General features: G+C 61.0%; 46 protein-coding genes and 1 pseudogene (1 of these 47 running past the window's edge). 23 read left to right on the forward strand and 24 right to left on the reverse strand.

All coding sequences use genetic code 11. The features are described from left to right. Positions 1 to 354: 354 nt before the first annotated feature. The 9 genes from KGA81_RS17450 to KGA81_RS17490 all read right to left on the reverse strand — a co-directional run bounded on the left by KGA81_RS17450 (position 355) and on the right by KGA81_RS17490 (position 14295). Positions 355 to 3948, reverse strand: a complete 3594-nt coding sequence (locus KGA81_RS17450; protein WP_223547423.1) for a glycosyltransferase — start codon at positions 3946 to 3948, stop codon at positions 355 to 357. Positions 3949 to 4063: 115 nt separating this feature from the next. Then, on the reverse strand, positions 4064 to 5635 hold the full coding sequence (locus KGA81_RS17455) for a flagellar hook-associated protein 3 (protein ID WP_223547424.1): 1572 nt from the start codon (positions 5633 to 5635) through the stop codon (positions 4064 to 4066). A 13-nt stretch (positions 5636 to 5648) separates the two neighbouring features. Continuing rightward, positions 5649 to 7694, reverse strand: coding sequence for a flagellar hook-associated protein FlgK (flgK, locus tag KGA81_RS17460; protein WP_223547425.1), 2046 nt, complete (start codon positions 7692 to 7694; stop codon positions 5649 to 5651). A 10-nt stretch (positions 7695 to 7704) separates the two neighbouring features. Further along, entirely contained in the window at positions 7705 to 8988 is a 1284-nt protein-coding gene (gene flgJ, locus KGA81_RS17465) for a flagellar assembly peptidoglycan hydrolase FlgJ (protein ID WP_223547426.1), read from the reverse strand. 11 nt (positions 8989 to 8999) lie between these two features. Further along, complete coding sequence (locus tag KGA81_RS17470) at positions 9000 to 10088, reverse strand: flagellar basal body P-ring protein FlgI (protein WP_223547519.1); 1089 nt, start codon at positions 10086 to 10088, stop codon at positions 9000 to 9002. Positions 10089 to 10115: 27 nt separating this feature from the next. Beyond that, positions 10116 to 10811 carry a flagellar basal body L-ring protein FlgH gene (gene flgH, locus KGA81_RS17475; RefSeq protein WP_223547427.1) on the reverse strand — a complete coding sequence of 232 codons (696 nt, stop codon included), beginning with the start codon at positions 10809 to 10811 and terminating at the stop codon, positions 10116 to 10118. Between the two features lie 52 nt (positions 10812 to 10863). Further along, positions 10864 to 11649 (reverse strand): flagellar basal-body rod protein FlgG, encoded by a 786-nt coding sequence (gene flgG / locus KGA81_RS17480; RefSeq protein ID WP_223547428.1) that lies wholly within the window; start codon positions 11647 to 11649, stop codon positions 10864 to 10866. A 45-nt stretch (positions 11650 to 11694) separates the two neighbouring features. Then, on the reverse strand, positions 11695 to 12435 hold the full coding sequence (locus KGA81_RS17485; protein ID WP_010457018.1) for a flagellar basal body rod protein FlgF: 741 nt from the start codon (positions 12433 to 12435) through the stop codon (positions 11695 to 11697). Between the two features lie 297 nt (positions 12436 to 12732). Next, positions 12733 to 14295, reverse strand: a complete 1563-nt coding sequence (locus tag KGA81_RS17490; protein ID WP_223547429.1) for a sigma-54-dependent transcriptional regulator — start codon at positions 14293 to 14295, stop codon at positions 12733 to 12735. 289 nt (positions 14296 to 14584) lie between these two features. Here KGA81_RS17490 and phhA point away from each other — a divergent pair, with 289 nt between their 5' ends. The 5 genes from phhA (at position 14585) to KGA81_RS17515 (ending at position 18960) form a co-directional block, all read left to right on the forward strand. Then, positions 14585 to 15376 carry a phenylalanine 4-monooxygenase gene (gene phhA / locus KGA81_RS17495; protein ID WP_223547430.1) on the forward strand — a complete coding sequence of 264 codons (792 nt, stop codon included), beginning with the start codon at positions 14585 to 14587 and terminating at the stop codon, positions 15374 to 15376. Positions 15377 to 15480: 104 nt separating this feature from the next. Continuing rightward, complete coding sequence (locus KGA81_RS17500) at positions 15481 to 15837, forward strand: 4a-hydroxytetrahydrobiopterin dehydratase (RefSeq protein WP_223547431.1); 357 nt, start codon at positions 15481 to 15483, stop codon at positions 15835 to 15837. Then, the gene (locus KGA81_RS17505; protein ID WP_223547432.1) at positions 15837 to 17030 is read left to right on the forward strand and encodes an amino acid aminotransferase; all 1194 of its coding nucleotides are present in this window, start codon (positions 15837 to 15839) and stop codon (positions 17028 to 17030) included. Before KGA81_RS17500 ends, KGA81_RS17505 begins: the two co-directional genes overlap by 1 nt. Before the next feature lie 445 nt (positions 17031 to 17475). Then, positions 17476 to 17661, forward strand: a complete 186-nt coding sequence (locus tag KGA81_RS17510; protein ID WP_223547433.1) for a hypothetical protein — start codon at positions 17476 to 17478, stop codon at positions 17659 to 17661. Between the two features lie 99 nt (positions 17662 to 17760). Then, complete coding sequence (locus KGA81_RS17515) at positions 17761 to 18960, forward strand: MFS transporter (protein ID WP_223547434.1); 1200 nt, start codon at positions 17761 to 17763, stop codon at positions 18958 to 18960. Here KGA81_RS17515 and arfB read toward each other — a convergent pair. The 7 genes from arfB to KGA81_RS17550 form a co-directional block, all read right to left on the reverse strand. Next, positions 18957 to 19370 (reverse strand): alternative ribosome rescue aminoacyl-tRNA hydrolase ArfB, encoded by a 414-nt coding sequence (arfB, locus tag KGA81_RS17520; RefSeq protein WP_180202868.1) that lies wholly within the window; start codon positions 19368 to 19370, stop codon positions 18957 to 18959. The two genes, KGA81_RS17515 and arfB, sit on opposite strands and share 4 nt — an antisense overlap. 215 nt (positions 19371 to 19585) lie before the next feature. After that, positions 19586 to 20998 (reverse strand): amino acid permease, encoded by a 1413-nt coding sequence (locus KGA81_RS17525; protein WP_223547435.1) that lies wholly within the window; start codon positions 20996 to 20998, stop codon positions 19586 to 19588. An 852-nt stretch (positions 20999 to 21850) separates the two neighbouring features. Next, entirely contained in the window at positions 21851 to 23062 is a 1212-nt protein-coding gene (gene rluB, locus KGA81_RS17530) for a 23S rRNA pseudouridine(2605) synthase RluB (RefSeq protein ID WP_223547436.1), read from the reverse strand. 187 nt (positions 23063 to 23249) lie between these two features. After that, positions 23250 to 24245 (reverse strand): SMC-Scp complex subunit ScpB, encoded by a 996-nt coding sequence (scpB, locus tag KGA81_RS17535; protein WP_223547437.1) that lies wholly within the window; start codon positions 24243 to 24245, stop codon positions 23250 to 23252. 11 nt (positions 24246 to 24256) lie between these two features. After that, positions 24257 to 25015 (reverse strand): segregation and condensation protein A, encoded by a 759-nt coding sequence (locus KGA81_RS17540; protein ID WP_223461458.1) that lies wholly within the window; start codon positions 25013 to 25015, stop codon positions 24257 to 24259. Between the two features lie 60 nt (positions 25016 to 25075). Next, the gene (locus KGA81_RS17545) at positions 25076 to 25705 is read right to left on the reverse strand and encodes an L-threonylcarbamoyladenylate synthase (RefSeq protein ID WP_108218704.1); all 630 of its coding nucleotides are present in this window, start codon (positions 25703 to 25705) and stop codon (positions 25076 to 25078) included. A gap of 13 nt (positions 25706 to 25718) precedes the next feature. Then, positions 25719 to 26582: a PHP domain-containing protein gene (locus KGA81_RS17550; RefSeq protein ID WP_223547438.1), complete on the reverse strand. Its 864-nt coding sequence runs from the start codon at positions 26580 to 26582 to the stop codon at positions 25719 to 25721. 87 nt (positions 26583 to 26669) lie between these two features. Between KGA81_RS17550 and KGA81_RS17555 the strand changes: the two genes are divergently transcribed. The 6 genes from KGA81_RS17555 to KGA81_RS17580 all read left to right on the forward strand — a co-directional run bounded on the left by KGA81_RS17555 (position 26670) and on the right by KGA81_RS17580 (position 30992). Further along, a complete protein-coding gene (locus tag KGA81_RS17555; RefSeq protein WP_223547439.1) occupies positions 26670 to 27266 on the forward strand; it encodes a septation protein A in 597 nt (198 codons plus the stop codon). A 1-nt stretch (position 27267) separates the two neighbouring features. Continuing rightward, the gene (locus KGA81_RS17560; protein ID WP_108218598.1) at positions 27268 to 27567 is read left to right on the forward strand and encodes a YciI family protein; all 300 of its coding nucleotides are present in this window, start codon (positions 27268 to 27270) and stop codon (positions 27565 to 27567) included. Between the two features lie 123 nt (positions 27568 to 27690). Continuing rightward, on the forward strand, positions 27691 to 28104 hold the full coding sequence (locus KGA81_RS17565) for a translation initiation factor 2 (protein WP_223547440.1): 414 nt from the start codon (positions 27691 to 27693) through the stop codon (positions 28102 to 28104). Positions 28105 to 28111: 7 nt separating this feature from the next. Further along, positions 28112 to 28789, forward strand: coding sequence for a response regulator transcription factor (locus tag KGA81_RS17570; RefSeq protein ID WP_223547441.1), 678 nt, complete (start codon positions 28112 to 28114; stop codon positions 28787 to 28789). 226 nt (positions 28790 to 29015) lie between these two features. Continuing rightward, positions 29016 to 29465, forward strand: coding sequence for a Spy/CpxP family protein refolding chaperone (locus KGA81_RS17575; protein WP_223547442.1), 450 nt, complete (start codon positions 29016 to 29018; stop codon positions 29463 to 29465). A 183-nt stretch (positions 29466 to 29648) separates the two neighbouring features. After that, positions 29649 to 30992: an ATP-binding protein gene (locus tag KGA81_RS17580; protein WP_223547443.1), complete on the forward strand. Its 1344-nt coding sequence runs from the start codon at positions 29649 to 29651 to the stop codon at positions 30990 to 30992. 31 nt (positions 30993 to 31023) lie between these two features. On the opposite strand, the gene KGA81_RS17585 is transcribed toward KGA81_RS17580, so the two are convergent. Continuing rightward, positions 31024 to 31590 carry an NAD(P)H nitroreductase gene (locus KGA81_RS17585; RefSeq protein ID WP_223547444.1) on the reverse strand — a complete coding sequence of 189 codons (567 nt, stop codon included), beginning with the start codon at positions 31588 to 31590 and terminating at the stop codon, positions 31024 to 31026. A 121-nt stretch (positions 31591 to 31711) separates the two neighbouring features. Between KGA81_RS17585 and KGA81_RS17590 the strand changes: the two genes are divergently transcribed. Further along, on the forward strand, positions 31712 to 33166 hold the full coding sequence (locus KGA81_RS17590) for a TrkH family potassium uptake protein (protein WP_223547445.1): 1455 nt from the start codon (positions 31712 to 31714) through the stop codon (positions 33164 to 33166). Here KGA81_RS17590 and KGA81_RS17595 read toward each other — a convergent pair. Further along, a complete protein-coding gene (locus KGA81_RS17595; RefSeq protein ID WP_223547446.1) occupies positions 33123 to 34184 on the reverse strand; it encodes an AraC family transcriptional regulator in 1062 nt (353 codons plus the stop codon). The genes KGA81_RS17590 and KGA81_RS17595 overlap by 44 nt on opposite strands. Before the next feature lie 159 nt (positions 34185 to 34343). Between KGA81_RS17595 and KGA81_RS17600 the strand changes: the two genes are divergently transcribed. After that, entirely contained in the window at positions 34344 to 34655 is a 312-nt protein-coding gene (locus KGA81_RS17600; RefSeq protein WP_223547447.1) for an Mpo1-like protein, read from the forward strand. 27 nt (positions 34656 to 34682) lie between these two features. Next, complete coding sequence (locus KGA81_RS17605; RefSeq protein WP_223547448.1) at positions 34683 to 35273, forward strand: HD domain-containing protein; 591 nt, start codon at positions 34683 to 34685, stop codon at positions 35271 to 35273. Between the two features lie 152 nt (positions 35274 to 35425). Here the strand turns inward: KGA81_RS17605 and KGA81_RS17610 are convergent, their stop codons facing one another. Continuing rightward, positions 35426 to 36241, reverse strand: coding sequence for a UDP-2,3-diacylglucosamine diphosphatase (locus tag KGA81_RS17610; protein ID WP_223547449.1), 816 nt, complete (start codon positions 36239 to 36241; stop codon positions 35426 to 35428). A gap of 134 nt (positions 36242 to 36375) precedes the next feature. Between KGA81_RS17610 and KGA81_RS17615 the strand changes: the two genes are divergently transcribed. Next, positions 36376 to 37140, forward strand: a complete 765-nt coding sequence (locus KGA81_RS17615; RefSeq protein ID WP_223547450.1) for an AraC family transcriptional regulator — start codon at positions 36376 to 36378, stop codon at positions 37138 to 37140. A 156-nt stretch (positions 37141 to 37296) separates the two neighbouring features. After that, positions 37297 to 38190 carry a DMT family transporter gene (locus KGA81_RS17620; protein WP_223547451.1) on the forward strand — a complete coding sequence of 298 codons (894 nt, stop codon included), beginning with the start codon at positions 37297 to 37299 and terminating at the stop codon, positions 38188 to 38190. Here the strand turns inward: KGA81_RS17620 and KGA81_RS17625 are convergent. From KGA81_RS17625 to recQ, 4 genes are all read right to left on the reverse strand, one after another. Beyond that, a complete protein-coding gene (locus tag KGA81_RS17625; protein WP_223547452.1) occupies positions 38184 to 38471 on the reverse strand; it encodes a SelT/SelW/SelH family protein in 288 nt (95 codons plus the stop codon). The genes KGA81_RS17620 and KGA81_RS17625 overlap by 7 nt on opposite strands. Positions 38472 to 38504: 33 nt before the next feature. Then, the gene (locus tag KGA81_RS30085; RefSeq protein WP_317850796.1) at positions 38505 to 39752 is read right to left on the reverse strand and encodes a hypothetical protein; all 1248 of its coding nucleotides are present in this window, start codon (positions 39750 to 39752) and stop codon (positions 38505 to 38507) included. 127 nt (positions 39753 to 39879) lie between these two features. Then, positions 39880 to 40314, reverse strand: a complete 435-nt coding sequence (locus KGA81_RS17635; RefSeq protein WP_223547453.1) for a MarR family transcriptional regulator — start codon at positions 40312 to 40314, stop codon at positions 39880 to 39882. A 119-nt stretch (positions 40315 to 40433) separates the two neighbouring features. Further along, a complete protein-coding gene (gene recQ / locus KGA81_RS17640; RefSeq protein WP_223547454.1) occupies positions 40434 to 42560 on the reverse strand; it encodes a DNA helicase RecQ in 2127 nt (708 codons plus the stop codon). Positions 42561 to 42861: 301 nt separating this feature from the next. Between recQ and KGA81_RS17645 the strand changes: the two genes are divergently transcribed. From KGA81_RS17645 to KGA81_RS17675, 7 genes and pseudogenes are all read left to right on the forward strand, one after another. Continuing rightward, positions 42862 to 43449: a YecA family protein gene (locus tag KGA81_RS17645; protein WP_007975277.1), complete on the forward strand. Its 588-nt coding sequence runs from the start codon at positions 42862 to 42864 to the stop codon at positions 43447 to 43449. Between the two features lie 10 nt (positions 43450 to 43459). Then, on the forward strand, positions 43460 to 43855 hold the full coding sequence (locus KGA81_RS17650) for a YbaN family protein (RefSeq protein ID WP_223547455.1): 396 nt from the start codon (positions 43460 to 43462) through the stop codon (positions 43853 to 43855). A 214-nt stretch (positions 43856 to 44069) separates the two neighbouring features. After that, positions 44070 to 44282, forward strand: a pseudogene (locus KGA81_RS17655) (hypothetical protein); the annotation flags it as partial. 22 nt (positions 44283 to 44304) lie between these two features. Continuing rightward, the gene (lapD, locus tag KGA81_RS17660) at positions 44305 to 46245 is read left to right on the forward strand and encodes a cyclic di-GMP receptor LapD (protein WP_223547456.1); all 1941 of its coding nucleotides are present in this window, start codon (positions 44305 to 44307) and stop codon (positions 46243 to 46245) included. 122 nt (positions 46246 to 46367) lie between these two features. Then, positions 46368 to 47768: an AAA family ATPase gene (locus KGA81_RS17665; protein ID WP_223547457.1), complete on the forward strand. Its 1401-nt coding sequence runs from the start codon at positions 46368 to 46370 to the stop codon at positions 47766 to 47768. Between the two features lie 21 nt (positions 47769 to 47789). Beyond that, the gene (gene ptuB, locus KGA81_RS17670; RefSeq protein WP_223547458.1) at positions 47790 to 48440 is read left to right on the forward strand and encodes a retron Ec78 anti-phage system effector HNH endonuclease PtuB; all 651 of its coding nucleotides are present in this window, start codon (positions 47790 to 47792) and stop codon (positions 48438 to 48440) included. Positions 48441 to 48827: 387 nt separating this feature from the next. Continuing rightward, positions 48828 to 49178 (forward strand): DUF6124 family protein, encoded by a 351-nt coding sequence (locus KGA81_RS17675; protein ID WP_223547459.1) that lies wholly within the window; start codon positions 48828 to 48830, stop codon positions 49176 to 49178. Between the two features lie 95 nt (positions 49179 to 49273). Here KGA81_RS17675 and KGA81_RS17680 read toward each other — a convergent pair whose 3' ends face one another. Next, positions 49274 to 57671, reverse strand: the 3' portion of a protein-coding gene (locus KGA81_RS17680) for a retention module-containing protein (RefSeq protein ID WP_317850797.1). It continues 1040 nt past the right edge of the window; only the last 8398 of its 9438 coding nucleotides appear in the window; its start codon lies off the right edge, out of view; the stop codon is at positions 49274 to 49276.

Below are 57671 nucleotides of genomic sequence, written 5' to 3' on the forward strand. Positions count from 1 at the left end.
CGATAACGCGGAAAGCCTGAATAAACGCAGTCCGCTGTAGGAGCCGGCTTGCTGGCGATGGAGTCGAGTGCGCTGCGTTTATCCATGTTACCCGCGTTATCGTTCGCGACCATCGCTGGCAAGCCAGCTCCTACAGGGGACTGCGTTTATTCAGGCTTTCCGCGTTATCGTTGGCGACCATCGCCAGCAAGCCGGCTCCTACAGGGGACCGCGTTTATTCATGTTTGCCGCGTTATCGTTGACGACCTTCGCTCGCAGGCCAGCTCCCACAGGAGGCCATACCTAAACCGGTCCAAGCAAAAAAAAGGCAGGCGATTTGACGTCGCCTGCCTTTGCGCAGAACAGCCTGAACGATCAGTCCGCCAGCCAGCCGTTTTCCCAGTAACGCAGGTTATCGCCGCGCAGCACGTAGTCACGCAGCACGATCTCGCGCAACTCATCGCCCATGCGATAGCTGGCGTCCGGATCGGCCAGGTGCATGCGGATCGCTTGCAGCCACTCATCCGTGGAGTTGGTCTTGATCCGGGTGCACGGCAGGTAGCCGCGATAGGCCTCGGTGTCGGTGCAGATCACCGGGTAACCGCAAGCGCCATACTCCAGCAGGCGCAGGTTGCTCTTGCAGTCGTTGAAGATGTGGAACTCCAGCGGCGCCAATGCCAGATCCAGGTTCAGGCTGGCCAGCTTGGCCGGGTAGACGTCCAGCCCGATCACCCCATGAAACTCATGCATGTACGGGCGCAGATCGTCCGGGCACATGCCGAAGAACACCCAGTCGACTTCATTGGCCAGTTCGCGAACCACATCGGCGATCACCGCCAGGTCACCGTGGTGGCTGGTGCCGCCGCCCCAGCCGACCCGAGGTTTTTTCGAGGTGCGGCGCTGGCTGTGCAGGTCGGTCCACAAGTGCGAGGCCAACATGTTGGGCACCACGCGAATGTCCTGATGCATGTCTGACAGCGCGTTACCCAGCGGTTCAGTGGAGACCACCACGCGATCGCACATGCCGATGGCGCGCCGGACCAACGCCTCCATTTCATCCTTGCCCGGCATATTGCGGATATGCGCATTGCGGTGCGGAACGTTGATCACGAAGTCATCGAGCTCATAGATACGCCGCGCGCTGGAGTATTTTTGCAGGCTCGGGATTTCGTTGATCGGACCTTCGGAATAGCGCCCCTGCAGGATGATCACGTCAGGCGAATGGCGCTCGACTTCGATGATGGTCGGCAGGTTGTAATGAATGCGCCCGTGCGCCCTGCCGGCGGCTTCCAGTTCGATCAGCGGCTGAGTGACCCGGTAGTGGCCGATGGCAGATGCGTTAACCGGCAACGCGAGAATCTTCGGCAGCTGCGCCCTGGAAAACGGGCTCCAGCCGGATCGCAGGCCGGGCTCGAGACTGAAGCTCGCCCCACCCAAACCCTGCAGCGCCAGGTTGGTGTTGTAGGCCGGATCACGAGCCACGATCGGCAGCCAGCGCTTATAGAAAACTTCCTGCTCCTGCTCACTTCGAGCCTGATCACCTTCTTGTGCAACCACCGCCGGCTGCGCGCCCAACGCCAGTTGCGCGTGAGGCGTCCACACCACCAGATAACCTTCCTGGCCGACGCGCAAACACAGGTCCACTTCGTTGAGAGACTGCGCCAGGTCCTGCTCATCCAGGCCACCGACTGCATCAAAGACAGACTTGCGCACCATCAGGCAATCGCCGCCGACGGCACTGAAATTGTGAGCGACCTGCAAGCGGTACATATAGCCCGCTGCGTGCAGCGTCTCACCATGGAACGGCACCCCGGCCGGCCCTTGCAACCCGAGTATCAGGCCGGCATGCAGCACGCGGCCATCGGGGTTGAACAGCTTGGCGCCGACCACGCCGACTTCCGGACGTCGCGCATGATTGAGCAGCTCGCCCAGCCATTCGCCCTGGGTGATGATCGTGTAGGGATTGAGCATCAGGACGTATTCGCCACTAGCCTGCTGCACGGCGACATTGCGCACCGCCGCCGCATTACCCTGCAACTCGCAGCGCAGCACCCGGACCCGCTCACTGCCCAATTGCGCCATGCCGGCGAACCAGTCAAGCGCCTCGGCGCTCTCGCTGCCGTTATCCACCAACAGCAACTCGTATTCGCCGTAGACCGTTTTCTCCAGCAGACTCTCGACACAACGTTGCAATGCCAGGGTCTGGTCCTTGCTGACGATCACGATCGATACCAGCGGCCGATCAACATGCCGATAGTCGACCCGATTGAGCAACGCCGAACTGCCCTCACGAATGTCATGGGCGACACCCAGGCGCTGCAAGTGCGCCTCGAGCAACCGCGGATTGGTGTCCATCACTTGCGGCTGCGACAGCCATTTGGCCAGGTCGAACGCCGACTCCAGCAGCACCTCCGAAATGTGCCCGACCACGTGCGTGCCGCCTTGCTCGACCATGCGCCAGAGCACATCGTGCGGCGCCAGTTCGCCATACACCGAATCAAAACCGCCCAACGCCAGGAATTGCTCGCGCTCGAACGCCAGCGCTCGCCCCACGTAGGGATAGCTGCGCATCAGGTCCAGGTTGAAATCCGGCTTGAATGCAGGTTCGGCCGATTCCCCCTGATGCAGACCACCTTCGTCGCTGTACAGGCAGGTCAGCGTGCGCGACAACGCAATCCGCTCGGCCATGACCAGTAAGGCCGGCGCCACCAGACGATCACCGGCGCGCAATAGATAGAACCAGCCAACGCCTTCCAGTTGCGGCAACAGGGCGTTGATCTGCTGCTGCCAGTCGTCCTGCAACGGCAAGCGGAACACACGCTCGTCCAGCACAGCCTCTGTGCACGATGCCGACAGCACCAGCGTCAGTTCAGGGGCGTAATCCTGATCCGCCAGCGATTGCAGGGTGAGTTCCAGCGCCGAACGGCTGCCTTGCTCATCGATGATGACCGGAACGATTTTGGGCCGGGTTGGCCAAGCCTCCAACGTATCCGCCAGCAACTCGCGCTGACCGTCGGTGAGCGTGCGGCATGCCAGCCACTGGGCATACAGTTGCGCGAAACTGACACTGGCGATGCCGACATGCCAATCCTGGGTGGTCTGCTTGGTGCCCAGGGTCCTGCTCAGCGGCAACTCTTCCCAGACCCGCGGTGACTCGTCCACTTTCGTCAGTGGCACATAGCGCACCCAACCCTGGGCCGGCGCAGATTCGCCGCCACGCGCCTTGAGCATCTGCGACAGCCATTGCCGCTCGGTTTCGGCCGCGTCTTTCATCGACTGCTGGCCGCTCAGACGCTCGGGGTACAGGCGCTCGACGCCGAGCACATGATTGGACACCGCCAGATTGCCGCGCCGCATCAGGCAGACGTACAAGGCAAAATCGAGGGTCGCGACGAAGCAATGGCCGGGCTGCGTCAGTGCCGGGAACAGTTCGAGCACGTCAGCCCGACGGAACATCGCGTTGCTCAAGCCGCCGAGGATGTTGACCGGGAAGTTTTCGAAGATCGCCAGCAGGTCCTCGCCCTTGAACACTCCGCCCACCGGGGACAGCGGAGTGTTTTCCAGGCGCGACGGCAGCGGCATGTCGTCGGCGTCCCACAGCAGGCGCTGGGCCACCACCAGATTGACGTCGGCACAATCGATCAGCACCTGGGCCTGACGCTCGATGCTGGCCGAGAACAGTTGGTCGTCATCACACAGAAACTTGATGTACTCGCCTTGCGCCACTTCCAGGCAGGCTTGCAGGTTGCCCACCAGCCCCAAGGTGCGCGGGTTACGCACATAGCGCACGGTCGCTCCCTGCTCGACCACCGAAGCCACGATGTCTGCGATCTCGTGACCGCGACTGTCATCGCAAACGATGATCTCCAGGTTGCCGTAGCTCTGGTTCACAGCCGTGTGCAAGGCACGGCCGAAAAAGCGTGGATTGAAGGCGGGAATGACCAGGCTGACAAGCGGAAGTGAATTCACGGCGGGCTCACAGGCGGCGCGAGCCCGCCCTGAAAGGCGAGCCCTTCGTTACCGCAAAAAAGACGATAAATACTGAAGGGGCAAGGCCATCGGGCGCCTGCGCGCCCGACCACCGTCAGATCTTGTTGAACAGGCCCAACTGGGAAATCTTGCTGAACGCCAGCTGCGCCGCCTGCAACATGGTTTGCTGCAAGGTCAGGCGAGTCATGACTTCGGCCGGGTCCGAATCGCGAATCGACGACTGGCTCGCGCTGTTCGCCAGGGTCAGGCTCCCGTTGGTCGCGGTCTGGTTATCCAGTGCCTGACCGCGGGCACCGATCGTGGTGATGGCCGAGCCGATCTGGTTGGCCGCACTGTCGATGTTGCCCATTCCCGACTCCATGGTGCCCAGAAACTTCTGCTTGGCCACCGGGTCGCCATCGATTGGCGTGTTCAGCGCGGTGATCATCTGGCCGAGAGTGTCGAGCACGTTCTGGGTCTGATGGTTGTTGGACTCAATCGCGAACTGGTCGCCGGACGCCGGGGCGCCACCGCCCAGGGCAAAGGTCACGCCCGCTGCGGTGGCGTTGCCGCCCGCCACGGTGCCCGACGACACCGGTTTGCTGTCGGCTGTGATCGGCGCGGCATACAGGTCGAAATTGCTGGCGCTGGTGAACTTGAGGATCGCCCCGCCCGACGGGAAGGCGTTGGTGTAATCCGTCGGGTTGCTCACGCTGGAACCGGTGATGACCGCGGTCGACGCGTTACCGGCGCTGCGCGAGGTGTTGAAGGTGTCCGACGTGGAAGACAGATTGAAGCTGTGACCGGCGATCACCGCATCCGGGTTGGTATCACCGGTTTTGAGGTTGATGTTCAACTTCAGGTCGACGCCACGGAAACTGACCGTCTGGTTGGCGCCGTTGGAGTTACTGATCAGGCCGCTCTGACTGGCTTCGGCGGTCACGTCGTTGCCCAGCGAGTCGGTGATCTGCAACTGGGTGCTGCTGAGGAAACTGACGGTGTACGGCTGGCCGCCAGTGAATTTCGCGTTGTAGGTGGAACTTGTGCCGACCGTGCCGTTGGTCAGCACCACGCGACCGTCATCCACCGCCGGAGCGGTCATGGTGGTCTGGGTACGACTGGTGTTGATGGTCTGCTGGAACGCATCCCAACCAGTGGTGTTGGTCCCGACCGTCATGCCGTCGCCAATGCCGAGGTCGATGGTGGTCTGGTCACCGTTGTAGCTGTAGGTGCCGTCCGAGTTCTGCGAGTAAGGCGCGGTGTCGGTTTTCGAACCGGAGAACAGGTAGTTGCCGTTGGCATCCTTGGCGTTCATCAGGCCCAGCACTTGTTGCTGGATCTGGCCCAACTCTGACGCGTAGGCCTTGCGGTCCGCGTCGGTGGCAATGCCGTTGCTGGCGGCCAGGGCCAGTTCCTTGGCGCGCTGCAAAGCGGTACCGATGGAGTCGAGCGTCGTTTCCTGCAGGCTCAACGCATTCTTGGTGGTGCCGATGTTGGTACCGTACTGTTCAAGCATCGCGCTCTGCTGACCCAGCTCCAGCAAACGACCGGCACCGATCGGATCATCGGCGGCGGTGTTGATGCGGGTCAGGCTGCTGGCTTCGTTACTGGTCGCGATGGCCTTGTTGAAGTTGCGCTGGTAGTTCGCAGCGGTGATTTCGTAATACTGGGCGGTGGAAATGCGCATGAATTACGACTCCTTAAAGGCTGTTGATCAGCGTGGTGAAAATTTCCTGCGCAGCCTTGATGATCTGCGAAGACGCGGTGTAGTACTGCTGGTACTTGACCAGGTTGCCGGTTTCTTCATCCAGGTCGACCCCGGAGTTCGAATCCCGTGCACCTTTGGCGTTGGCCAGGATCGCCGTGGTGGCGTCGCTGTCGGACTTGCCCTGGGCTGCCTTGGCGCCGACGTTGGTCACCAGCTTGTTGTAGGCATCGGTCAGGCTGATGCCCTTGCTCGCTGTGCCGGTGTCTACGGTCTGCCTGGTTTGCAGGCCGACCAGCGCTTGGGCGTTGCGGTTGTCTGAAGACGCCGCCCCGGTCAGGTTGATGGTGAAGCTTTCGCCGCTGGCGGGCGTGGCGCCGACCGTGGTTTGCACGGTGAAGGTCTTCTGCACGGCCGGGGTGACGCTGGTGTCCATGACCGCAGCACCGCTGGCATCGACCATGCCCACTTTCAGGTTCAGGGTGTTGCTCTGGCCAGGAACGATGGTGCCGGTGCTGATCGAATTGCCCTTGGCATCGACCAGATTGTAGCTCTGGCTACCGCTGCTGGCCGCGCCGAACACCAGCTTGACCGGCGTCGCGTACTTGAGCGCGGTCTGCATTTCTGCCTGGGCCGCCGGGTTGTAGATATCGAGGGTGCTGGTCAGCGTCGGCTGGGTGTAGGTGCCGGCGTTGTTGGCACTGGTCACGCCGGTCAAGGGTGCTGCGGCCGCGATTTTTTTCGGGTCGGTGAGCACGGTCTGGATACTCGCCGCCGCGCCACGGGTCGGTGTCACCTTGAACGAATCCCCGGCGCTCAGTGCACCGCCGTTGAGGTTCAGGCTGAAGCCGTCGATCACCGGAGCCGGAGTGGTCGTGGTGCTGAACGCGCCCAGGTCGGTGCCGTCCGAGCGCTTGACGGTGTAGTTGGTGGCGCTGGTGAACGTCACCTGATAGTCGCTGGTGGTCAGCTTGCCGGTGTCCTTGATGGTGACATCCAGGTTGCCGGAACCGGCACTGTTGCCCGCCGCGGCAATGCTGCGCTGGCTGATCAGGGCGGCACTGTTGATGTTGTTGAAGATCGCCGCGCCGAAATCACCGTTCTTGTCGATGCCCTGCGCCTGCTGGCTGTTGATCTGGTCGGCAACCACCAGTGCCACCCGCCCCAGCTCATTGAGCGACGGGTCGAGCACTTCCTTGCGGTAAGTCAGCAGACCACCGATTTCGCCACCGCTGACCACCGAAGTCACATCGATGGTGCTGGAGCCACGGTTGAGCTGCAGCGCCATGCGCGATGGATCGCCCTGGCTCGGTACGGTTTGCAGCGTATTGGTGGTGTTGCCGACCACCAGTGGCTGACCGCTGCCGATGTAGATGTCGTAGCTGTTGCCGCGCTCGACCACCTGGGTACCGACCAGCTCGGACAGTTGGCGCACGGCTTCGTTGCGCGAGTCCAGCAGGTCGTTTGGCTGGTTGGTGCCGGTGGAGAGTTCGGAAATCTTCTGGTTGAGCGTGGCAATCGTGGTGGACAGCTTGTTCACCTGATCCGCCATGTCGCCCAGGCTGCCGTTCAGGTTAGTGTTCTGGTCGTTCAACTGCTTGGCAATCGAATTGAAGCGGGCGGACAGGGCCTGGGCACCGGTCAGCACCGACTGGCGGGACGTGTCGTCGGTGGCCGAGGTCGAAACGCCTTGCATCGACGTGAAGAACTTCTGCAGTACACCGGTCAGCCCGGTGTTGGTATCGGAAAGCGTGGCGTCCAGCGGCGTGGCCTGTGCGTTGTACGACGTAGCTTCACTGTCGAGCGAGGTGGCAGTGCGCAGTTGCGAATCGAGATAGGAGTTGTACACGCGGCGCACATCGGCCAGCGTCGTGCCGGTGCCGATGAACACATTGCCATACTGAATCGAGCCTTTGGTGCTCTGCACAGACTGCTGGCGCGAGTACCCGGCGGTGTCGACGTTGGCAATGTTGTTGCCGGTCGTCACCAACGAGTTATGGCCAGCACTGAGCCCCGACATCCCGATATTGAGCAAACTCATGATTCAGACCTTATAAATTCGTTGAAACGCCCGCCGCAGCGTAGTTCTGGTAACTCGTCATCTGCCTGGCTATCTGCGAAATCTTGCTTGCGTAGTCCGGGTCGGTTGCGTAACCGGCCTTCTGCAACTCGCGTACAAACTGTTCTGGGTTATCGGCCGACTTCACGACATCTTGATAGCGATTATTGGTCTGCAGCAAAGTCACAAGGTCATGGAAACTGTCCTTGTAGGAGTCGTAGGAACGGAACTCGGCCGTCTCCTTGACCATCTGCCCGTTTCTGAATTCGCTGGTGATCGCCCGCGCCGAATTGCCCTGCCAGCTGTTGCCGGCCTTGATGCCGAACAGGTTGTGGCTGCTGCTGCCATCCTGCTGACGCATGACCGACTTGCCCCAACCGGTTTCCAGGGCCGCCTGGGCCACCAGGTAACGTGGATCGACACCGATCCGGGCCGCCGCTTCCTTGGCCATCGGCAACATGGTATTGACGAACTGATCGGCGGAACCGAAGGCTTTCTTCGGTGGCGCCAGAGGAATCTGCGCCATGGCGCGACCGTAGATCTGCATGCCGCCAGTGGAGGATTGCTGCGCGTTGGCCAGCCAGTCGCCGTTGTACAACGGTCCCGCACCGGTAGTCGTTGCGCGCTCTGGCAATTGAGTTTTGATGGCCGTCGTAGCCGTGGTCGTCGCCGAAGGCACCAGCCCGGCCAACAGACGATCTGCCAGCTTCGGCGGCAATGCCAGGCGTCGCTGATTGATCAGTGCCATGTCATTGCGATGGGCACCCTCGCCCGCCTCCTGCGGCGTATGGACTGAACGTGAAGCCCACAACGGACGCTGGCCATTGACCCGCGACAGCGGACCATTGAGCGCGACCGTACCCGCCGCCACCGGCGTTTGCACGGCTGCTTTCGCGGCCTCTTGTTTGGCCAGCGACGCAGCGGCGGCTTCACCCGGTGCCAGCGGTTTGTTCTTCGACATCTGGCGCATCAGCACATCCGCCAGGCCGATACCACCGCCCTCCCGGGACATGGAAACCGCCAGTTGCTGGTCGTACATTTCCTGGTACTGCTTGGCCGCCGGCGTGTTCAGCGGGTTGTCCTGGCCCAATGCTTCAGTGGCCGAGCGCATCGACTTGAGCATCTCACCGAGGAACAGCGACTCAAACTCCTGCGCCACCTTGCGCAGGTTGCCGTCGCTGTTCTTGTCGCCGACCTTGAGCTGATTCAGACGATTGAGGTCCGAATAGGAGCCCGAATCGCTGCTGCTGACCAGACCGCTCTTGCGCATATCCACAATGGCCGTCCTCAGATCACGATCAGGTCGGCTTGCAGGGCGCCGGCCTGCTTCAGCGCTTCGAGGATAGCCATCAAGTCACCCGGTGCCGCGCCGACCTGATTCACCGCCCGCACGATCTCGTCGAGGGTGGTGCCGGGGCCGAACTTGAACATCGGCTTGGCTTCCTGCTGGGCGTTGACCTTCGAACGCGGCACCACCGCCGTGGTGCCATTGGACAGAGGGCCGGGCTGGCTGACGATCGGGTCTTCGGTGATGGTCACGGTCAGGCTGCCGTGGGTCACGGCGGCCGGGGATACCTTGACGTTCTGGCCAATCACGATGGTACCGGTACGGGAGTTGATGATGACTTTCGCCACCGCCTGGCCCGGATCGATTTCGAGGTTTTCCAGGATCGACAGATAGTCGACGCGCTGGCTCGGATCGAGCGGCGCAGTGACGCGAATCGAACCGCCGTCGATGGCCTGGGCCACGCCAGGGCCGAGCATGTCGTTGATCTTGTCGACGATGCGCTTGGCGGTGGTGAAGTCGGAACGGTTGAGGTTCAGCGTCAGGCTGTTGCCCTGGTTGAAACCGCTCGGCACCGCACGCTCCACCGACGCACCACCGGGGATGCGACCGGCCGACGGAACGTTGACGGTGATCTTCGAGCCGTCTCGCCCTTCCGCATCGAAACCGCCGACCACCAGGTTGCCCTGGGCCACCGCATAGACGTTGCCGTCGATACCCTTGAGCGGTGTCAGCAGCAACGTGCCGCCGCGCAAGCTCTTGGAGTTGCCGATGGACGCAACGGTGATGTCGACCTGCTGACCCGGCTTGGCGAACGCCGGCAAATCGGCACTGATCGACACCGCCGCGACGTTCTTCAACTGCACGTTGCCCGAACCCGGCGGCACCTTGATGCCGAACTGCGAGAGCATGTTGTTGAAGGTCTGCAGGGTGAACGGGGTTTGCGTCGTCTGGTCACCGGTGCCGTTAAGCCCGACCACCAGGCCATAGCCGATCAATTGGTTGGAACGCACGCCGGAAATGCTGGCGATGTCCTTCAGGCGCTCGGCCTGCGCGTTGAACGCGGCGGACAGCATCAAGGCGGCCACCATCAGGTGTTTAAGATTCAAACTGACCACCTAGAAAGGGAACAGCGGGCTGAGGAAGAAACGGTCGAACCAGCCTGGCTGACTCGCATCGGCAAACGAACCGGTGCCCGAGTAGGTGATGCGCGCATCGGCGACACGGGTCGACGACACAGTGTTGTCGGTGGAGATGTCATCGGCGCGCACCAGGCCGGCAATCCGCACCAGCTCATCGCCGGTGTTGAGGGTCATCCACTTCTCGCCGCGCACCGCGATGATGCCGTTGGGCAGCACATCGGCGACGGTCACGGTGATCGAGCCGGTCAGGGTGTTGCCTTGCGCCGCTTTGCTGTCGCCCTTGGTCGCGCGGTCGCCTTCATAGCTGGCGTCCAGACTCAGGTCACCACTGCCAAACGGATTGTTGGTGTTGGGGGTGGAGCCGAACAGCGAGGTCAGGCCGATGCTGGCCTTGCTGTTCTTGCCAATTTGCGAGTTGGCGTTTTTGCTGGCCTGGGTCCTTTCGTTCAGGGTGATGGTGATGATGTCACCGATCCGGAACGCCTTGCGGTCGCTGTAGAGGTTCTGTTCGAAACCGGCCTGATAGATCGAGCCGTTGTTCGCCGCCGCCGGCAATGGCGTGCGCGGCAACACCGGAGCGTAGTAAGGGTCATTGGGCTTGGGCGTCGCCGGCACGCAACCTGCGAGCGCGGTGATCCCACTCAGTGCCAGAACAGATACATAGCGATTCATGACCCTACCTCACGGTGTTGCAGGCAGCCTCAAGGCCGCCCCATAGACTTGATTACAGATTCTGCGTTACGAACGAGAGCATCTGGTCGGCGGTGGAGATCACCTTGGAGTTCATCTCGTAGGCGCGCTGGGTGGTGATCATGTTGACCATCTCCTCAACGGTGCTGACGTTGGACGTCTCCAGGGTGTTCTGCAGCGTGGAGCCGAAACCGTTCAGGCCCGGAGTGCCGACTTGCGGCGCGCCACTGGCGGCGGTTTCCAGGAACAGGTTGTTGCCTACCGCCTGCAGGCCGGCCGGGTTGATGAAGTCGGCGGTTTGCAGGTTACCGATCACCTGGGCGGCCGGGTTGCCGGCAACGGTGATGGACACAGTGCCGTCGCGACCGACCGTGAAGGTCTGCGCTTCGTTCGGAATGACGATGGCCGGCTCCAGGGCAAAGCCGCTGGCGTTGACGATCTGGCCGTTGGAGTCCAGGTGGAAGGTACCGTCACGGGTGTAGGACGTGGTGCCGTCCGGTTGCAGGATCTGGAAGAAGCCGCGACCGTCGATGGCCATGTCCAGTGGCTGCTCGGTGGTTTGCAGGCTGCCGGCGGTGAAGTTTTTCTGGGTGCCGACGATGCGTACACCGGTACCCAGTTGCAGCCCCGTCGGCAGTTCGCTGTCCTGGGTCGACTGGGCGCCTGGCTGGCGCTTGATCTGGTAGAGCAGGTCCTGGAACTCGGCGCGGTCACGTTTGAAACCCGTGGTCGACACGTTGGCCAGGTTGTTGGAAATGGTGGTCAGGTTGGTGTCCTGGGCGGAAAGACCTGTCTTGGCAACCCATAGAGCCGGAAGCATTCGATTCTCCTCGTGCGCCTGTTTTACGGCGCGACGTTCTGGTAATTAGCTGATCTGCAAGACCCGAGCCATGGCCTGGTCGTCGTCTTTGGCGGTGTTCATCATCTTGATGTGCAGCTCGAACTGCTTGGACAAGGCCAGAACCGAGGTCATCTCTTCCACGGCATTGACGTTGCTCGACTCGAGGAACCCGGACACCAGCTTGACGCCGGCATCGGCCTGCGCCGGCTTGCCGTCCTTGGTGTGGATCGAACCATCCAGGCCTTTGGTCATGTTCTTGAGGTCCGGGTTGACCAGCTTGATGCGGTCGACTTCAGCCATCACCCGGGGACCTTCGCCCATCGCGCGGATGCTGATGGTGCCGTCCTCACCGACTTCGATCTGCTGCTCCGGCGGCACGGCAATCGGCCCGCCATTGCCCATGACCGGCATGCCGTTGCCGGCGCGCAGCACGCCCAGGGCGTCAACGTTCAGGCTACCGGTGCGCACGTAGCTTTCAGCACCATCGGGAGTCTGTACGGCAATCCAGCCGTTGCCTTGCACGGCAACGTCGAGGTCGCGGCCGGTTTCCACCAGTGAGCCAGGGGAGAAATCGGTGGCTGGGCGTTCGGTCATGGCAAACGCACGCGCCGGAAAGCTGTCACCGAACACCGGCATCGAACGGGCCTGTTCCAGGTCTTTCTGGAAGCCGTTGGTGGAGATGTTCGCGAGGTTGTTGGCATGAGCCTTTTGCGCCAGTGCATTCTGGCTGGCGCCGGTCATTGCCACATAAAGGTACTTGTCCACAATTGTTCCTCTGCCTGCCGGACGTTTGCCGTCCACTGCTGTACTGCTGAGCCATAAGCAATTTGCAGACCAACTTGTTTTTGGCGGCGCCAGGCCCGGCAAACAAAGGACTTTGAGGATTCAGAGGGGATTGAGGGATTTGTATCAGAGACGAAAAACCGGCGGTGTCATGCCGCTTCGCGGCAACGGATCAAAAGATCGCAGCCTGCGGCAGCTCCTACAGTTTATGCGTACGCCGCAATGTCGCGGGTGTACTCGGTCGGTGTAGGAGCTGCCGCAGGCTGCGATCTTTTGATCTTAAATGCTGTTGTCCTTGCCAACCTCGTACTCACGCAACTTGTTGGCAATGGTGGTATGCGAAACCCCGAGCCGCTTGCCCAATTGCCGACTGCTCGGGTGCTCGGAATACAAGCGCTCCAGCACGGCTTTCTCAAAGCGCCCGACAATCTCGTCCAACCCGCCTTCCAGCGAAAAATCGCCAAGGGGCTGACGCACACCATAGTCAGGCAAACGAATGTGCTCGGCCTTGACCGTACCGCCGTCGCACAGGGAAACCGCCTGGAACAGCACGTTTTCCAGTTGCCGCACGTTACCCGGCCAATGGTAGTGGCTGAGTCGCTCCATGGCCGCCGGAGCGAGTTTGGGCAGCGAACAACCAATCTGCCGGCTGGCCTGATCGAGGAAGTGCTCCACCAGCGGCGTCAAGCCGTCGAGGCATTCGCGCAGCGGCGGGATGTGCAGCGACAACACATTCAAGCGGTGATAGAGGTCCTGACGGAACTCACCGCGAGCGCACAGTTCAGACAGATCGACCTGGGTCGCGCAGATCACCCGCACATCAAGGTAGACCTCTTCATCGCTGCCTACACGACGGAAGCAACCGTCCTGCAAAAAGCGCAGCAACTTCACCTGCAAGCGCGGGCTCATTTCCCCGACGCCATCGAGAAACAGCGTACCGCCCGCCGTCAGTTCCAGCAGTCCGAGCTTGCCCTCGGCTCGCGCCCCTTCAAAGGCACCAGGGCCGTAACCGAACAATTCCGTCTCGGCCATGGACTCCGGCAATCCGGCGCAATTGAGCGCCATCAACGGCGACTGCCCGCGAGGACTGGCCAGATGGCAGGCCCGCGCCAGCAACTCTTTGCCGGTGCCGGTTTCGCCTTCTATCAATAGCGGCGCATCCAGTGGCGCCATGCGCCGCGCTTCGCGCACTACGGCGGCCATGACTTTCGAGCTTTGGAAGATGCTGTCGAAGCCGCGCAACTCCTGCTTGCGCACGTTGTAGATGCGCTCGCCCACCCGGTCGGCGCGGTGCAGCGTCAGCACCGCACCGGCCATGGCCTCGCTGTCGTCATGCTCCGATTGCAGCGGTGCGATGTCGGCCAGGAATACGTCACCCTTGACCTTGACCCGCAGCCCGTTGATCCGCGACTTGTTGGCGCGCACCAGTTCCGGCAAATCGAAATCTTCGGCGTAGCGCGACAGAGGAATCCCCGGCACCTCGTCGACCCGCACCCCGAGTAACTGCGCCGCCGCACGGTTAGCCGCGACGATGGAGCCGCCCATGTCGATCGACAGCACCGGAAACTCCAGCGCACCGAGCAGTGCATTGAGCTCCATGTGCCGACGCTCGCTGGGCATCAGCCCTACACGCTTGACGCCGAAAACCCCGGCAATCGCTTCGAACTTCGGACGCAAGGCCTGGAACTGAATGTTGATCAGGTTCGGGCAATGCAGGTAGATGGCATTGCCATGCTCACCACCCACCTCACCGCGGGCCACGTTGATCCCGTACTCCACCAGCAGATTGAGAATGTCGCGCAGGATGCCGATGCGGTTCTGGCAATGGACTTTGATACGCATATGAAAGGCCTGAAAAGCAATGAATAAGGTTTGCGGCACACGCCCGATCGCATTTTCTTTCGAGGCGCGCAGATAGTCGTAAAGATTATGTGACAGGTGGAGAGCTTTTCCCACCCATCAATCTCAACATTTATGCACTGACGCCCAATACGTAACGAAAACTTTACGATTATCGAGGATTTTTCCTACGTACGATGCCGGGCACCTGCTGCAACGGTGCAATTCATGGAGTATTTCTAGGTCCATAGCAGTACATAACAAGAACGAAGTCCCCTAGCAGGAGAGCAGCATGAAGCAGACGCAATACGTGGCTCGCGAGCCCGATGCGCAAGGTTTTATCGACTACCCCGCTGAAGAACACGCGGTGTGGAACACGCTGATCACCCGTCAACTGAAAGTGATCGAAGGGCGTGCGTGCCAGGAGTACCTGGACGGTATCGAAAAACTCGGTCTGCCCCACGACCGCATTCCTCAGCTCGGCGAAATCAACAAGGTCCTCGGTGAAACCACTGGCTGGCAGGTTGCCCGCGTACCGGCGCTGATCCCTTTCCAGACCTTTTTCGAATTGCTGGCCAGCAAGCAGTTTCCAGTGGCGACCTTTATTCGCACCCGCGAAGAACTGGATTACCTGCAAGAGCCGGACATTTTCCACGAGATCTTTGGTCACTGCCCGCTGCTGACCAACCCGTGGTTCGCCGAATTCACCCACACCTACGGCAAGCTCGGCCTCAAGGCGACCAAGGAAGAACGCGTGTACCTGGCGCGCCTGTACTGGATGACCATCGAGTTCGGTCTGGTTGACACCCCGCAAGGCCAACGCATCTACGGCGGCGGCATTCTGTCTTCACCCAAAGAGACCGTGTATTGCCTGTCGGACGAGCCTGAGCATCAGGCATTCGATCCGCTGGAATGCATGCGCACGCCTTACCGCATCGACATATTGCAGCCACTGTACTTTGCGTTGCCAAATCTCAAGCGTCTGTTCGACCTCGCTCACGAAGACATCATGGGCATGGTCAAGCAAGCGATGCAGATGGGTCTGCACGCACCGAAGTTTCCGCCAAAACCAAAAGCTGCGTGATCCGCCGCTTTTAGAATCAAGTGAGCCTGTCAGAAACCATCGCTTTGGATTAGCGTGGTAGCACTGAGGGCCGATTTCCCAACATTCGATTTCAGGAACACATCATGACCGCATTAACTCAAGCCCATTGCGAAGCCTGCCGCGCCGACGCCCCACAAGTCAGCGATGAAGAACTGCCGATCCTGATCAAGCAGATCCCGGACTGGAACATCGAAGTACGCGACGGCGTCATGCAACTGGAAAAAGTCTTCCTGTTCAAGAACTTCAAACATGCCCTGGCGTTCACCAACGCCGTCGGTGAAATCTCCGAGGCCGAAGGCCACCACCCGGGCCTGCTGACCGAGTGGGGCAAAGTCACCGTGACCTGGTGGAGCCACTCGATCAAAGGCCTGCACCGCAACGACTTCATCATGGCCGCGCGCACCGACGAAGTGGCCAAGGACGCCGAGGGCCGCAAGTAATGCACTTCGACGCCATCGGTCGAGTGCCAGGCGACCCGATCCTCGGCCTGATGGAGGCCTACGCGCAGGACCCGAACCCGCGCAAGTTCGATTTGGGCGTGGGTGTCTACAAAGACGCCCAGGGCCTGACTCCGATTCTCGAGTCGGTGAAGCTTGCCGAGCAGCGCCTGGTGGATCGCCAGTCCACCAAGACTTATATCGGTGGTCACGGCGAGCCCGCGTTCGGCAAGGCCATCAGTGAGCTGGTGCTGGGTGCCGACTCGAAGCTGATCAGCGCACAACGCGCCGGCGCCACCCAGACACCGGGTGGCACGGGTGCGCTGCGCCTGAGCGCGGACTTCATCGCCCAATGCCTGCCGGGCCGTGGCGTTTGGTTGAGCAACCCGACCTGGCCGATCCACGAAACGATTTTTGCGACAGCCAAGGTCAAGGTCAGCCACTACCCGTATGTGGGCAGTGACAACCGTCTTGACGTCGACGGCATGCTGGCGGCGCTCAATGAAGCGCCCAAGGGTGACGTGGTGTTGCTGCACGCCTGCTGCCATAACCCGACCGGCTTCGACCTGTCCCGGGATGACTGGCAGCGGGTGCTGGAGGTCGTACGCAAGCGCGAACTGCTGCCACTGATCGACTTCGCGTATCAGGGATTCGGCGATGGCCTGGAACAGGATGCCTGGTCGACCCGACTGTTCGCCGCCGAGTTGCCGGAGCTGCTGATCACCAGTTCCTGCTCGAAGAACTTCGGCCTGTACCGCGACCGCACCGGCGCGCTGATTGTCTGCGCGAAAACCGCCGACAAGCTCACCGACATCCGCAGCCAACTGGCCAACATTGCCCGCAACCTGTGGTCGACGCCACCGGATCACGGTGCGGCCGTGGTCGCGACCATCCTCGGCGACCCGGAGCTGAAAAATCTCTGGGCTGACGAAGTGGAAGCCATGCGCTTGCGTATCGCCCAACTGCGTAGCGGTCTGGTGGAGGCGCTGGAGCCACACGGTTTGCGCGAGCGGTTTGCGCACATTGGCGTGCAACGCGGGATGTTCTCCTACACAGGCCTGTCGCCGGAACAAGTGAAGAACCTGCGCGATCATTATAGCGTGTACATGGTCAGCTCCGGCCGGGCCAACGTCGCGGGCATTGATGCCACACGCCTGGATCTGTTGGCCGAGGCGATAGCCAGCGTCTGCAAATAACCCTGCCCCCCTCTGTAGGAGCGAGCTTGCTCGCGATGGTATTTCAGTCGACATCAACATTGTCTGACACACCATCGCGAGCAAGCTCGCTCCTACAGAGATCTGTCTATACAACCCCATCCGTCGCAACAAATGGATATAAAAGTCTGTTTGTCATTTTCAGTGCGGTATCCTGCCCAGGCTTTTTTTAAAGCGCGGATCTACCAGATCTATCAACAGACTTAGCGAGGAGCGCAACCATGCACGAGATCCCTAATCTCCCCTTCCCAAGCCTGCACGTACCTGAGCAGACGACCACGCAGCAAGCCTGTGCCCAACAGCCCCAGCCGAAAGAAGCTACTGACCGCCGCCAGGCTGACAGAGAAGACTGAAACACCCACCGTACAGACCGTGTGGAAAGCGCTAACATGCGCTTTCCACACTGCCTGAAACGAGAACTCTATCCATGACCGATGAATTCAGCGAAGCGCAGGCCAGCGTCCTGATCGGCACCGCCGAGAAAATGATCGAGATCTGGAATCGCCTCTCTCCCGAGAAACAATCCGCCTTGCTCGCCCGCTTCGGCACCCAGGAAAATGCGCTGGCCGCCCTGGTCACCACGCAGCTGGTCGCCCCCGTCAAACCTGAATGACAGCGCCCGGCAAATAGTTTTACTTTTTCACAACCTGCGACCGTCCACACCGCTATCATAAGCAGCCTATCTATCCTGCTTTACCGTGGACCTTTACCCATGCCTGAAAACCAGCGCCCCCTGGCGGTCACGCTGCAAGTCGTTTCCATCGTCCTTTTCACCTTTATCGGCTACCTGAACATCGGCATCCCCCTGGCCGTATTGCCCGGTTACGTCCACAGCGACCTGGGGTTCGGCGCGGTGATCGCGGGCCTGGTGATCAGCGTGCAATACCTGGCCACCCTGCTCAGCCGCCCCTATGCCGGGAAGATCATCGACAACAAGGGCAGCAAACTGGCCGTGATGTATGGCCTGGCCGGTTGCGGCTTGAGTGGTGTGTTCATGTTGCTCTCGGCCTGGACCCAGAGCCTGCCGGCCTTGAGCCTGTTCAGCCTGCTGATCGGCCGCCTGGTGCTCGGCAGCGCGGAAAGCCTGGTGGGCTCCGGCTCGATTGGCTGGGGCATTGGCAGGGTCGGCGCGGTGAATACCGCCAAGGTCATCTCGTGGAATGGTATCGCCAGCTACGGTGCACTGGCCGTCGGTGCGCCCTTGGGCGTGCTGCTCGTCCATCGCCTGGGCTTGTGGAGCATGGGCGTGAGCATTGTGTTGCTGGCCGTGCTCGGCCTGCTGCTGGCCTGGCCGAAAACCGCCGCGCCGATCGTTGCCGGTGAGCGCCTGCCGTTCATGCACGTGCTCGGGCGGGTCTTCCCCCACGGCTGCGGACTGGCCCTGGGCTCCATTGGTTTTGGCACCATCGCCACCTTCATCACCCTGTATTACGCCACGCAACACTGGGATAACGCCGTGCTGTGCCTGAGCCTGTTCGGCGCCAGTTTCATCGGCGCGCGCTTGCTGTTCGGCAACCTGATCAACCGCCTCGGCGGCTTTCGCGTGGCCATTGCCTGCCTGTCGGTGGAAACCCTCGGATTGCTGTTGCTGTGGCTGGCACCCGATGCACATTGGGCGCTGGCGGGAGCGGCGCTGAGCGGCTTCGGCTTTTCGCTGGTGTTTCCGGCGCTGGGGGTGGAAGCGGTCAACCTGGTCCCGGCCTCCAGCCGTGGCGCGGCGGTCGGCGCCTATTCTCTGTTCATCGACTTGTCGCTGGGGATTACCGGGCCGCTGGCCGGGGCGATTGCGGCCGGGTTCGGTTTCGCGTCGATCTTCCTGTTCGCCGCCCTTGCCGCGGTAAGCGGTTTGATACTGAGCCTTTACTTGTATCGGCAGGCACCAAAGCAACGCGAAGCGCGGGACGCCCGCTAGAAGTCGACCTTGCCGCGCCCGGCCTTGATGTTGCCGCGCTTGCTCTTGGATTCGAGGCGACGGGTCTTCGAGCCGAGGGTCGGCTTGGTTGGACGGCGTTTTTTCTCGACCTTGGTGGCGCTCTGGATCAGTTCGATCAAACGCTCCAGGGCATCCGCACGGTTCTGCTCCTGCGTCCGGTATTGCTGAGCCTTGATGATCAACACACCCTCGCTGGTGATGCGGCTGTCACGCAGCGCCAGTAGCCGCTCCTTGTAGAACTCGGGCAAGGACGATGCCGGAATGTCGAAGCGCAGGTGCACGGCACTGGAGACCTTGTTGACGTTCTGCCCACCGGCGCCCTGGGCGCGAATGGCCGTCAACTCGATCTCGGCATCCGGCAGGTGCACGTTGTTGGAAATGACCAGCATGGGAAAGCGTCCGTATTCGAGGGTGTTCAGGATACCGCGATTAGATTGAATGAATGCGGACCTTGTGGGAGCGTGGCTTGCCCGCGATTCAGGCGCCACGGTTTATCAGGTACACCGCGTTATCGTTCATCGCGGGCAAGCCACGCTCCCACAGGTTTTTGCAGCGCACACAAAAAACCCGGCACATGGCCGGGTTCGTTGTTTGTGCGACTGAGTTACTTCATTGCTGCCTGCAGTGCATGTTGCGCACTGCGCTTGTTCTTGATGCCGTAGCAGACCCACATGAACACCAGCCACACCGGAATCGCGTACACCGATGTCTGGATCCCCGGAATCAACAACATCACACCGAGGACGAACACCACGAACGCCAGGCAGATGTAGTTCCCGTACGGGTACCACAGGGCCTTGAACAGCGGCGTCTGTTTGGTCTTGTTCATGTGCTGGCGGAACTTGAAGTGCGAGTAGCTGATCATCGCCCAGTTGATTACCAGGGTGGCCACGACCAGCGACATCAACAATTCCAGCGCGTTTTGCGGGATCAGGTAGTTCAGCAGCACCGCGATCAGCGTCACGGCGGCCGAGGCCAGGATCGAACGCACCGGCACGCCGCGCTTGTCGATCTTCGCCAGACCTTTCGGCGCATCGCCCTGCTCGGCCATGCCCAGCAGCATGCGGCTGTTGCAGTAGGTACCGCTGTTGTACACCGACAACGCCGCCGTCAGGACCACGAAGTTGAGGATGTGCGCGGCGGTGTTGCTGCCCAGCATCGAGAACACTTGCACGAACGGACTGCCACTATAGGAATCACCGGAGGCGTTCAGGGTGGTCAGCAAGCTGTCCCACGGGGTCAACGACAGCAGGATGACCAGGGCACCGATGTAGAAAATCAGGATCCGGTAGATCACCTGGTTGATGGCTTTCGGGATCACGGTTTTCGGCTTGTCGGCTTCGGCAGCGGTGAAACCGAGCATTTCCAGACCACCGAAGGAAAACATGATGAAAGCCATGGCCATCACCAGACCGCTGACACCGTTCGGGAAGAAGCCACCGTGGGACCACAGGTTACTGACCGCGGCTTGCGGACCGCCATTGCCGCTGACCAGCAGGTAGCTGCCCAGGGCAATCATGCCGACGATCGCCACGACCTTGATGATTGCAAACCAGAACTCGGCCTCGCCAAACACTTTGACGTTGGCCAGGTTGATGGCGTTGATCAGCACGAAGAAGGCAGCTGCAGAAGCCCAGGTCGGGATGTCCGGGGCCCAGTAGTGGATGTACTTGCCGACGGCCGTCAGCTCGGACATGCCCACCAGAATGTACAAAATCCAGCAGTTCCAGCCCGACAGGAAGCCGGCAAAGCCGCCCCAGTACTTGTGCGCGAAGTGGCTGAAGGAACCGGCCACCGGATCCTCGACGATCATTTCGCCCAGTTGGCGCATGATCATGAAGGCGATGAAGCCGCAGATGGCATAACCGAGGATCATCGACGGGCCGGCGGATTTCAATACCCCGGCCGAACCGAGGAACAAGCCGGTACCGATCGCGCCACCGAGGGCGATCAATTGAATGTGGCGATTTTTCAGGCCGCGTTTGAGCTCGCCTGATTGCGGGTTTTGTCCACTCATGAAAAGGGTCTCACGCAAGGTTTGATTATGTTCAGAAGACGTTGCTGCTCAAGAAAGGCGTTAAGCGGCACCGATCAAACCCCAGCGCAGGCACCAGGAGTTCAGCGTATTTACAACGGTCATGCGTCACCTGTTTGTTTTTATCTGCGACGAAATCGAACCCGACACGCTCGTGACGCGACGGAGTGAACAAGGCGGATAGCCTTGAGGTTTGCGCAGGTGCGCAGGAGGTCACAGGTAAAACGCGGCGCATTGTACACCTGTAACCCCCTGCTGCCAGACCCGCTGGACAAGCGTGTCTATGGCCGGGATTGCCTGTGTCCGCCCCGAGAGGCTCGGGCGGCTGCAAAAAATGGGTCAGATCCTTGCGGATCATCGGCGGGAAAGGCAGGTAAACCGCCTCTCGCAGAGAGATGGAGATGGATTGCGGCGTTCATTGCGCCTCCTTTTTGTTATGCACCTGCACGACAGGCATGGCGCGCATGACACCCTGACTGGAGCGATGAAACAAGCGGGCTAGAGAGTCGGATGTAGGAAGGAAGGCGCTGACGCGTAAGAGTTTTCTTACGGAATCCAGGAAGTGGCGAATCCACGGGGTTAATCTGCGGATTTCGTCAGGTTTTCTTTACAGGGCGTAAATCCGGATTTCCACATTGGAGTTCTCGGTGCAGCGACTGACGCCATCGCGAGCAAGCTCGCTCCCACATTTTGATCGCGATTCTCCAAGCAAACTCATTTCCCTGTGGGAGCGAGCTTGCTCGCGATGGCGTCCTCAAAAACGACACAGATATAAAGCCAGGCCAAAAAAAACGCCAACCCGAAGGTTGGCGTTTTTATGAAGCGCTCAGCCGATTACTCCGGCTTGCGACGACCGAAGCCCGGACGCTGGCCGGAACCAGCCGGTGCGCCACGGCGTTTGCCCGATGGCGCGTCGCCGTCGACCAGTTTGATCCCCGGACGCTTCGGCGCAGGCTTGGCCGGGCGCTTGGTGTCGACCGGGCGATCGGCTACCGGCGTACCACGACCTTCGCCACGCTCGCTACGGCCGTTGGCCGGACGTGGCGTGCGTGGACCGCGTTCGCCGTCCTGACGGGCGGCTGGCTTGCGACCTGGACGCTCGCCTTCGATCTGCGGCTCGCGGTTATCACGCGGGGCAGCAGGTCCGCCATTCGCTGGACGCAGGGTGCGTACACGCTCGGTCCTGGCCATCGGCCGCGACGACTTGCGCTGCATCCGGTCAAGCTTGTCCTTGCTCTTGGCGTTCAGTTGCGGCATGGCTACCGGCGTCAGGCCAACTTCGGCGCTGAGAATGTCGACTTCGTACTGGCTCATTTCACGCCAGCGGCCCATCGGCAGGTCGGAGTTGAGGAACACCGGACCGAAACGCACGCGCTTCAGACGGCTGACCACCAAGCCCTGGGATTCCCACAGACGACGCACTTCACGGTTACGACCTTCCATCACCACGCAGTGGTACCAGTGGTTGAAACCTTCGCCACCTGGCGCCTGCTTGATGTCGGTGAACCTGGCCGGGCCATCTTCAAGGACAACGCCAGCCTTCAGGCGCTCGATCATTTCGTCGTCGACTTCACCGCGTACACGCACGGCGTACTCGCGGTCCATCTCGTAGGACGGGTGCATCAAACGGTTGGCCAATTCACCGTCGGTGGTGAACATCAGCAAACCGGTGGTGTTGATGTCCAGGCGGCCGATGTTGATCCAGCGCCCTTCTTTCGGACGCGGCAGCTTGTCGAACACCGTCGGACGACCTTCAGGGTCGACACGGGTGCAGATTTCGCCGTCGGGTTTGTTGTACATGATCACGCGGCGGACCGACTCGGCGGCCTCTTCACGCTTGATCACCTTGCCATCGATGGTGATGGCGTCGTGCATGTCGACACGCTGGCCAAGGGTGGCGTCTTTGCCGTTGACCTTGATGCGGCCGTGGCTGATCCAGGCTTCCACGTCACGGCGCGAGCCGACGCCGATACGGGCGAGGACTTTCTGCAGTTTTTCGCCTGCTGGGCCGATTGGCTGGTCGTCTTGCTGGTCTTTGATACTCATCTGGGCACCTCCCGGTGTGGTCTGAAAACTGGGTACTTGGGCGAAGGGATCGCCGAAGGGTCGCGAATCATACGCGCATGAGGGCGTTTGCGCATCAGAGACTAGCTGATCAAGGCAAGGTTATTTGTTTTTCCGCCGGCCGGTCCGCCGCTCCTACAGGGATCTTTGGTGTTCGCGGAAGTTGCGTTCAGTCTTCGAACTGGCGACGCTCTGCTTCGATGGCTTCCGCCAGAGCCCGGGCTTCGGCCTCTTCGTCTGAAAGCTCGGGCTCGGGTTTCGGCTGTTCGAGCGCAGCTACAGCGGCCAGAAGCTTTTCCCGAGCTTCGGCAACGCCAAGGATGTCGTCTTCTTGCTCCGGTTCAATTTCCGGCTCAGGCTCGGGCTCGGGCTCGGGCTCGGGCTCGGGCTGTGCCGCTTCGACTTCCGGTTCGATATCCGACTGTTGCGGATCGAATTCAGACGACGCCCCATCACGCAGCAGATCGTCGAAGTCGGTCTTGAGCCCCTCTTCCATGCTGTCCAGTTCCAGCAGCAGCGTGTGGAAACTGGTTTCTTCCTTCGGCTCTTCCGGTTCGGCGCTGGCATCGGCCAACTCTTGCAGACCGGCAGGTACGGGAGCGTCATCGAAATCGAGCACCGGATCCGGTTCCAGCTCGCGCAGTTCCGCCAGCGGCGGCAGGTCGTCGAGGTTTTTCAGGTTGAAGTGATCGAGGAACGCCTTGGTGGTGGCGAACATCGCCGGTTTGCCGGGCACGTCACGGTAGCCGACGATGCGGATCCACTCCCGTTCCATCAACGTCTTGACGATGTTGCTGTTGACCGCCACGCCCCGCACGTCTTCGATTTCGCCACGGGTGATCGGCTGGCGATAGGCGATCAGGGCCATGGTTTCCAGCATGGCGCGGGAGTAACGCTGCGGGCGCTCTTCCCACAGACGCCCGACCCAAGGCGCAAATTTCTCGCGAATTTGCAGGCGATAACCCGAGGCCACTTCCTTCAACTCAAACGCGCGGCCATCACAGGACTTGGCCAGAATCGCCAGGGCCTTCTTGAAGACCGGCGGTTCCGGGCGCTCGCCTTCTTCGAAGAGTTCGAACAGGTTTTCCAGGGATTGCGGCTTTCCCGAAGCCAACAGAAAGGCTTCAAGCAAGGGTGCCAGATCACGGGGTTCAGTCAGGTTCATGTTTCGACTCGTTATTCGGCTCGCGCTCGCACGTGGATCGCGGCAAATGGCTCATTCTGCACCAGCTCGACCAGGGATTCCTTGACCAGTTCAAGGATCGCCATAAAGGTCACCACCACCCCCAGGCGCCCTTCTTCAGCGGTGAACAGCTCGACAAATGGCACGAAACCGCCGCCCTTGAGCCGTTCCAGCACATCGCTCATGCGCTCGCGGGTCGACAGCGCCTCGCGGCTGACCTGATGGCTTTCGAACATGTCGCCACGGCGCAACACCTCGGCCATGGACAACAGCAGCTCGGACAGGCGCACGTCCGGCAACAGCTTGCGTGCCCGGGCCTGCGGGGCGTCGAGTTTGGGCACCACCACGTCGCGACCGACGCGGCTCAGGCCATCGATGCCTTCGGCGGCAGCCTTGAAGCGCTCGTACTCCTGCAAGCGGCGAATCAGCTCGGCGCGCGGGTCTTCCTCCTCGTCTTCGACGGTTTCAGCCCGTGGCAACAACATCCGCGACTTGATCTCGGCCAGCATCGCAGCCATCACCAGGTACTCGGCGGCCAGCTCCAGGCGCACCGACTGCATCAACTCGACGTAGCCCATGTACTGGCGGGTGATTTCCGCCACCGGGATGTCGAGAATGTTGATGTTCTGTTTGCGGATCAGGTACAGCAGCAGGTCGAGGGGCCCTTCGAAGGCTTCGAGGAAGACCTCAAGGGCATCCGGCGGGATGTACAGGTCCAGCGGCATTTCCATGACCGCCTGGCCATAGACCATGGCGAAAGGCAGTTCCTGCTGGGCTCCGGCCTGACTGTCGACGGGTTCTACTGCGGACATCTAGGCCTCGACCATGAACGGCGCAGGGTCGCCGCAACCAACGCGAATCACTTCCGGCTCACCGTCGGCGAGGTTGATCACGGTGGACGCCTTGATCCCGCCGAAGCCGCCGTCGATGATCAGATCGACCTGGTGTTCGAGCAACTGGCGCATTTCATAGGGATCGAACATAGGGTCGGTTTCACCGGGCATGATCAGACTCACGCTCATCAACGGCTCGCCGAGTTGCTCCAGCAGTGCCAGGGCAATCGGATGGCTTGGCACCCGCAGGCCGATGGTGCGCTTCTTCGGGTGCAACAACAGTCGCGGTACTTCGCGGGTGGCGTTGAGAATGAACGTGTACGGCCCCGGCAAGTGGGCCTTGAGCAAGCGGAAAGTGCCGGTGTCGATCTTGGCAAACAGCCCCAATTGCGACAGATCGCAGCAAATCAGTGCGAAGTTATGCTTTTCATCCAGCCCGCGCAAACGTCGCACGCGCTCCACAGCCACTTTGTCGCCGATCTGGCAACCAATGGCGTAGGAAGAGTCTGTGGGATAAATCACCACCCCGCCCTTGCGGATGATCTCGACTGCCTGTTTGATCAGGCGCGCTTGCGGGTTTTCCGGATGAATCTGGAAAAATTGACTCACATTCTCTACCTGTTCAGACGGCGGCAATAACTGGGTCATGTTTGAATCGACACCATAGTGGTGGCAGATCCTCCGGGAGTGGCCGGTATTCACCGATCTCCGACCAGCCTCCAGGGCCATGAAAATCACTGCCGGCGCTGACCAGCAGACCGAACTCGCGGGCCAGAATGGCCAGGCTGCCCACTTGCTCGGCAGGCTGGTAGCCATTGACCACTTCGATGGCGTGGCCCCCTGCTTGAATATAGTCGGCAATCAGGCGACGACGCTTGCTTCGGGTGAATTCGTAGTGCCAGGGGTGTGCCAGGCTGACCCAGGCTTTGGCTGCGCGCAGGGTTTCGACGGTTTCTTCAAGGGTCGGCCAGTGTTGCTTGACGTCGCCCAGCTTGCCGGCACCCAGCCATTTACGGAACGCCTCGGCGCGGTCCTTGACGAAACCTTCTTGCACCATCCAGTCGGCGAAATGCGGGCGGGCCGGCGCGTTACCGCTGTCGCCCAGTTCCTGCTGGATCTTGCGGGCGCCCTCCAGCGCCCCCGGCATACCTTTGAGCGCCAGTTTACGGCCGATTTCCTCGGAGCGCAGCCAGCGGCCATCATGCAATCTGGCGATGGCCTCGACCAACGGCGCGGCGTTCACATCAAAACCGTAACCCAACACATGAATGGTCGCGCCGCCCCAGGTGCAGGACAACTCGACGCCATTGACCAGTTGCATCCCCAGTTCGGTGGCCGCGTGGCGGGCCTCGTCAAGGCCTTCAAGGGTGTCGTGATCGGTCAGGGCCAGGACTCGCACGCCTTTCTCGAACGCCCGCGCCACCAGAACCGCAGGCGCCAGGGCGCCATCGGAGGCCGTGCTATGGCAGTGCAAATCAACATTCACAGGGCTTTGTAACCTCAAATCAGCTGGCGCTATCGCGCGCCCATATGTTTGTTATTATGCCGCCACATCCTGCTTCTGGCTGCCACTGTGAAACAATTCATCGATTTCATCCCGCTCCTGCTGTTTTTCATCGTCTTCAAGATCGATCCACGGGTCGTCGACATCGCCGGTCATGAGCTCACTGTAGGCGGCATTTACAGCGCCACCGCGATGCTGATCGTCAGCTCGCTGGTGGTCTACGGCACACTGTTCATCAAACAGCGCAAGCTGGAGAAGAGCCAGTGGCTGACCCTGGTCGCCTGCCTGGTCTTCGGCAGCCTGACCCTGGCGTTCCACAGCGAGACGTTCCTGAAGTGGAAAGCCCCGGTGGTCAACTGGCTGTTCGCCCTGGGGTTCATCGGCAGCCACTTCGTCGGTGACAGCCTGCTGATCAAGCGCATCATGGGCCACGCGCTGACCTTGCCGGAGCCGGTCTGGACGCGCCTGAACATCGCCTGGATCGCCTTCTTCCTGTTTTGCGGTGCCGCCAACCTGTTTGTCGCGTTCACCTTCCAGAGCTACTGGGTCGACTTCAAGGTCTTCGGCAGCCTGGGCATGACTTTGCTGTTCCTGGTCGGCCAGGGCATCTACCTGTCCCGCCATCTGCACGATGCCGATACCACTACGCCAAAAACCGAGGACTGACATGCTTTACGCAATCATTGCCACAGACGTCGCCAACTCCCTGGAAGCCCGCCTGGCCGCACGGCCTGCGCACCTCGAGCGCCTGCAAGTGCTCAAGGGCGAAGGCCGCATCGTTCTGGCCGGTCCGAATCCGGCGGTCGACAGCAATGATCCGGGCGCGGCGGGTTTCACTGGCAGCCTGATCGTCGCCGAATTCGATTCCCTGAGCGCCGCCCAGGCCTGGGCCGACGCCGATCCGTACATCGCCGCAGGCGTCTACGCCAACGTTCTGGTCAAGCCGTTCAAGCAAGTCCTGCCGTAACTCTCTTCTCGCCACTGCCCCCACGCGATGAACCTTGTCGGTTCATCGCGCGCTCAATCGCTCATTATTCCCGTTTTCCGGCCGACAACCTGCCCAATACTCGTATTGGAATCAGGAGTCGCGATGCGCAAGGGTCCGTTGTGTCTGATGTTGGTCACGTTGTCGATGGTGGCACCCGCCCACGGTGAAGAATACGCCGAGGGTGGCAATTCGACGCCACTTTCCCTGAGCGCCGGCAGCCACATCACCGAGCTGCAGCAACGCTTGAAAGAAAGCGAACGGCAACGGGAAGAACTGAGCAAACAATTACAAACTGCCGATGGCGAACGCGAAAGCCCGCTGCTGGCCCGGTTGCGCCAGGAGAACCAGCGCTTGAAGCTGCAACTCAAGGAAGCCCAGGCCAGCAGTCCGCTGCCGCGCCTGCTGACCGACCAGCAACAATGGTTTGTCATTGGCGCCGGGGTAGCGCTATTGGCTCTGCTCTGCGGTATCTTCGCCAGTGGAGCGAGTCGAAAACGTCGACAATGGCTAAATTGAGTGAGTCATGAGCGAGCTGTTACTTATTGATGATGACCAGGAGCTGTGTGAGCTCCTGAGCAGTTGGCTGAGCCAGGAAGGGTTTCAGGTACGTGCCTGTCACGACGGCCAGAGCGCACGTCGTGCACTGGCGCAAACCGCTCCGGCGGCCGTGGTGCTGGATGTGATGTTGCCCGATGGCAGTGGCCTGGAGCTGCTCAAGCAGTTGCGCAGCGATCACCCGGATCTGCCGGTGCTGATGCTCTCGGCCCGGGGCGAGCCCCTGGACCGTATCCTCGGCCTGGAACTCGGCGCCGATGATTACCTGGCCAAACCCTGCGATCCACGGGAACTGACCGCCCGCCTGCGGGCTGTGCTGCGTCGTAGCCACCCGGCAGCGGTGTCCAGCCAGATGGAACTGGGCGACCTGTGTTTCAGCCCGGTGCGCGGCGTGGTCAGCATCGATGAGCAAGAGTTCACCCTCACGGTGTCCGAAAGCCGCCTGCTGGAAGCCCTGCTCAAGCAACCCGGCGAGCCCCTGGACAAACAGGAACTGGCGCAGATCGCTCTCGGCCGCAAGCTGACCCTGTACGACCGCAGCCTGGACATGCACGTCAGCAACCTGCGCAAGAAGATCGGCCCACACCCCGATGGCCGACCGCGCATCGTCGCCCTGCGCAGCCGCGGCTACTACTACAGCCTCTAACGGCGATCCGTAGGAGCTGGCTCGCCAGCGAAGACGTCTTCATTGGCGATGCATGGCTGAAGGGCCCCTTCGCTGGCAAGCCAGCTCCCACACAGGTTGTGTATTTGTCAGGTCGGCGGGAAATCGTCTTTACCCAAGCTTTACCCTCCGCTGACCGCCGCTGACCTTGATCTGCGTAATCTGCACTCATCCGGAACGTACCGGGAACGAGACAAGGAGATACACCATGCGCAAGACTCTTATCGCTCTGATGTTCGCTGCTGCCCTGCCGACCATTGCCATGGCCATGCCTGAAGGCGCTGGCCCCATGGATGGGCCAATGGACGGTTCGCGCCACGGCGGTCAGATGCACGGCATGCACGGCAAAGGCCCGTACAGTGAACTGGACCTGAGCCGCGAACAGCGCGAGCAGATCCGCAAGATCATGGGCGAGCAGATGCACGAGCGTAAGCAACTGGTCGAGAAGTACCTGGAGAAACTCTCGCCAGCCGACCAGAAAGCCATGAAAGACGAAATGGCCGCTAACCACAAGAAAGCTGAAGCGGACGTGCGCGCCTTGCTCAAACCGGATCAACAGAAGAAATTCGACGAGATCCAGAAAAAACAGGCCGAACGCCGCGCCGAGTGGGCCGAGTTCAAAGCCTGGAAAGCGCAACAACCGCAAAAAGCGCAATAATGCGCTAACCCCGGACCCGACGGCTAAACACCGTTGGGTCTGATGTTTTTTACTGTAGGAGCAAGCTTGCTCGCGAAAAACGAATAGACAACGCGTGCTGCCTGATGCCGCGCGTTATCGTTGACGTCCATCGCGAGCAAGCTCGCTCCTACATGGAATGTTGCGCTTGCTTGAGGATTTTCCGTGCGTTCATTGTTCTGGCGTATTCTGGCCAGCTTCTGGCTGGCCATCGCTCTGGTTGCCGGGCTTTCCATCCTGCTCGGCCACATGCTCAACCAGGATGCCTGGATTCTCAGCCGCCACCCGGGCCTCAACACGCTGGCCGAACAGTGGACGCAAACCTACGAAAGCCAGGGCGAAGACGCCGCGCAGGACATTCTCCAGCAACGCAAACGCCAGTATCACATCGACGTTCAGGTGCTCAATGAAAGTGGCGACCCTGTGGTGCGCGGCACCTTCCCGAGACGTGCGGCAGCCTTTGAGGCGCGACAGAACAATGATGACCGGCGCTTGCCATGGCGGCGTCTGACCGATGAGTTCACCAGCGAAAAAACCGGTGACACCTACCTGTTCATCTACCGCATTCCGCACCCGGAACTGAACGCCTGGCACCGCGAAAGCCTACTCTGGCCACTCAGTGCGCTGGGAATCGCCCTGGTGGTGCTGACCTTGTTCAGCCTGCTGGTGACCTTTTCCATCACCCGCCCCCTCAGCCGTCTGCGAGGCGCGGTGCATGACCTGGGGCAAACCGCTTACCAACAGAACAGCCTGGTCAAGCTGGCCAATCGTCGCGATGAGTTTGGCGTGCTGGCCAACGACTTCAACCGCATGGGCGCACGCCTGCAAAGCCTGATTGGCAGTCAGCGACAACTGCTGCGGGATGTGTCCCACGAACTGCGTTCGCCCCTCGCCCGCCTGCGTATCGCACTGGCGCTGGCCGAACGGGCCACTGCGCAGGAGCGGGAAAAGCTCTGGCCGCGCCTGACCCGTGAGTGCGACCGACTGGAGGCGCTGATCAGTGAAATCCTGGTGCTGGCGCGGGTCGACTCCGATAACGCCGGTGCTGAAGAAGTGGATCTGAACGCCTTGCTTCATACCCTGCAAAAGGATGCGCAACTCGGTTCACCCGAGCAACTCGTCCAGCTTGAAGCCGAGTCGCAACTGACTCTGAAGGGATGGCCGACCATGATCGAACGGGCCGTCGACAACTTGCTGCGCAACGCCCAGCGCTTCAATCCGGTGGGTGGCCTGCCGATCGAAATGCAGGCACTGCGTCAGGGTGAGCGGATCGTCGTGAGCGTGCGCGATCACGGGCCTGGGGTCAGTGCCGAATACTTGAGCCAGCTCGGTGAGCCGTTCTATCGGGCACCGGGGCAGACCGCGGCCGGACACGGCCTGGGCCTGGCCATCGCCCGCCGCGCGGCGGAGCGCCATGGTGGCAGCCTGGTGCTGGCCAATCACCCGGAGGGCGGGTTCATTGCCAGTCTGGAATTGCCGTTGGCGCCGGGGGCTGTCGTTCAGCCTTAACGTAGTGATGATGTAAAAAGAATGTTGATTTTCAGGCTTTACCCGGCCAGGCGCTGACGAATTCTGCGAGATCGACTTTCTCGGCCACTCGCGGTTCTTTCTGCGGTGTACCGAGGTACAGGAAAGCAATCACCTGTTCCCCCTCTACCAAGCCCAAACCTTTGGCCACATGCGGCGAGTAAGCCAGGTCACCGGTACGCCACACCGCACCGATGCCCTGCGCATAGGCCGCCAGCAAAATCCCGTGGGCCGCGCAGCCTGCCGCCAGTAACTGCTCGGACTTCGGATACTTGACGTGATCCTGCAAGCGCGCAATCACCACGACCACCAGCGGTGCCCGCAGCGGACCATTGCGTGCCTTGTCGATGGCCGCTTCGCTGACTTCTGCGTCCGAAAGCTTCGCCGCTTCGGCCAGCAACTCGCCCATTTGCTCGCGCGCCGCGCCTTCCACCGTCAGGAAGCGCCACGGCTGCAAGTGACCGTGATCCGGGGCGCGCATGGCGGCGCCGAACAGCACTTCGCGCTGTTCGGCAGTGGGCGCGGGGTCAATCAGTCGTGGAACGGAAACACGGTTGAGCAAAGCGTCGAGAGCCTGCATCGGCCACCTCCTGAAAAAATTGTGCGGCTATTCTAGCGGTAACTGCCGCAGCAGTGCCGGTTTACATGCCCTGCCTCGCGGGTAGAATGGCGCCCTTTCCACTATCAGCCGAGCGGACCTCATGGCGTTGCCGACCTTACGGATCATTGGTTTCATCATCGGCATCTTCCTGATCACGCTGGCGATCTCCATGGTCGTGCCCATGGCCACGCTGGTCATTTTCGACCGCACCAGCGATCTGCCATCGTTCCTCTGGGCCAGCATGATCACCTTTGTCGCCGGTCTGGCACTGGTGATTCCGGGGCGCCCGGAGCACATTCATCTGCGCCCCCGGGACATGTACCTGCTGACCGTCAGCAGTTGGCTGGTGGTGTGCATCTTCGCCGCGCTGCCGTTCCTGCTGACCCAGCACATCAGTTACACCGATTCATTCTTCGAAAGCATGTCCGGCATCACCGCCACTGGCGCAACCGTACTCAGCGGCCTGGACACGATGTCCCCCGGCATCCTGATGTGGCGCTCGTTGCTGCACTGGCTCGGCGGCATCGGTTTCATCGGCATGGCGGTGGCGATCCTGCCGCTCTTGCGTATCGGTGGCATGCGGCTGTTCCAGACCGAATCCTCGGACCGCTCGGAAAAAGTCATGCCCCGCTCGCACATGGTGGCGCGCCTGATCGTGGCGGCCTATGTCGGCATTACCATTGTTGGCAGCCTGGCGTTCTGGTGGGCCGGAATGAGCCCGTTCGATGCGGTCAATCATGCGATGTCGGCGATTTCCACCGGCGGCTTCTCCACCTCCGACCAGTCCTTGGCCAAGTGGCCGGAGCCTGCGGTGCATTGGGTCGCGATCGTCATCATGATTCTCGGTGCCCTGCCGTTCACCCTGTATGTCGCCATGTTGCGTGGTAACCGTCGGGCGCTGATCAAGGATGAACAGGTTCAAGGCCTGCTCGGCATGCTGCTGGTGACCTGGCTGGTGCTCGGCACCTGGTATTGGTGGACGACCCAACTGCATTGGCTGGAAGCGTTGCGGCATGTGGCGCTGAACGTGACGTCGGTGGTGACGACGACCGGTTTCGCACTGGGGGACTACAGCCTGTGGGGTAATTTCTCGCTGATGCTGTTCTTCTATCTGGGGTTTGTCGGCGGTTGCTCCGGCTCGACCGCGGGCGGCATCAAGATTTTCCGCTTCCAGGTGGCCTATATCCTGCTCAAGGCCAACCTTCATCAGCTGATCCACCCGCGGGCGGTGATCAAGCAGAAGTACAACGGTCACCGCCTCGACGAAGAGATCGTGCGTTCGATCCTGACCTTTTCGTTTTTCTTCGCAATCACCATCTGCGTGATTGCGCTGCTGCTGTCGCTGCTCGGCGTGGACTGGATGACCGCCCTCACCGGCGCGGCCAGTACCGTGTCCGGTGTCGGCCCGGGGCTCGGCGAAACCATTGGCCCGGCAGGCAACTTCGCCACCCTGCCGGATGCCGCCAAGTGGATTCTGTCGTTCGGCATGCTGCTGGGCCGACTGGAGATCATTACGGTGTTTGTGCTGTGTATTCCGGCATTTTGGCGTCATTGACCGCTTCAGACATTTGCATCAACCGCATCCGGTACTCGCCGGGTGTGGCATCGAACCAGCGGCGGAAAGCGCGGAAGAAGTTGCTCGGATCGGCGAAACCCAGCAAGTAGGCGATTTCCAGCAAGGTCATGCCCGGTTGCGCCAGGTACTGCTCGGCCAGTTCACGCCGGGTATCGTCGAGCAGCACTTGAAAACTCGTGCCCTCTTCCTGCAAACGCCGTTGCAAGGTGCGCTGGGACAGATGCAGTGTCTGCGCCACGGTGTCGCGCCTGGGCTCGCCCTGAGGCAACAGGCGACACAACACCTGCCGCGCCTGGTGGGTCACGCGGCTTTCGGAAAAGCGCGCCAGGTACTCGCCGGCAAAGCGGTCATGCAGCAATGCCATGGCCTCATTGGCCGTCGGCAGTGGCGCTTCCATGTCCGCGCGTTCGAAAATCAGCGCGTCGTAAGGTGCGTTGAATAGCAGCGGTGCATGGAAGGCTTGTCTATAGGGTTCAAGGTTGACCGGCTCGGCGCCTTGCAGCAGCACATTGCGTGGATGCAACGTACGCCCGGTCAACCAGCCGCACAGCGCCAAGGCACAGGCCAGTGAAGCTTCGGCGCTTTGCCGGGTCGGCGGCAGATGATCGCCATGCACCGTCAGAATCAGCCCATAGCCTTCTTCCAGCAGCTTGAAACTCAGATCGGCACTTTCGGCGATGATGCGCTGATAGCGCACCAGACGCTGAAAGCCTTCGGCGAGCGTCCGGCTGGACATCAAAGCGTAACCGGCCACATGAAACTGCGCCGGTCGCACCACCTTGCCCATGTTCAGGCCGATGGCCGGATTGCCGGACAGCTCGACCGCGCGCTGCCACAGCCGTGTCATGGAGTCTTGCGGGAAGCGTGCGTCCGGATCATCCAGTGCCGCGTAGTCGAGCCCCAGCTGTTTGAACAGAACCCGGCAATCCAGGCCGTCCATCTCCAGCGCTTTGACAATCCCCATCGCCCAGCTTGCAGAAGTCGTTCGTTCGCTCATGGCGTTTTCTTACATAGTGGCCTAATGCTACGGCTATTGACCGAAGGATACTAAAGTGGCGCCTATTGTCACTGGCTGATGCCATTGATCACTCTAGACTCAAATAAGCTACCCGCAGAACAACTTGCAGCAAGAACAATCACCACAGAGATCGCTGTCGTGGAAAACGTCAAACGATTCAACAGCTTCGCAGAGTTCTATCCTTACTACCTCAGTGAGCACAGCAACAGTACCTGCCGCCGTTTACACTTTATCGGCACGACTCTGGTTATCCTGATTCTGACGCTGACCATTGGTCGCGGAGCATGGATGCTGTTGTGGGCCATGCCACTGGCAGGCTATAGCTTTGCCTGGGTCGGGCATTTCTTCTTCGAGAAGAACCGCCCGGCAACGTTCCAACACCCCTTCTATAGCCTGCTCGGCGATTTTGTCATGTACCGGGACATGGTTCTGGGGCGCGTTCCGTTCTAGCTGACATCCATCACAAGAGAGTTGCCTGTGAATGCCAATGCCCGCTTCACCCACATGAAGGACGGCACGCAGGAAGACTGGGCGATCATTGCCGCAGACTTCAGTGCCTACGCCAGACAATTGCCTGCACGGATTGTGGCGCACCTGAAGTTGCTGGCGGGTGATTTCGGCGGGTTCCCGGTGGACCGCCTGACCCACTCCCTGCAAACCGCCACCCGCGCCTGGCGCGATGGTCGCGACGAAGAGTACGTGGTCTGTGCCCTGCTCCATGACATCGGCGACACCCTGGGTTCCTACAACCACCCGGATATCGCGGCAGCGATTCTCAAGCCGTTCGTCAGCGCCGAGAACTTGTGGATGGTGGAAAAGCACGGGATTTTCCAGGGTTACTACTTCTTCCATCACCTGGGCATGGATCGGCATCTGCGTGAGCAATTCCGGGACCATCCGCAGTACCAGGCGACCGCCGAGTTCTGTGCCCGGTACGATGCAGCGGCGTTTGACCCGGCATATGACACGCTGCCGTTGAGCTTTTTCGAGCCGATGATGGAGCGGCTGTTTGCGCACCCCAGGAACTCGATTTACAAGGCGGCAATGGAAGAGCATTCGCCAGCCTGACAGATCCAGCGGGACCGCTTCGCGGTCCATTCGCGGGCAAGCCCGCTCCCACAGGTATTGCGGCGTCCACAGATTCTGTATTCACTACAAATCTACTGTAGGAGCGGGCTTGCCCGCGAAGGGGCCCGCCTGGACACCGCACAACTAACAGATCAAGCAAGCTCCGCAACCCCGGCCGCCTTCAACTGCGCCTCGCGCGCCTGGGCATCCGCCAGACGATACAACTCGATCGAACCATCCCAATGCTCGATCAGCGCCGTACACGATTCCACCCAGTCGCCGCAATTGAGGTAGTCCACCTCGCCGACCTTGCGAATCTCGGCATGGTGAATGTGCCCGCACACCACGCCGTGCAGCTCGCGTTTGACGCATTCATGGGCGATGGCTTCTTCGAAGTCGCTGATGAAGCTGACCGCGGTTTTCACCTTGTGCTTGAGGTAGGCCGACAGCGACCAGTAGCCGTAGCCATATCGCGCGCGCCAATGATTGAGCCAGCGGTTGAGGGTCAGGGTGAATTCGTAGGCCGAGTCACCGAGAAAGGCCAGCCAGCGATGGTAACGGGTGATCACATCGAACTGGTCGCCATGGATCACCAACAGATGCCGGCCGTCGGCGGTGACGTGCACAGCTTCGTCCACCAACTGGATATTGCCCAGGATCAGCTTCGAATAGCGGCGCAGGAATTCGTCGTGATTGCCGGTGACGTAGATCACCTCGGTGCCACGCTTGCTCATGGTCAACAGGCGACGGATGACGTTGGTATGCGCTTGTGGCCAGTACATGCCACCGCGCAGCTTCCAGCCGTCGATGATGTCGCCGACCAGGTAGATTCTGTCCGCGTGGTAGCTCTTGAGAAACTGCGACAGGTGTTCAGCCTGGCAATCCCGGGTGCCCAAATGCACGTCGGAAATCCATAAAGTCCGTACGCGTTGTTTACGGGTGGGTTTGGCGAGCTCGGCGCTGGTCATGGGCAACCCTCTGGCAAGTTTTGCCAAGTCTGCCCCGGCCCGGTTAATCGTCCATGACAGCGTCAAGTCAGTCCTGTGACAGCGCTGGCCGGCCCACACGGTGTAGACTGGCGCCCTGAACCGGGAGACCTGCGATGAGACCGATCCTCACGCTTCGCCAATACAGCCATGACCTGATCGTCCACAGCCACGACCACGCGCAATTGGTGTTCGGGCTTTCGGGCGCCCTGGATTTCGAGGTTGACGGCCGTGGCAGCCAGGTGGTGCAGCAGAGTTTCGTGGTGATACCGTCAGGCGCTCATCATGCGTGTGGCAGCCCCAATGGCAGCCGCTGCCTGGTGCTGGACGTGCCCGGCGAACAATGGGTTGTCCAGTCGTTGGGCGATCACGCCGAGTCCAGCCGGCGCTTGCTCGACAATGCCGGCCGCCTGTCACTGGATGCAGGGCAAAGCCAATTGGTCAGTTGGCTGGCGAACAGTCCGGTCGATGATCCGCTGATCGCACAACAAGGCGCGGTGCTGTTGCTGGCCAGCCTCAACAATGCCAGGCCCGACGCCGTCGGCGGTCGGCGCCTGCCCTATGCCGCGCTGAACGCACACATCGATCAGTACGCGGCGTACCCGCTGCAGGTGGCCGATCTGGCCCGGGTGGCAGGCCTTTCCAGTGCCCGTCTACATGCGCGGTTCGCGGCCGAATGCGGGCAGACGCCGATGGACTACATCCGCAGCCGACGCCTGCACATCGCGGTGGGCTTGCTGCGCAACTCGGCGCTGCCCATCGGCGAGATTGCCAGCCGAGTCGGCTACAGTTCCCAGAGTGCCTTTGCGGCGGCGGTGTTGCGCGAGTTCGGGGCATCGCCCGGGAAACTGCGGCGCGAGGCTGGCGACAAAAAACGCTAGTCTGCCGACAGACACAGCGGGGCCACACGGTTCAATGTAGGCGCTGCCGAAGACTGCGATCTCTTGACGTTGTTTTTCAAGATCAAGATCAAAGATCGTCCGAACGCGGCCCGAGCCTTCGGCAGCTCCTACATGATTTTACTGTTAAGGATTGCAATGACTCCCCGTACCGCCCTTGGCGCCCTGCATATCGGCGCATTGATGTTCGGCCTGACCGGCGTGTTCGGCAAACTGGCCGCCGCGTCACCGGCGATCATCGTGTTCGGCCGCGCCGCTTTTGCCGTGCTCGCGCTGGCGTTCTTTGCGCGGTTCGCCAGCCAGACGCGCTGGCACAAACTCGAGGCCGTGGACTGGCGTCGGTTGCTGCTCAGCGGCTTGTTGCTGGCCGGGCACTGGGTGAGTTTCTTCATTGCGGTGAAAGTCGCAGGCGTGGCGATTGCGACACTCGGCTTCGCCAGTTTCCCGGCCTTTACCGTGATCCTCGAAGGGCTGATTTTCCGCGAGCGTATCCGCGCCAATGAAATCGTGCTGGTGCTGCTGGTGAGTGCCGGGCTGGTGCTGGTCACGCCTGACTTTGATCTGGCCAGCGGCGCCACCACCGGCATGCTGTGGGCCGTGGGTTCCGGATTGTTGTTCGCCCTGCTGTCACTGACCAACCGTGCCAGCTCAGGGCGCGTCCCGCCCGTGCAGGCTGCGCTGTGCCAGAACGTGGTGGTTGCCCTGTGCCTGCTGCCGGTGGCGGCGCCTCAATTGAGCGAAGTGCGCACCATCGACTGGCTGTGGATCGGCCTGCTCGGTGTGTTCTGTACCGGTGTCGCCCACAGCCTGTTCGTCGCCAGCCTCGCGGTGATCAAGGCACGCACCGCCGCCGTGGTGTTCGCCCTGGAGCCGGTCTACGGCATCACCGTCGCCTGGTTGCTGTTCAACGAAAACCCGACCCTGCGCATGTTGCTGGGGGGCGCGCTGATCATTGTGGCGATTGTGGTGTCCAGCAGGCTCTCGACTGGCACAAGCAAGAAAGCCGTTACAGCCGAGGTCGCGTCTCACTGAGTGCGGTCGCTGTGCCCCAGGTCGCGGTCCGGGTCGATCTGGTCGCGGACCCGCTGCTTGAGCACTTTGGCCTCAGGGAAGCCACCGTCCGCCTTGCGCTCCCAGATCTGCACGGCGTCACAGTAAATATGAAAGACCCCGCCAGTGCCCGGCACCAGGGAGACTTTGCCCAGGTCATCACCAAAGGTACTGAGCAGCTCCTGGGCCAGCCAGGCCGCACGCAACAGCCACTGGCATTGCGTGCAATAGGTGATGACGATTTCCGGTTTGCTGACGGTCATGATGGGACGTGACTCCAGAGTTTGACGACGCCGCTATGATAGCCCGACCGGAGGCTGCCGAGACGGCGAAGCGGGTAGCGCCTCCAATTCGAACCCAGGCTCGATCATGGCCAGAGCAGCCGACTGCCGGGTCCCGTTTGGGCCGATCACGTCCCAACTCGACACCATGGACAACTCCTCCAGGTTGAGCCGGTACTCATCGTCAGCGACGGATTCGCCAGACATCGCCAAATCCGCAACCGCCGCCACCGCAGCAGCGACCGGGATGGAATGCCGGCTATCGACCCGTTCAAGCTCATCGTTGGCCGGCACCCCGTCGCGATGCACAGTAGACGGTTGCATGACGGGGGGCCACATCACTGGCTCGGTAGAGAATTCAGCCAGCGGTTGATGCTGCGACGACAGAGCTTCTGACCCTGCGGCTTGATGCGGCTGGCGGCGAACAAACCAGCCCAGCGCCAGCAACGCTATCAGCGCCGACAAACCGGCAATCGGCAACCAGCCAATCCCGGGGTTTTCAGCAATAGCGGGGGCTGGCGTCACCCTCTCGGAAGCAATGGGTTGCGCCTTTACCTTCTGCAGCTCCGCCAGTTGGGTCTGCAGTTCGGCCAACTGCTTTTCCTGGCCGGCGATCAACTCATCCTGACCTTGAAGCTTCGCGTTGAGCTCATCGACAGTGGTTTGCAACTGATGGTTTTGCAGGGTGCTGGCGGCCAGTTGTTCGACAACGGGATCAACCACGGCGGCGTCCGGCTCTGGCGTCGTCGTTGTCTCCGATGAAGGCGCCATGCCCGGTTGGACACGGGGGAACGCGGACGCTGGGGACCGGAAAACCGGTTCATCGGCGGCGGGAACAACCCCTGGTGCACCCGGCGGATCGATCAGTACCGTGTACTCACGCAGCAATCGCCCATTAGGCTGATTGAGCTGCACGAGGAAATTCAGGAAGGGTTCACTGACCGGTTTGCCGGAGGTCACCTGGATCACGCTGCGATTACCGTGCAGGACCGGTATGAACGTCAGATTGTTGAGGAACGATACCCGGTCGACCCCGGCACGGCTGAACTCGTCTGCCGTTGCCAGGCTCACCGACAGCTCGCTCTCCTCCAGGCCAGCCGCATCCACCAGTGCGATATCGGCACGCAGCGGTTGATTCAGCGCCGAATGCAGGGTGATTTCACCCAGGCCCAGCGCAGGCGCCCATGCCGAATAAGTGACAGCGGCCCCGGCCAGTAACCACTGAGAACCACCGCGTAAAACCAATCGCCAACACTTGAGCATGAGCATCCTTGAAATCTACAGAAACTACCCGTACGCGTTCGTACATCCGTTACGAACACGATATTGCCGAGTAGTTCTTATAGTCTGCCCAACACGGTCTATCAAAAACCTGGCGCTCGGTTATACCTCAAGACTTTTCGAGGTTGCCCAGGATGCGCCCGTGAACCCGCATGCACACCTTCAAGTCCGCTTCATCGACGCCTTCGAACAGTTCGTGACGCAGTTGCGTGGCAATGGTTTCAATTTGTTCGATCAGGGGACGCGCCGGTGCGCAGAGCACGATTTTCTTTGCCCGACGGTCTTCCAGCACGGACTGGCGTTGCACCAGGCCCTGGCTTTCCAGGCTGTCGAGCAAACGGGCCAGGGTCGGTCCTTCGACGCCGACGCTTTGTGCCAGCTCTCGCTGGGTCGGTGCTTCATCGAAACGTGCCAGGTGCAGCAGCACCAGCCAGCGCGCCTGGGACAAGCCCATGCCCGCCAGACGGCGGTCCAGTTCGGCACGCCAGCCGCGGGACATCTGGGCCAATTGCATGCCAAAGCGGTGTTGATCGGTTAACGGCATAAAACACTCATGATTAGACTGAAATAAATAAAAACTAATTATTAGTCAGCTAAGCATGAGCCTCGACTTGAGGCAAGGCTTGATCTGTACTGAATCGTTATATCAGCACTACAGGTGCCTCAAATCTCGAACTCCGACTGCAAGGCAGCACGAACGCAGTACAACACCCCTTCCGGCACCCTGCCTGCAAACAGCGCGGCGATCTCGGAAACCGGCGGCAATTCGCCTTCGCCATCGAGGAAGGCGTCCTGCACTTCACCCATCAGGTCTTCAGGCAGATCCAGCGCCTGTTCCAACGACAACTGCTGCTTGCCAATCGCTTCGGCCAGCATGGTGTAGACGTTCTTTTCCGAGCACTGCAACTGACCGGCGATCTGTACCGGCGTCATCCCGGCCCGCGCCAGAGTGATCAGTTCGTGACGCACGTCGGCCACCGCTTTCGGTACCTCGACCTGGCCGCCGAGCACCTCGAGGAATGCTTCGCCGTAGCGCTCCAGCTTGCGTGCGCCGACGCCGCTGACCGTGGCCATTTCCGCCAGCGAGGTCGGCTGGCTGCGCAGCATCTCCAGCAAGGTCGAATCGGGGAAGATGACGTACGGCGGCACGCCATGTTCTTCGGCAAGCTTGCGCCGCAAGGCGCGCAAGGCTTCCCACTTTTCGCGCTCCTCGCCGCGGACCAGTTGGCTCGCCTGGCTCTTGCTGCTTTTCGCCACGGTTTGCGCCTTGAGATCGCGGCGCAGCTCCAGGGTCACTTCACCTTTGAGTAGCGGCCGACACGTATCACTCAGACGCAGACCGCCATAGCCCTCATGGTCGACATCCGCCAGACCTCGAGCCACCAATTGGCGGAACAGGGAGCGCCACTCGCCTTCGGCCCTTGCCTTGCCGACACCAAACACCGACAGATGCTGATGGCCGAAGTTGCGGACCTTTTCGTTGTCCTTGCCGAGCAGTACATCCACCAGGTGCCCGACCCCATAGCGCTGACCGGTGCGGTAGATCGCCGACAGCGCCTGACGCGCAGGCTCGGTGGCGTCCCAGGTCTGCACGCCGTCAACGCAGTTGTCGCAATGACCGCAAGGCTCGGGCATGTCTTCGTCAAAGTAGGCCAGCAGCGTTTGCCGACGGCAGCGGGTTTCTTCGCAGAGCGAGAGCATGGCGTCGAGCTTGTGCTGCTCCAGGCGCTTGTGGCGCTCGTCGCCTTCGGAGTTCTGCAGCATCTGCTTGAGCATCACCACGTCCTGCAGGCCGTAGGCCATCCAGGCATCCGCCGGCAGGCCGTCACGGCCGCCACGACCGGTTTCCTGATAGTAGGCCTCGAGGGATTTCGGTAGATCGAGGTGGGCGACGAACCGTACGTTGGGCTTGTCGATGCCCATGCCGAACGCCACCGTCGCAACCATGATCAGGCCTTCTTCATTGAGGAAGCGTTTCTGATGGTAGGCCCGAAGGTCATTGGGCAGGCCGGCGTGGTATGGCAGCGCGGGGAAGCCTTGTTCACTGAGAAACGCGGCGACTTCCTCGACCTTCTTGCGCGACAGGCAATACACGATGCCCGCATCGCTACGGCGCTCAGCGAGGAACGCCAGCAACTGCTTGCGTGGCTGTTCCTTGGGCACGATGCGATAAAAGATGTTCGGCCGGTCGAAGCTCGACAGGAAGCGCTCGGCGTCTTGCAGGTGCAAACGGGTGACGATTTCTTCCCGGGTGCGCTTGTCGGCCGTGGCAGTCAGGGCGATGCGCGGCACATCGGGGAACATTTGCGCCAACTGGCCCAGTTGCAGGTATTCCGGACGGAAGTCATGCCCCCATTGCGACACGCAGTGTGCTTCGTCGATGGCGAACAAGGCGATGTTCAGCCCCTGTAAAAATGACAGCATGCGCGGCTGGACCAGACGCTCCGGCGCCAGATAGAGCATTTTCACTTCACCGCGGCGGATGCGGGCGGCGAGGTCGCGCTGCTGCTCGGCGCTGAGGGTGGAGTTCAGCGCGGCGGCCGCCACGCCCAGCTCTTCGAGGGTGGCGACCTGATCGTCCATCAGTGCGATCAGCGGCGAGACCACCACGGCCAGGCCTTCGCGCAACAGCGCCGGGACCTGGAAGCACAGCGACTTGCCGCCGCCGGTAGGCATCAGGACCAGGGCATCGCCGCCACTGGCCACGCGCTCAATGATTGCACCCTGACGGCCACGGAAACTGTCGTAGCCGAAGATGTCCTTGAGGACGCGTTGAGCCTGTTCGAGCATAGAAACTCCAAAAATCACCGAAACATCCCTGCAAGGCTGGTTCAGAACCCGCGACGCTGCACCGACAAATCGTAAGTGCGCATTGCATGACGCTTTACATTTCAGCCGTGACGCCAGCAGGGCATCACAAAACGCGCGAGTATACCCGAGCCCCGTCCGGCAGAGGGCACCGCTGATAAGTCAAACCTGATCCGGCAGCTCCTACGGGAAGGGACCATGGGCAAATATGCCGTGTGGCTGGCCCAAGCGCTCAAGAAGGCCTAGAATTCCCGCATCGAACATTCCCCAAGGTAGTCCTTTAATGTCCTTCGCTGAGCAACTAACCCGCCTGCAAGTCTTCCTCGACGCTGATGAACTGCATGACGAGGCGCTGGACTACGTGGCCGCCCACGGCTACCTGACCGCGCTGTCGATCTGCTCCGAAGTCGTTCCAGACCGTGAATGGATCGACGCCCTCTTCGCCGAAGAGCCGCACTACAGCGGCGAAGCCCAGCGCGAAGAGATCGAAGCCACGCTGATCGGCCTCAAGGCCCACATCGCCCGCCAACTGGCCTCCGACGAAGAGTTCGAGCTGCCGTGCGACCTCGACCTGGGCGACGACCCGGATGATTCCGAACTGCGCGGCTGGTGCATCGGTTTCATGGAAGGTGTGTTCCTGCGTGAGGAAGCCTGGTTCGAAACCGCCGAAGACGAAGTCAGCGAAATGCTGCTGCCGATCATGGTCGGTTCGGGCCTGTTCGACGAGCAACCGGAGTTCTCCGACATTGCCGCCGATGCCAACCTGATGGACGACATGATCGTGCAGATCCCGGAAGCCCTGACCGCGCTGTATCTGCTGTGCAACGCACCAGACGAAAAACCGGCGATTCTCAAGCCACGTCACCACTAAGGTTGCGCCTATGGACAACCCCATAGGCAACCGCCCCCTGATGTTGCGCTACGGGCTGCTGGCCATCGGCTGGCTGAGCGTGGCGCTGGGGGTGATCGGGATTTTCCTGCCGGTATTGCCCACCACCCCTTTCCTGCTGCTGGCGGCTGCCTGCTTTGCCCGCAGTTCCCCGCGATTCTATCAATGGCTGGTCGAGCATCCACGGCTTGGCCCATGGATCCGCGATTACCTCGACGGTAACGGCATCCCGCTCAAGGGCAAGGTCTACGCCATCGGCCTGATGTGGGCGAGCATCCTGTTCTCCTGCTACCTGGTGCCGCTGCCCTGGGCACGGGGGTTCATGCTGACCAGTGCGGTGCTGGTGACCGTCTACATCCTCAAGCAGAAAACCCTGCGCAATTCCTGAAGTCTCCCTCGCCACAAAAAGCTCATTGAGCGTCCTTCGGCCGACGACCTACCCTCCCCCTGCAAAAACTCCACCTAAACTCCACAAACCTACACTCGAGCAGCCATACATGGCCCGCAGTCTGCGTAGTCCAGGATGGCCAGCGCTCCGACTTCCGCTCGGCGGCTGGATACTGCCGGCCGGTTTGCTACCGACTGCATTCAACGGGGTCCAGACCGACCCGCTGGTATTGGACAACCCGATCGGCGATATCCACCCCGCGTCCCGACGCAAAGACCCGCTACCGGTGTACGCCTTCAATGCCGAAGGCCTGTACCTGCCGGGCAAGAACGGCGGCCAGCGCAGCAGCGACCCGAAAAGGCTGTCGCGCTGGCAGGACGTGCTGAAAAAGATGCAGGCCGAAGGCTTCGACATAGGGGACGGCTGACCGCCATGGCAAGGAGCGATGCATGACACTGCGTAAACAGCTGTTCCTGGCCATCTGCCTGTTCTTGTTGGTGGCGTTCAGCGGCAGTTTTTTTGCCAGCCTGGAAAGCTCCCGCGAGCAAACCCTCAGTCAACTGCGCGCCCACGCCCAGGACGCAGCCACCGCGCTGGGGCTGTCACTGACCGCACAGATCGATGATCCGGCCATGATGGAGCTGATGGTCAGCTCGATTTTCGACAGCGGCTATTTCAGCAACATCCGTGTCATCAGGCCCAAGGATCAGCAAACCCTGGTGGAGCGCAGCGCACCGACGAAAATCGACGGTGTACCTGACTGGTTCGTCAACCTGGTTGACCTGCGCCCGGAAAGAGGGGACGCCTTGATCATGCGCGGCCGGGAACAGCTGGCACGGGTCGAAGTCCTGAGCAATCCGCAATTCGCCCTGGCCAGGCTCTGGGACAGCACCCTCGGCAGCCTGATCTGGTTGTTGTTGTGCGGGGTGTTCAGCGCGGTGATTGGGGGGTGGATGCTGCGCCGGCAATTGCGCCCGCTCGACAGCATGGTCCGACAGGCTGAAGCCATCAGTAAACGCGAGTTTCTCAGCCTGGCGAAACTGCCGCGCACACCGGAACTGAAACGGGTGGTGCTGGCGATGAACCAGATGGTCGAGAAGCTCAAGGCGCTGTTCGCCGAAGAAGCCGCACGCAGCGAAAAACTGCGGGCCGAATCCTGTCTGGACAGTCTCACCGGCCTGGCCAACCGACGCCTGCTCGACGAGCAACTGGCCGACCATTTACGCGTGTGTGAACAGAGCCGCGATGGCCATTTGCTGATGTTGCGGATCAACGACCTGAACGGGCTCAACCAGCGACTGGGCGGCCAACGGACTGACGCGCTGATCAGTGCCGTGGGCGAATTGCTCAAGCGCCTGACTCAGTTGCCGGAGCGTCGCACCTGGCTGGCGGCACGCAATCGTGGCGGCGAATTCAGCCTGCTGACACCGGGTCTGGACGCTGAAAATGCCGCGCGCCTGGCCTCCGACGTCAGTGCCAGCCTTGAGAACCTGCGCCTGACCGGCGCCAGCGACTGCATGCCAGTCGCCCATCTGGGTGTTGTCGCCTATCGCCCCGGGGAGCCGATCAGCAGCGTACTCCTGCGCCTCGACCAGGCACTGACCGAGTCCCGGCAGCATCCCGAGCGCCCCTGGGTGCATCTGAGCCATGGTGACACGGCGCCGAATCACTCCCAGCACGACTGGCACACCTGGATTGACGATGCCTTGACCGAAGGCAAAATGCAGCTGTACTTCCAGCCCGTCGTGCAATGCGCCGACACGCGCCAGGTGCTGCATCACAAAGTGCTCGCACGCCTGCTCGACCCACAGGGCGAGGCGATTGCCGCCGGGCATTTCCTGCCTTGGATCGAGCGTCTCGGCTGGTCGGCACGCTTCGACCTGGCGATGCTCGAAGCCACTCTGGACGAACTGGTGGTCAACCGCAGACCCTTGGCACTGAGCCTGTCCGGCAGCACCCTGCGCGACCCGGAGCAATGGCGAACGATCCTCGACCTGCTCGACTCCCTTCCCGAACTGGCGCCGCTGCTGATCCTGGAAATCGACGAGTGCCAATTGCCATCCTCCGAAGTGCTGCAGGGCCTTTGCAGCACATTGCTCAAGACCGGTTATCGAATCGGCCTGCAACACTTTGGCGGGCGCTTCAGCCAGATCGGCAACCTGACCCAGTTGGGGCTGGCGTATCTGAAAATCGATGGGGCTTACATTCGCAACATCGACGAACAGCCCGACAAACGGCTGTTCATCGACGCGATCTTTCGCGCGACCCACAGCATTGATGTGCCGTTGATTGCCGAGATGGTCGAGACACGCGGGGAACTGGAAGCGATCAGGGAGTTGGGGATTTTTGGGGCCATGGGGCGGTTGATCGGGGCGCCAGAGCCGATATGAGTTTGTCAGGATGAACAGTGTTCAGGTGTTTTTATTCACAGTAGAATTTCCGCCATTATTTGTTCCAACAGAGAACATTGCCTCTGCCACAGCCGGGCATCGGTCCACAAGGAGAATAGTCTGTGAAACTGATCAGGCTGGAGCTTGAAAACTACCGCTGTTTCCCCACACTCACTCTCGAAATCGATGAACAGTTAACCCTGTTGGTGGCACGCAACGGTCAAGGAAAAACCAGCCTGCTGGATGCCATCAAGGTTGCATTGTGGCCTTATGTTCGTGGTTTCGATCTTGGCAGCGCTACCAATGACCTGACTGGAATACACCCAGACGATGTTTATCTGCGCCCTCTAAAGGCGCATCAAATGGAACCATCGCTTCCTGCCAGCCTGACAGCTCAAGCTCTTTTTCAAGGTGAAAAATGGCATTGGACACGTCGTCGGGACAGTATTCGCAAAGCGACAAAAACACGCGGGGATACCTTTACGAGCAAGCTCGAAGGTCGAGCTCAGATTCTCGAAGCTGCGATTTTTAATAGCGCCTCTCAGGAGCATTTAAAGCCAATTGATCTGCCCGTACTGGCTTACTACGGCACTGGACGACTCTGGAGCCAGAAAAAATTGACCGCGGCGTTTGAGAAAGCCGAAAACGCCGAGTTCTCCAGAACCTATGCCTATCGCGACTGCCTTGATCCCGCCTCCAGCTATAAACATTTTGTGAAATGGTACACACGCATTTTTCGCAGCTATCGAGAAGAGCAAATCCGCAATATTGAGCGTGGAAAGCTCAGCATTGATGTGAAAGACGAATTCACCCACCCGGTTATAGCAGTACAGAACGCAGTTAATGCAGTGCTGGCAAATCAGACAGGATGGCGAGATTTGGCTTACAGCAGTGAGTTTTCCGATCTGGTGCTGGAGCACCCCGTCCATGGAGTGTTGAAGGTCAGTCAACTCAGCGACGGTATTCGCAACATTGTCGCCCTCGCCGCCGATATCGCCTATCGCTGCATCAAGTTAAACCCTCATCTGGGCATCCTCGCGCCTCGTGAAAGTACGGGCGTTGTGTTGATTGATGAAGTCGACATGCACCTACATCCCGCCTGGCAGCAAACCGTGATCCCCGATCTTTTAGGGGCTTTCCCGCTTATACAGTTCATCGTAACGACACACAGCCCACAGGTGATTACGTCCGTTTCCGCACACTGCATTCGCGTTTTACAGACGGTGAACGACGATCAGGGACGCCGAGTTACGGTGAGTAACGTGGATCAACAAACCCAAGGTGTCGCCAGCTCACAGGTGCTGGCTTACGTCATGGATATCGATCCAACACCCGATAACGAACCCGCTCATAAACTGAGCCAGTACATTGCACTCATCCAGCAAGACCGTCATGAGTCATCACATGGTTTGAATTTGCGCGAATATCTCGACACTCACTTCGGCCCTCAACATCCCTGCATGCTCGACTGTCAGCGACTTATCAGATTGCAGATATTCAAACGCAAACAAACTAAAAAATAGTAAGCGCAAGGATCCGCGTAAATGCACAAACTGGTTCGAAGTGGCGGGCCCCACTGCCTTACTCGCTATCAACATGGTCTGCATCGCTGGTCGCTGGAATCACCAACGCCAGAGGAACGTGAGCATATTTGGGAGTGCCTGCGACTAATGCAGGATACTCGTTGTGCTTACTGCGAAGCCGATATCAGTAAAGCCAGCCGTCGGCACCTCGAACACTTTCGACAACGAGACAGATTTCCTCAAGGCACGTTCGATTGGAACAATCTGTTCGGCTCATGTAATCGGGAAGATGCCTGCGGTAAGTTCAAGGACAGTTGCGGCGCCTATGATCATTCTATTTTACTCAAACCCGACAATGACAACCCCGATGATTACTTGATTTTCGTCAGCGACGGCACCATCACTCCACGGGAAGACTTGAATCAACACAACCTTCACCGAGCGCTGGAAACCCTTCGAATTTTCAATCTTGATGCAGAACATGGCGCGCTTCGCGAAATGAGACGCGAGGCGGTTCGTGGCTTCCTTGATACCGCGACAGCTCTTCAAGAGATGTATGAGGAAAACCCGGACAGTGAGGAATTACAGCAGTACCTTGCGGAAGAACTCCTGGTAACCGCCCATTTACCCTTTGCTACAGCTATCAGACATACATTGTCCTGGAGCCTTTAGCCGAGAAAGCCACCAATTGGTTTACGCTGAAAATGACTTTGTTTAACGACTGTCATCCGCTGCTTGATGAAAGCTACAACTTCTTGCGCCGCAGCCTACACCTACGCCAGAATCCGCCGGCTTGTGTGTCTCGCGGCCAGGTTCTATCGTTTGCGGGTCGCTGTCGAATCAGCGATCGGATTTGACCGTCCGAACAAATCAAGGCGCACCAGCATCCAAGACCTGATTCAGGCATTTGTCTGAATTCTCGTGTCGCGGTGGCTGTGCGTGGGACACCTTCAGGTGTGCCGGATTCCTTGATGTCCGGTCGGTCAACCCGCGTACAGCTGCCACCTTATTCGTTTGACCGCGAACGGTGGCTGCTCCACCCATCAAGGAACTTCACCCATGTTCAAACCAACACCCAATCCCCCGGAAACCGATAACGTTTCCATCGATCCGCAAAAACTCCACGAAGCTGCCGATCGCGCTCTCGACGACTACATCAATCTGTCCTCCCGCATCAACGCTACTGCAAAAAAAACCAATACGATGTTCGCCATAGCACCCGGCATCGGCACCGAAAGTCTGCTGGCCCATGCATGTGAGTCGTTGGCGTCGGCGAGTGTGCTGGCCAGTGATTTCGCCAGGGTCCTGCATGGATCGCAGCGCCATACGATGCTGGCGATCCAGCAGATCATCATGCTAGGTGAGCTGGCGGTAAATCAGGCGCTGGATAATCTCGATCCGCAAGTTTAGGCAAGACTGAAGTCTTTTGATTTTTCACTTCAAAAAGCAAACAACCCGCCATTCCTTTCGCAAGAATGGCGGGTTTTGTCGTTTCAGACCTCAACTCACACCGTATCCACCTTCAACGAATGATCGTTGAGCATGCCGTTGATAATGGTCGCCGTGTCATGCCCACCCGCGATCACCCCACCCGCTCCCGGCGTTACACCGTAATGGCTGGCCAGGTTGACCCCGGCCAGGTCGATGGTCTGGTTCGGCGCGGCGCCGGCCATGGCGCTGACGTCGATACTGGTCACCGTCGACGGCCCGCTGCCGGTGACGGTGAAGTGCAGGTAGTCATCCAGTGACGCCGTGGTGCCGCTCTCCCCTTGCAGCAGCTGCGACAGGTCGAGCTTGTCGGTGCCGGGGGTGAAGTCGGTGATCACATCATGGCCGCTGTTGCCCTTGAGCCATTGGAAGGTGTCGGTCCCCGCCCCGCCAGTGAGAGTGTTGTTGCCCAAACCGCCGATCAGCAGGTCATCCCCGCCTCCGCCGTTGAGGATGTCGTGGCCCAGGCCGCCGTTGATCACGTTGCTGTTGTTGTCACCGGTCAAGGTGTCGTTGAAGTTCGACCCGGTGAGGTTTTCAATGCCGGTCAGGGTGTCCGTGCCCGCGCCCAGGGTGTTCTGCGCGGTGAGAAGGCTGAGATCGACCGTCACTCCGGCGCTGGCGTGGGAGTAACTGGCCGTGTCGGTCCCCGTGCCGCCGTCGAGGATGTCATTGCCCGAACCGCTGAAGAGCAGATCATTGCCGGCACCGCCGTGCAGCTCGTTGTTGCCGGAGCCGGCGGTGAGCACATCGTTGCCGTCGCCGGCATTGATGAGGTTGTTGCCCGTGCCCGCCACCAGTACGTCATCCCCGCTGGTGCCGGTAAGGGTGTGGCCGTCCTGATAGCTGATGGTCAGGTTGGCCGAGTCGCTGCCGCCATGGTTGTCGTTGGCGGTGTAGGTGCCGTGGTAGTCAGGGGTGACGTCGTGTGCCCCGGCGTAGTTCACGGTCATGGTCAACTGATAGTCTTCCGCCGCGTTCGTATTGCCGTTACCGGGGTTGGGGACGTTGGTCAGGTGGATCTGGTAGGTGCCATCCGCGCTTGCGGTGATGGTGCCGCCATCGGCGATGCTGACGAACGCCCCACCGTTGAGCGAATACTCCATCGTGATGTGCCCTGGGTCCAGGTTGTGATCGAGGTTGAGCGTCTCGCCTTGTTTCAGCTTGACCGTGATGAGGTCTTCATTGCTGCCATTGGAGTTGTTCGCGGCGCCCAGATAGCCACTGATCACCAGCAGCGCCGTCATGGTCGCCGTGTTGGCCGCAAAGGCATTGCGCACGTCGGCCAGACTCTGGTTGGCGGGGTTGTTGTTGGTGCCGGCGAAACTGATCGCGCCGGTGCCGGTAAAGTCCGCGCCCTTGGCTATCCAGCCGGTATTGAACGAGGTCGGTGTCGCCGAGAGTTGATCGCCATTGGGGTCGGTATCGTTGGCCAGCAACAATTCGCCCGGCACCACGACAGTGCCCGAAAGCACGTTGGTGATGACGTTATCATCGGCGGCCACTGGCGGTGCATTGGGTATGACCTTGACCGTCAGGGTGGCGCTGGCCAGATCGCCGTCGTTGTCGCTGGCGGTGAAGGCGATGTTTTCAGTGATCAACACCGACGTGGTTTTCTGCGAAATGTAGGCGTATTCACCGGTGTCGAGATTGATCTGCAAGGTACCGCTGTTGTTGGTGGCAATACTTAACGTGTTGTCCACGGTGTTGAACGTGCCGTGGTTGAGCCCGCCGCTGAAGTTCAGCGAGCCCTGATTGCTGTTGCCGCTCGGATCGTAGGTGTACGTGGTGCCATCCACCGTGACGGTTTTGATGAAGCCGCCATCGGCGCCGAATGTGCCGCCCTCGCCCAGCAGCGAACCGGTAACCGGAGCGCCGATCACGGTGCCGGACAGCACTGAGTTGAGCTGGTTGAGATCGGTCACCACCACCGCATTGGTGTCGGTGTGGCTGCTGCCGTCATAGGCCAGTGGATTGAGGTTGGCGTTGCTCACACCACTGCCCAGGCCGATCGCATAGTTCTTGATGTCGTTGGCATCGAGGAAGGCTTTCAGCGCGGTCTCGTCGGCGGTGCCGATTTCCTGGCCGGTGGTGGGCTTGCCGTCGGAGAAGAAGTAGCCGACGTTTTGCGCCCCGGTGAGTTTGCCCGAGGTGTTGAACGCGGTCTGCATGGTCACCACAGCCGCGTCGTAGTTGGTATTGCCGTTCGCGACGAGGCCGGCCAGCAGTGTCTTGGCGGTCGCGACATCGACCCACACCGAGGTCATGTCGGTGGCGCTGCTGCTGAAGGTGACGAGCTGCACTTTCACATCGCCCAGGTCGTCGTATTTATCCAGCAAGGCACTGATGGCCTGCTTGGCAAGATCCAGCCGCGACAGGTTCGACACGCCGGAAGGGTCGGCCATGCTGCCGGAGACATCGAGCACGATCAGCAGGTTGGAATCGATCTGCACCGCCGCCACCGAGCGATCCGTTGCCACCGCCTTGGGCACGTCATCGACAATGTTGACCACGATGGTGCTGGTGCTGTTGTTGCCCAGCGCATCGGTGGCCTTGTAGGTGAAGCTTTCACTCAGGCTGTTCGGCCCGTCGTTGGCGTTCGGCGAGGTTTTCGGAGCCGAGGTCAGGGTGTAGGTGTAACTGCCGTCGGGGTTGAGCAGGATCTGCCCATAGGTGCCGGTGGCGCTGCCAACCAGGGTGTAGGTGACCGCGCCGCTGGCACCCGAGACAGATCCGACCAGGGTCCCGGACGCGGTTTCGCCGTTGTTGCCCGGGTCGCTGCCGGTGACCGTAGCGGCGGCCAGGTCCTGCCCGTCCTTGCTCAGGTCGAGGGCTTTTTCGTAGACCGTCACGTCGCTGTCGGGGTTGGCCTTGATAATGCTGTTGGCCACGTCGATGGTGATGGTGGTGGTGCTTTCATCGCCATCGGAGTCGCGCACGGTATAGGTGAACGTATCGGTCGCCCCCGCATCGCCGACCGAACCCGGGTTGCTGTGATACACCGCGTTGCCGTTGGCATCGAGGGTCAGGTAGCCATAGGTGCCATTGATCTGGTTGCCCAGCCCGCCGATGGCCGACGTCGAGGTATTGCTGCCGGCGCGCACGCCGACCACCGTCGCCGGACCATCGGCGCCGCTGATGTCGTTGCCCAGCACACTGATGTTGACCGTACCGCCCTCCGTCACCGATGACGAGTCAGGTTTGGCGCTCGGCAAGTCATCGACGATGTTGACGTTGATCTGCCCGGTCGCACTGTCGCCGTCCGTATCGGTGGCCACGATGTCGAAGTTCTCGGTCAGGCTGTTGGCGCCGTTGGCCGTCGGGTGCGCTTCGTTGTCGTTGAGGGTGTAGCTGTAGCTGATCACGCCGGTTACCGGGTTGAAGCCGGTGACGGTCAGCGTGCTGCCCAGCGGGGTGCTGATCGATTGCGGCAAGCCGGCGGCCACGCCGCCGCTGACCACGGTGATGCCGCCGACGGTCAGGGTTTGCAGGCCATCGAGGGCGCTGACGCTGAAGGTGCCGCTCTGGGTCAGGGCCGGCGTGTTGGGGCTGCTGCCGTCGCTGAGATTTTTTTCGTCAACCGTCAGCTCACCGCCATACACGTTGAGGCCGTTGAGGGTCACCGGATCGTCGTTGTTGTGGACGTTGAGCACCAGGTTCGCGGTGCTGCTGTCGCCGTCCGCATCGGTGAGGGTGTAGGTGAAGGTTTCGGTGCCGTTGCCACCGCCGTGCAGGGCCTTGAAGTCGGCATCGCTGGGGTTGAGGGTGTAGGTGTAGGTGCCGTTGGCATTCAGCACCAGGGTGCCGTAGGTGCCGGTGAAGATCCCGGGAGTGATCGGGCCGCTGTTTTCCCCAAGCGGCACGCGGTCCGCGCCTTGCACGTCGTTGCTCAGCACGTTGCCGCTGAGGGTCAGTTGGGTTTCCGAGGCGGTACTGATGTTGCTGTTGTCCACGCCATTGGGCAGGTCGTCGACGATGTTGACGTCGAGGCTGCCGGTCGCGGTGGTGCCGTTGTCGTCGACCACGGTCACGGCGAACTGCTCGGGCAGGGTGTTGGCGCCGTTGCCGGTTGGGTGGGCTTCGTTGTCATTCAGGGTGTAGCTGTAACTCACCACCCCGGTGGCGGCGTTGAACCCGGTGATGGTCAGCGTGCTGCCCAGCGGCGTGCTGATCGATTGCGGGAAGCCGGCGGCCACGCCAGCGCTGACCACGGCGATGCCGCCGACGCTCAGGCTCGTCACGCCGTCCAGCGCGCTGACGGTGAAGGTGCCGTTCTGGGTCAAGGCCGGCGTGTTGGGGCTGCTGCCGTCGCTGAGATTTTTTTCGTCAACCGTCAGCTCACCGCCATACACGTTGAGGCCGTTGAGGGTCACCGGATCGTCGTTGTTGTGGACGTTGAGCACCAGGTTCGCGGTGCTGCTGTCGCCATCGGCGTCCGTCAGCGTATAGGTGAAGGTTTCGGTACCGTCGCCACCGCCGTGCAGGGCTTTGAAATCCGCATCGCCGGGGTTCAGCGTGTAGGTGTAGCTGCCGTTGGCATTCAGCACCAAAGTGCCGTAGGTGCCGGTGAAGGTGCCGGGGGTAATCGGCCCGCTGTTTTCCCCGAGCGGCACGCGGTCGGCGCCCTGCACGTCGTTGCTCAGCACATTGCCGCTGAGGGTCAGTTGGGTTTCCGAAGCGGTACTGATGTTGCTGTCGTCCACGCCACTGGGCAGGTCGTCGACGATGGTCACGTCCAGTGAACCGGTCGCGGTGGTGCCGTTGTCGTCGACCACGGTGACGGCGAATTGCTCGGGCAGGCTGTTGGCGCCGTTGGCCGTCGGGTGCGCTTCGTTATCGTTGAGGGTGTAGCTGTAACTGATCACGCCGGTGGCGGCGTTAAACCCGGTGATGGTCAGGGTGCTGCCCAGCGGCGTGCTGATCGATTGCGGGAAGCCCGCAGCCACGCCGCCGCTGACCACGGTGATGCCACCGACGCTCAGGCTCGTCACGCCGTCCAGCGCGCTGACGGTGAAGGTGCCGTTCTGGGTCAGGGCCGGTGCGTTGGGGCTGCTGCCGTCGCTGAGATTCTTTTCGTCAACCGTCAGCTCACCGCCATACACGTCGAGGCCGTTGAGGGTCACCGGATCGTCGTTGTTGTGGACGTTGAGCACCAGGTTCGCGGTGCTGCTATCGCCATCGGCGTCCGTCAGCGTGTAGGTGAAGGTTTCGGTGCCGTTGCCACCGCCGTGCAGGGCCTTGAAGTCGGCATCGCTGGGGTTGAGGGTGTAGGTGTAGGTGCCGTTGGCATTCAGCACCAGGGTGCCGTAGGTGCCGGTGAAGATCCCGGGAGTGATCGGGCCGCTGTTTTCCCCAAGCGGCACGCGGTCCGCGCCTTGCACGTCGTTGCTCAGCACGTTGCCGCTGAGGGTCAGTCGGGTTTCCGAGGCGGTACTGATGTTGCTGTCGTCCGCGCCACTGGGCAGGTCGTCGACGATGGTCACGTCCAGTGAACCGGTCGCGGTGGTGCCGTTGTCGTCGACCACGGTCACGGCGAACTGCTCGGGCAGGGTGTTGGCGCCGTTGCCAGTTGGGTGGCCTTCGTTGTCATTGAGGGTGTAGCTGTAACTGATCACGCCGGTTGCCGGGTTGAAGCCGGTGACGGTCAGCGTGCTGCCCAGCGGGGTGCTGATCGATTGCGGCAAGCCGGCGGCCACGCCGCCGCTGACCACGGTGATGCCGCCGACGCTCAGGCTCGTGACACCGTCCAGTGCGCTGACGGTGAAGGTGCCGTTTTGGGTCAACGCGGTGGAGTCCGGTGCACTGCCGTCGCTGAGGTTTTTCTCGAAGACGGTGAGTTCGCCGCCCTCAGCATTCAACCCGCCGACCGTCACCGAGTCATCGTTGTTGTGGATCTGCAGCACCAGGTTCGCCGTGCTGCTGTCGCCGTCCGCATCGGTGAGGGTGTAGGTAAAGGTCTCAGTGCCATTGCCACCTCCGTGCAGGGCGATGAAGTCGGCATCGCTGGGGTTGAGGGTATAGGTGTAAGTGCCGTTGGCATTCAGCACCAGGGTGCCGTAGGTGCCGGTGAAGATCCCGGGAGTGATCGGGCCGCTGTTTTCCCCGAGCGGCACGCGGTCGGCGCCTTGCACGTCGTTGCTCAGCACGTTGCCGCTGAGGGTCAGTTGGGTTTCCGAGGCGGTACTGATGTTGCTGTCGTCCACGCCACTGGGCAGGTCGTCGACGATGGTCACGTCCAGTGAACCGGTCGCGGTGCTGCCGTTGTCGTCGACCACGGTGACGGCGAATTGCTCGGGCAGGCTGTTGGCGCCGTTGGCCGTCGGGTGCGCTTCGTTATCATTGAGGGTGTAGCTGTAACTGATCACGCCGGTGGCGGCGTTAAACCCGGTGATGGTCAGGGTGCTGCCCAGCGGCGTGCTGATCGATTGCGGGAAGCCCGCAGCCACGCCGCCGCTGACCACGGCGATGCCGCCGACGCTCAGGCTCGTGACGCCGTCCAGCGCGCTGACGCTGAAGGTGCCGTTTTGGGTCAACGCGGTGGAGTCCGGTGCACTGCCGTCGCTGAGGTTTTTCTCGAAGACGGTGAGTTCGCCGCCCTCAGCATTCAACCCGCCGACCGTCACCGAGTCATCATTGTTGTGGATCTGCAGCACCAGGTTCGCCGTGCTGCTGTCGCCGTCCGCATCGGTGAGGGTGTAGGTAAAGGTCTCAGTGCCATTGCCACCTCCGTGCAGGGCGATGAAGTCGGCATCGCTGGGGTTGAGGGTATAGGTGTAAGTGCCGTTGGCATTCAGCACCAGGGTGCCGTAGGTGCCGGTGAAGGTCCCGGGGGTGATCGGCCCGGCGTTTTCCCCGAGCGGCACGCGGTCGGCGCCTTGCACGTCGTTGCTCAGCACATTGCCGCTGAGGGTCAGCTGGGTTTCCGAAGCGGTACTGATGTTGCTGTCGTCCACGCCACTGGGCAGGTCGTCGACTATGTTCACGTCGAGCGAACCGGTGGCGGTGGTGCCGTTGTCGTCGACCACGATGACGGCGAACTGCTCGGGCAGGGTGTTGGCGCCGTTGGCCGTCGGATGGCCTTCGTTGTCGTTGAGGGTGTAGCTGTAACTGACCACGCCGGTCGCGGCGTTGAACCCGGTGACGGTCAGCGTGCTGCCCAGCGGCGTGGTGATCGATTGCGGGAAGCCGGCGGCCACGCCGCCGCTGACCACGGTGATGCCGCCGACGGTCAGGGTGGTGACACCGTCCAGCGCGGTCACGGTGAAAGTGCCGTTCTGGGCCAACGCAGTGGAGTCCGGTGCACTGCCGTCGCTGAGGTTTTTCTCGAAGACGGTGAGTTCGCCGCCCTCAGCATTCAACCCGCCGATTGTGGTCGGGTCATCGTTGTTGTGGATCTGCAGCACCAGGTTGGCGGTGCTGCTGTCGCCATCAGAGTCCGTCAGCGTATAGGTGAAGGTTTCGGTGCCGTCGCCGCCGCCGTGCAACGCCTTGAAGTCGGCATCGCTGGGGTTAAGGGTGTAGGTGTAGGTGCCGTTGGCATTCAGCACCAGGGTGCCGTAGATGCCGGTGAAGGTCCCGGGGGTGACCGGCCCGGCGCTTTCCCCGAGTGCCACGCGGTCGGCGCCCTGCACGTCGTTGCTCAGCACGTTGCCGCTGAGGGTCAGCTGGGTTTCCGAAGCGGTACTGATGTTGCTGTCGTCCACGCCACGGGGCAGGTCGTCGACGATGGTCACGTCCAGTGAACCGGTCGCGGTGCTGCCGTTGTCGTCGACCACGGTCACGGCGAACTGCTCGGGCAGGGTGTTGGCGCCGTTGCCAGTTGGGTGGCCTTCGTTGTCATTGAGGGTGTAGCTGTAACTGATCACGCCGGTGGCGACGTTAAACCCGGTGATGGTCAGGGTGCTGCCCAGCGGCGTGCTGATCGATTGCGGGAAGCCCGCAGCCACGCCGCCGCTGACCACGGCGATGCCGCCGACGCTCAGGCTCGTGACGCCGTCCAGCGCGCTGACGCTGAAGGTGCCGTTTTGGGTCAACGCGGTGGAGTCCGGTGCACTACCGTCGCTGAGGTTTTTCTCGAAGACGGTGAGTTCGCCGCCCTCAGCATTCAACCCGCCGACCGTCACCGAGTCATCGTTGTTGTGGATCTGCAGCACCAGGTTCGCCGTGCCGCTGTCGCCGTCCGCATCGGTGAGGGTGTAGGTGAAGGTCTCGGTGCCATTGCCACCGCCGTGCAGGGCGATGAAGTCGGCATCGCTGGGGTTGAGGGTGTAAGTGTAGGTGCCGTTGGCATTCAGCACCAGGGTGCCGTAGGTGCCGGTGAAGGTGCCGGGGGTGATCGGCCCGGCGCTTTCCCCGAGCGGCACGCGGTCGGCGCCCTGCACGTCGTTGCTCAGCACATTGCCGCTGAGGGTCAGC

The sequence above is a fragment of the Pseudomonas sp. A-B-19 genome, assembly GCF_019947515.1.
GTDB lineage: Bacteria > Pseudomonadota > Gammaproteobacteria > Pseudomonadales > Pseudomonadaceae > Aquipseudomonas.

Bases quoted from the DNA above. Each gene is read 5' to 3' on its own strand.
- KGA81_RS17675 (WP_223547459.1), top strand. From the start codon at position 48,828: ATGTTCAAACCAACACCCAATCCCCCGGAAACCGATAACGTTTCCATC.
- rluB (WP_223547436.1), bottom strand. From the start codon at position 23,062: ATGAGTATCAAAGACCAGCAAGACGACCAGCCAATCGGCCCAGCAGGC.
- phhA (WP_223547430.1), top strand. From the start codon at position 14,585: ATGAAGCAGACGCAATACGTGGCTCGCGAGCCCGATGCGCAAGGTTTT.
- KGA81_RS30085 (WP_317850796.1), bottom strand. From the start codon at position 39,752: ATGCTCAAGTGTTGGCGATTGGTTTTACGCGGTGGTTCTCAGTGGTTA.
- flgH (WP_223547427.1), bottom strand. From the start codon at position 10,811: ATGAATCGCTATGTATCTGTTCTGGCACTGAGTGGGATCACCGCGCTC.
- KGA81_RS17470 (WP_223547519.1), bottom strand. From the start codon at position 10,088: ATGGTGGCCGCCTTGATGCTGTCCGCCGCGTTCAACGCGCAGGCCGAG.
- ptuB (WP_223547458.1), top strand. From the start codon at position 47,790: ATGCACAAACTGGTTCGAAGTGGCGGGCCCCACTGCCTTACTCGCTAT.
- KGA81_RS17585 (WP_223547444.1), bottom strand. From the start codon at position 31,590: ATGCAGGCTCTCGACGCTTTGCTCAACCGTGTTTCCGTTCCACGACTG.
- KGA81_RS17635 (WP_223547453.1), bottom strand. From the start codon at position 40,314: ATGCCGTTAACCGATCAACACCGCTTTGGCATGCAATTGGCCCAGATG.
- KGA81_RS17590 (WP_223547445.1), top strand. From the start codon at position 31,712: ATGGCGTTGCCGACCTTACGGATCATTGGTTTCATCATCGGCATCTTC.
- KGA81_RS17645 (WP_007975277.1), top strand. From the start codon at position 42,862: ATGTCCTTCGCTGAGCAACTAACCCGCCTGCAAGTCTTCCTCGACGCT.
- flgG (WP_223547428.1), bottom strand. From the start codon at position 11,649: ATGCTTCCGGCTCTATGGGTTGCCAAGACAGGTCTTTCCGCCCAGGAC.
- arfB (WP_180202868.1), bottom strand. From the start codon at position 19,370: ATGCTGGTCATTTCCAACAACGTGCACCTGCCGGATGCCGAGATCGAG.
- KGA81_RS17490 (WP_223547429.1), bottom strand. From the start codon at position 14,295: ATGCGTATCAAAGTCCATTGCCAGAACCGCATCGGCATCCTGCGCGAC.
- KGA81_RS17455 (WP_223547424.1), bottom strand. From the start codon at position 5,635: ATGCGCATTTCCACCGCCCAGTATTACGAAATCACCGCTGCGAACTAC.
- flgK (WP_223547425.1), bottom strand. From the start codon at position 7,694: ATGAGTTTGCTCAATATCGGGATGTCGGGGCTCAGTGCTGGCCATAAC.
- recQ (WP_223547454.1), bottom strand. From the start codon at position 42,560: ATGCTCGAACAGGCTCAACGCGTCCTCAAGGACATCTTCGGCTACGAC.
- KGA81_RS17575 (WP_223547442.1), top strand. From the start codon at position 29,016: ATGCGCAAGACTCTTATCGCTCTGATGTTCGCTGCTGCCCTGCCGACC.
- KGA81_RS17610 (WP_223547449.1), bottom strand. From the start codon at position 36,241: ATGACCAGCGCCGAGCTCGCCAAACCCACCCGTAAACAACGCGTACGG.
- KGA81_RS17615 (WP_223547450.1), top strand. From the start codon at position 36,376: ATGAGACCGATCCTCACGCTTCGCCAATACAGCCATGACCTGATCGTC.
- KGA81_RS17625 (WP_223547452.1), bottom strand. From the start codon at position 38,471: ATGACCGTCAGCAAACCGGAAATCGTCATCACCTATTGCACGCAATGC.
- KGA81_RS17540 (WP_223461458.1), bottom strand. From the start codon at position 25,015: ATGGTCTATGGCCAGGCGGTCATGGAAATGCCGCTGGACCTGTACATC.
- KGA81_RS17525 (WP_223547435.1), bottom strand. From the start codon at position 20,998: ATGAGTGGACAAAACCCGCAATCAGGCGAGCTCAAACGCGGCCTGAAA.
- scpB (WP_223547437.1), bottom strand. From the start codon at position 24,245: ATGAACCTGACTGAACCCCGTGATCTGGCACCCTTGCTTGAAGCCTTT.
- KGA81_RS17510 (WP_223547433.1), top strand. From the start codon at position 17,476: ATGACCGATGAATTCAGCGAAGCGCAGGCCAGCGTCCTGATCGGCACC.
- KGA81_RS17595 (WP_223547446.1), bottom strand. From the start codon at position 34,184: ATGAGCGAACGAACGACTTCTGCAAGCTGGGCGATGGGGATTGTCAAA.
- KGA81_RS17505 (WP_223547432.1), top strand. From the start codon at position 15,837: ATGCACTTCGACGCCATCGGTCGAGTGCCAGGCGACCCGATCCTCGGC.
- KGA81_RS17620 (WP_223547451.1), top strand. From the start codon at position 37,297: ATGACTCCCCGTACCGCCCTTGGCGCCCTGCATATCGGCGCATTGATG.
- KGA81_RS17565 (WP_223547440.1), top strand. From the start codon at position 27,691: ATGCGCAAGGGTCCGTTGTGTCTGATGTTGGTCACGTTGTCGATGGTG.
- KGA81_RS17515 (WP_223547434.1), top strand. From the start codon at position 17,761: ATGCCTGAAAACCAGCGCCCCCTGGCGGTCACGCTGCAAGTCGTTTCC.
- KGA81_RS17500 (WP_223547431.1), top strand. From the start codon at position 15,481: ATGACCGCATTAACTCAAGCCCATTGCGAAGCCTGCCGCGCCGACGCC.
- KGA81_RS17570 (WP_223547441.1), top strand. From the start codon at position 28,112: ATGAGCGAGCTGTTACTTATTGATGATGACCAGGAGCTGTGTGAGCTC.
- KGA81_RS17650 (WP_223547455.1), top strand. From the start codon at position 43,460: ATGGACAACCCCATAGGCAACCGCCCCCTGATGTTGCGCTACGGGCTG.
- KGA81_RS17560 (WP_108218598.1), top strand. From the start codon at position 27,268: ATGCTTTACGCAATCATTGCCACAGACGTCGCCAACTCCCTGGAAGCC.
- lapD (WP_223547456.1), top strand. From the start codon at position 44,305: ATGACACTGCGTAAACAGCTGTTCCTGGCCATCTGCCTGTTCTTGTTG.